The organism is Pseudomonas sp. MPB23 (genome assembly GCF_046605395.1).
Taxonomy (GTDB): domain Bacteria; phylum Pseudomonadota; class Gammaproteobacteria; order Pseudomonadales; family Pseudomonadaceae; genus Aquipseudomonas.
Genome location: NZ_CP176771.1, coordinates 5,337,501 through 5,393,007, shown reverse-complemented (window position 1 = coordinate 5,393,007; position 55,507 = coordinate 5,337,501). Strand labels below are relative to the sequence as shown.

At 61.2% G+C, this 55,507-nt stretch carries 56 protein-coding genes (1 of these 56 running past the window's edge); 27 read left to right on the top strand and 29 right to left on the bottom strand.

The window, feature by feature from the left end; genetic code table 11:
* Window positions 1-362: 362 nt before the first annotated feature.
* Both ACLH0J_RS24295 and ACLH0J_RS24290 read left to right on the top strand, forming a co-directional pair.
* Window positions 363-656 carry a hypothetical protein gene (locus ACLH0J_RS24295; protein WP_411389391.1) on the top strand — a complete coding sequence of 98 codons (294 nt, stop codon included), beginning with the start codon at window positions 363-365 and terminating at the stop codon, window positions 654-656.
* Window positions 653-1,150 (top strand): flavin reductase, encoded by a 498-nt coding sequence (locus ACLH0J_RS24290; RefSeq protein WP_411389390.1) that lies wholly within the window; start codon window positions 653-655, stop codon window positions 1,148-1,150. Before ACLH0J_RS24295 ends, ACLH0J_RS24290 begins: the two co-directional genes overlap by 4 nt.
* A 121-nt stretch (window positions 1,151-1,271) precedes the next feature.
* On the opposite strand, the gene ACLH0J_RS24285 is transcribed toward ACLH0J_RS24290, so the two are convergent.
* From ACLH0J_RS24285 to ACLH0J_RS24275, 3 genes are all read right to left on the bottom strand, one after another.
* The gene (locus tag ACLH0J_RS24285; protein ID WP_411389389.1) at window positions 1,272-1,802 is read right to left on the bottom strand and encodes a carboxymuconolactone decarboxylase family protein; all 531 of its coding nucleotides are present in this window, start codon (window positions 1,800-1,802) and stop codon (window positions 1,272-1,274) included.
* Window positions 1,803-1,881: 79 nt separating this feature from the next.
* The gene (locus ACLH0J_RS24280; protein ID WP_411389388.1) at window positions 1,882-2,661 is read right to left on the bottom strand and encodes an IclR family transcriptional regulator; all 780 of its coding nucleotides are present in this window, start codon (window positions 2,659-2,661) and stop codon (window positions 1,882-1,884) included.
* A gap of 124 nt (window positions 2,662-2,785) precedes the next feature.
* Window positions 2,786-3,718 (bottom strand): fumarylacetoacetate hydrolase family protein, encoded by a 933-nt coding sequence (locus ACLH0J_RS24275; RefSeq protein WP_411389387.1) that lies wholly within the window; start codon window positions 3,716-3,718, stop codon window positions 2,786-2,788.
* A 430-nt stretch (window positions 3,719-4,148) separates the two neighbouring features.
* Between ACLH0J_RS24275 and ACLH0J_RS24270 the strand changes: the two genes are divergently transcribed.
* From ACLH0J_RS24270 to ACLH0J_RS24260, 3 genes are read left to right on the top strand one after another with little or no spacing between them, the layout of a single operon-like run.
* The gene (locus ACLH0J_RS24270; RefSeq protein ID WP_411389386.1) at window positions 4,149-5,561 is read left to right on the top strand and encodes an MmgE/PrpD family protein; all 1,413 of its coding nucleotides are present in this window, start codon (window positions 4,149-4,151) and stop codon (window positions 5,559-5,561) included.
* Between the two features lie 48 nt (window positions 5,562-5,609).
* A complete protein-coding gene (locus ACLH0J_RS24265) occupies window positions 5,610-7,121 on the top strand; it encodes a bifunctional 3-(3-hydroxy-phenyl)propionate/3-hydroxycinnamic acid hydroxylase (protein ID WP_411389385.1) in 1,512 nt (503 codons plus the stop codon).
* Window positions 7,099-7,848, top strand: coding sequence for an arylmalonate decarboxylase (locus tag ACLH0J_RS24260; RefSeq protein ID WP_411389384.1), 750 nt, complete (start codon window positions 7,099-7,101; stop codon window positions 7,846-7,848). Before ACLH0J_RS24265 ends, ACLH0J_RS24260 begins: the two co-directional genes overlap by 23 nt.
* Before the next feature lie 130 nt (window positions 7,849-7,978).
* Here the strand turns inward: ACLH0J_RS24260 and ACLH0J_RS24255 are convergent, their stop codons facing one another.
* Entirely contained in the window at window positions 7,979-9,520 is a 1,542-nt protein-coding gene (locus ACLH0J_RS24255; RefSeq protein ID WP_411389383.1) for a carbohydrate porin, read from the bottom strand.
* Window positions 9,521-9,912: 392 nt separating this feature from the next.
* Between ACLH0J_RS24255 and ACLH0J_RS24250 the strand changes: the two genes are divergently transcribed.
* Window positions 9,913-10,344, top strand: coding sequence for an SRPBCC family protein (locus tag ACLH0J_RS24250; protein WP_411389382.1), 432 nt, complete (start codon window positions 9,913-9,915; stop codon window positions 10,342-10,344).
* A gap of 121 nt (window positions 10,345-10,465) precedes the next feature.
* On the opposite strand, the gene ACLH0J_RS24245 is transcribed toward ACLH0J_RS24250, so the two are convergent.
* A complete protein-coding gene (locus ACLH0J_RS24245; protein WP_411389381.1) occupies window positions 10,466-11,251 on the bottom strand; it encodes a helix-turn-helix domain-containing protein in 786 nt (261 codons plus the stop codon).
* Between the two features lie 385 nt (window positions 11,252-11,636).
* Between ACLH0J_RS24245 and ACLH0J_RS24240 the strand changes: the two genes are divergently transcribed.
* The 11 genes from ACLH0J_RS24240 (at window position 11,637) to mdtD (ending at window position 22,209) form a co-directional block, all read left to right on the top strand.
* Window positions 11,637-12,899 carry an acyl-CoA dehydrogenase family protein gene (locus ACLH0J_RS24240; protein WP_411389380.1) on the top strand — a complete coding sequence of 421 codons (1,263 nt, stop codon included), beginning with the start codon at window positions 11,637-11,639 and terminating at the stop codon, window positions 12,897-12,899.
* Window positions 12,896-14,149 (top strand): acyl-CoA dehydrogenase family protein, encoded by a 1,254-nt coding sequence (locus tag ACLH0J_RS24235; RefSeq protein WP_411389379.1) that lies wholly within the window; start codon window positions 12,896-12,898, stop codon window positions 14,147-14,149. Before ACLH0J_RS24240 ends, ACLH0J_RS24235 begins: the two co-directional genes overlap by 4 nt.
* An 11-nt stretch (window positions 14,150-14,160) precedes the next feature.
* Window positions 14,161-14,910 (top strand): carboxymuconolactone decarboxylase family protein, encoded by a 750-nt coding sequence (locus tag ACLH0J_RS24230; protein WP_411389378.1) that lies wholly within the window; start codon window positions 14,161-14,163, stop codon window positions 14,908-14,910.
* Window positions 14,907-15,635, top strand: coding sequence for a dienelactone hydrolase family protein (locus ACLH0J_RS24225; protein WP_411389377.1), 729 nt, complete (start codon window positions 14,907-14,909; stop codon window positions 15,633-15,635). Before ACLH0J_RS24230 ends, ACLH0J_RS24225 begins: the two co-directional genes overlap by 4 nt.
* Window positions 15,635-16,465: an SDR family NAD(P)-dependent oxidoreductase gene (locus ACLH0J_RS24220; protein ID WP_411389376.1), complete on the top strand. Its 831-nt coding sequence runs from the start codon at window positions 15,635-15,637 to the stop codon at window positions 16,463-16,465. Before ACLH0J_RS24225 ends, ACLH0J_RS24220 begins: the two co-directional genes overlap by 1 nt.
* Before the next feature lie 2 nt (window positions 16,466-16,467).
* Window positions 16,468-17,022 carry a carboxymuconolactone decarboxylase family protein gene (locus tag ACLH0J_RS24215; protein ID WP_411389375.1) on the top strand — a complete coding sequence of 185 codons (555 nt, stop codon included), beginning with the start codon at window positions 16,468-16,470 and terminating at the stop codon, window positions 17,020-17,022.
* 36 nt (window positions 17,023-17,058) lie between these two features.
* Window positions 17,059-17,607: a VOC family protein gene (locus tag ACLH0J_RS24210; RefSeq protein ID WP_321356265.1), complete on the top strand. Its 549-nt coding sequence runs from the start codon at window positions 17,059-17,061 to the stop codon at window positions 17,605-17,607.
* Between the two features lie 114 nt (window positions 17,608-17,721).
* A complete protein-coding gene (locus ACLH0J_RS24205; protein ID WP_411389374.1) occupies window positions 17,722-18,876 on the top strand; it encodes a thiolase domain-containing protein in 1,155 nt (384 codons plus the stop codon).
* The gene (locus tag ACLH0J_RS24200) at window positions 18,873-19,292 is read left to right on the top strand and encodes a Zn-ribbon domain-containing OB-fold protein (RefSeq protein ID WP_321356261.1); all 420 of its coding nucleotides are present in this window, start codon (window positions 18,873-18,875) and stop codon (window positions 19,290-19,292) included. Before ACLH0J_RS24205 ends, ACLH0J_RS24200 begins: the two co-directional genes overlap by 4 nt.
* 6 nt (window positions 19,293-19,298) lie before the next feature.
* On the top strand, window positions 19,299-20,702 hold the full coding sequence (locus ACLH0J_RS24195; RefSeq protein WP_411389373.1) for a 3-oxoacid CoA-transferase: 1,404 nt from the start codon (window positions 19,299-19,301) through the stop codon (window positions 20,700-20,702).
* Window positions 20,703-20,826: 124 nt separating this feature from the next.
* Window positions 20,827-22,209: a multidrug transporter subunit MdtD gene (gene mdtD / locus ACLH0J_RS24190; RefSeq protein ID WP_411389372.1), complete on the top strand. Its 1,383-nt coding sequence runs from the start codon at window positions 20,827-20,829 to the stop codon at window positions 22,207-22,209.
* Between the two features lie 188 nt (window positions 22,210-22,397).
* On the opposite strand, the gene ACLH0J_RS24185 is transcribed toward mdtD, so the two are convergent.
* Together ACLH0J_RS24185 and ACLH0J_RS24180 are read right to left on the bottom strand one after the other, a co-directional pair.
* Complete coding sequence (locus ACLH0J_RS24185; protein ID WP_411392885.1) at window positions 22,398-23,528, bottom strand: catalase family protein; 1,131 nt, start codon at window positions 23,526-23,528, stop codon at window positions 22,398-22,400.
* A gap of 29 nt (window positions 23,529-23,557) precedes the next feature.
* Window positions 23,558-25,366 carry a di-heme-cytochrome C peroxidase gene (locus ACLH0J_RS24180; protein WP_411389371.1) on the bottom strand — a complete coding sequence of 603 codons (1,809 nt, stop codon included), beginning with the start codon at window positions 25,364-25,366 and terminating at the stop codon, window positions 23,558-23,560.
* Between the two features lie 258 nt (window positions 25,367-25,624).
* On the opposite strand from ACLH0J_RS24180, the gene ACLH0J_RS24175 reads away from it, so the two are divergent.
* The 4 genes from ACLH0J_RS24175 (at window position 25,625) to ACLH0J_RS24160 (ending at window position 27,923) form a co-directional block, all read left to right on the top strand.
* A complete protein-coding gene (locus ACLH0J_RS24175) occupies window positions 25,625-26,356 on the top strand; it encodes an FKBP-type peptidyl-prolyl cis-trans isomerase (protein WP_411389370.1) in 732 nt (243 codons plus the stop codon).
* Between the two features lie 309 nt (window positions 26,357-26,665).
* The gene (locus tag ACLH0J_RS24170) at window positions 26,666-27,121 is read left to right on the top strand and encodes a YkvA family protein (protein ID WP_411389369.1); all 456 of its coding nucleotides are present in this window, start codon (window positions 26,666-26,668) and stop codon (window positions 27,119-27,121) included.
* A 95-nt stretch (window positions 27,122-27,216) separates the two neighbouring features.
* A complete protein-coding gene (locus tag ACLH0J_RS24165) occupies window positions 27,217-27,555 on the top strand; it encodes a helix-turn-helix domain-containing protein (RefSeq protein WP_411389368.1) in 339 nt (112 codons plus the stop codon).
* Complete coding sequence (locus ACLH0J_RS24160) at window positions 27,552-27,923, top strand: hypothetical protein (RefSeq protein ID WP_005786715.1); 372 nt, start codon at window positions 27,552-27,554, stop codon at window positions 27,921-27,923. The genes ACLH0J_RS24165 and ACLH0J_RS24160 overlap by 4 nt, the downstream gene beginning before the upstream one ends.
* Here the strand turns inward: ACLH0J_RS24160 and ACLH0J_RS24155 are convergent.
* Window positions 27,920-29,686: a bifunctional diguanylate cyclase/phosphodiesterase gene (locus tag ACLH0J_RS24155; protein WP_411389367.1), complete on the bottom strand. Its 1,767-nt coding sequence runs from the start codon at window positions 29,684-29,686 to the stop codon at window positions 27,920-27,922. The two genes, ACLH0J_RS24160 and ACLH0J_RS24155, sit on opposite strands and share 4 nt — an antisense overlap.
* A 118-nt stretch (window positions 29,687-29,804) precedes the next feature.
* Window positions 29,805-31,886 (bottom strand): carboxy terminal-processing peptidase, encoded by a 2,082-nt coding sequence (locus ACLH0J_RS24150; protein WP_411389366.1) that lies wholly within the window; start codon window positions 31,884-31,886, stop codon window positions 29,805-29,807.
* 139 nt (window positions 31,887-32,025) lie between these two features.
* Here ACLH0J_RS24150 and ACLH0J_RS24145 point away from each other — a divergent pair, with 139 nt between their 5' ends.
* Window positions 32,026-32,988 (top strand): zinc-binding dehydrogenase, encoded by a 963-nt coding sequence (locus tag ACLH0J_RS24145; RefSeq protein WP_411389365.1) that lies wholly within the window; start codon window positions 32,026-32,028, stop codon window positions 32,986-32,988.
* A 142-nt stretch (window positions 32,989-33,130) separates the two neighbouring features.
* Here the strand turns inward: ACLH0J_RS24145 and ACLH0J_RS24140 are convergent, their stop codons facing one another.
* From ACLH0J_RS24140 to ACLH0J_RS24115, 6 genes are all read right to left on the bottom strand, one after another.
* A complete protein-coding gene (locus tag ACLH0J_RS24140) occupies window positions 33,131-33,784 on the bottom strand; it encodes an HAD family hydrolase (RefSeq protein WP_411389364.1) in 654 nt (217 codons plus the stop codon).
* Between the two features lie 31 nt (window positions 33,785-33,815).
* Window positions 33,816-34,805, bottom strand: a complete 990-nt coding sequence (locus ACLH0J_RS24135; RefSeq protein WP_010565203.1) for an ABC transporter ATP-binding protein — start codon at window positions 34,803-34,805, stop codon at window positions 33,816-33,818.
* Entirely contained in the window at window positions 34,802-35,602 is an 801-nt protein-coding gene (locus tag ACLH0J_RS24130; protein WP_411389363.1) for an ABC transporter permease, read from the bottom strand. Before ACLH0J_RS24130 ends, ACLH0J_RS24135 begins: the two co-directional genes overlap by 4 nt.
* On the bottom strand, window positions 35,589-36,434 hold the full coding sequence (locus ACLH0J_RS24125; protein WP_411389362.1) for an ABC transporter permease: 846 nt from the start codon (window positions 36,432-36,434) through the stop codon (window positions 35,589-35,591). The genes ACLH0J_RS24130 and ACLH0J_RS24125 overlap by 14 nt, the downstream gene beginning before the upstream one ends.
* Window positions 36,431-37,237, bottom strand: coding sequence for an alkaline phosphatase family protein (locus tag ACLH0J_RS24120; RefSeq protein ID WP_411389361.1), 807 nt, complete (start codon window positions 37,235-37,237; stop codon window positions 36,431-36,433). Before ACLH0J_RS24120 ends, ACLH0J_RS24125 begins: the two co-directional genes overlap by 4 nt.
* Window positions 37,238-37,395: 158 nt before the next feature.
* Window positions 37,396-38,472, bottom strand: a complete 1,077-nt coding sequence (locus tag ACLH0J_RS24115; RefSeq protein ID WP_411389360.1) for an ABC transporter substrate-binding protein — start codon at window positions 38,470-38,472, stop codon at window positions 37,396-37,398.
* A gap of 348 nt (window positions 38,473-38,820) precedes the next feature.
* On the opposite strand from ACLH0J_RS24115, the gene ACLH0J_RS24110 reads away from it, so the two are divergent.
* Window positions 38,821-39,534 carry a UTRA domain-containing protein gene (locus ACLH0J_RS24110; protein WP_010565208.1) on the top strand — a complete coding sequence of 238 codons (714 nt, stop codon included), beginning with the start codon at window positions 38,821-38,823 and terminating at the stop codon, window positions 39,532-39,534.
* Between the two features lie 72 nt (window positions 39,535-39,606).
* On the opposite strand, the gene ACLH0J_RS24105 is transcribed toward ACLH0J_RS24110, so the two are convergent.
* The 10 genes from ACLH0J_RS24105 to soxR all read right to left on the bottom strand — a co-directional run bounded on the left by ACLH0J_RS24105 (window position 39,607) and on the right by soxR (window position 47,097).
* Entirely contained in the window at window positions 39,607-40,563 is a 957-nt protein-coding gene (locus tag ACLH0J_RS24105) for a metal ABC transporter substrate-binding protein (protein ID WP_411389359.1), read from the bottom strand.
* The gene (locus ACLH0J_RS24100) at window positions 40,563-41,462 is read right to left on the bottom strand and encodes a metal ABC transporter permease (protein WP_411389358.1); all 900 of its coding nucleotides are present in this window, start codon (window positions 41,460-41,462) and stop codon (window positions 40,563-40,565) included. The genes ACLH0J_RS24105 and ACLH0J_RS24100 overlap by 1 nt, the downstream gene beginning before the upstream one ends.
* Window positions 41,459-42,205 carry a metal ABC transporter ATP-binding protein gene (locus ACLH0J_RS24095; RefSeq protein ID WP_411389357.1) on the bottom strand — a complete coding sequence of 249 codons (747 nt, stop codon included), beginning with the start codon at window positions 42,203-42,205 and terminating at the stop codon, window positions 41,459-41,461. The genes ACLH0J_RS24100 and ACLH0J_RS24095 overlap by 4 nt, the downstream gene beginning before the upstream one ends.
* Entirely contained in the window at window positions 42,202-43,122 is a 921-nt protein-coding gene (locus ACLH0J_RS24090; protein WP_411389356.1) for a metal ABC transporter substrate-binding protein, read from the bottom strand. Before ACLH0J_RS24090 ends, ACLH0J_RS24095 begins: the two co-directional genes overlap by 4 nt.
* Window positions 43,123-43,141: 19 nt before the next feature.
* Window positions 43,142-43,702 (bottom strand): DUF6162 family protein, encoded by a 561-nt coding sequence (locus ACLH0J_RS24085; protein ID WP_411389355.1) that lies wholly within the window; start codon window positions 43,700-43,702, stop codon window positions 43,142-43,144.
* Entirely contained in the window at window positions 43,699-44,028 is a 330-nt protein-coding gene (locus tag ACLH0J_RS24080) for a hypothetical protein (RefSeq protein WP_411389354.1), read from the bottom strand. The genes ACLH0J_RS24085 and ACLH0J_RS24080 overlap by 4 nt, the downstream gene beginning before the upstream one ends.
* Entirely contained in the window at window positions 44,025-44,564 is a 540-nt protein-coding gene (locus ACLH0J_RS24075; protein WP_411389353.1) for a thiamine pyrophosphate-binding protein, read from the bottom strand. Before ACLH0J_RS24075 ends, ACLH0J_RS24080 begins: the two co-directional genes overlap by 4 nt.
* Entirely contained in the window at window positions 44,561-45,763 is a 1,203-nt protein-coding gene (locus ACLH0J_RS24070) for a PepSY-associated TM helix domain-containing protein (protein ID WP_411389352.1), read from the bottom strand. The genes ACLH0J_RS24075 and ACLH0J_RS24070 overlap by 4 nt, the downstream gene beginning before the upstream one ends.
* Before the next feature lie 317 nt (window positions 45,764-46,080).
* Window positions 46,081-46,539, bottom strand: a complete 459-nt coding sequence (locus tag ACLH0J_RS24065) for a VOC family protein (protein ID WP_411389351.1) — start codon at window positions 46,537-46,539, stop codon at window positions 46,081-46,083.
* A 114-nt stretch (window positions 46,540-46,653) separates the two neighbouring features.
* The gene (gene soxR, locus ACLH0J_RS24060; protein ID WP_010568004.1) at window positions 46,654-47,097 is read right to left on the bottom strand and encodes a redox-sensitive transcriptional activator SoxR; all 444 of its coding nucleotides are present in this window, start codon (window positions 47,095-47,097) and stop codon (window positions 46,654-46,656) included.
* A 100-nt stretch (window positions 47,098-47,197) separates the two neighbouring features.
* Here soxR and ACLH0J_RS24055 point away from each other — a divergent pair, with 100 nt between their 5' ends.
* Complete coding sequence (locus tag ACLH0J_RS24055) at window positions 47,198-47,563, top strand: antibiotic biosynthesis monooxygenase (protein WP_411389350.1); 366 nt, start codon at window positions 47,198-47,200, stop codon at window positions 47,561-47,563.
* On the opposite strand, the gene ACLH0J_RS24050 is transcribed toward ACLH0J_RS24055, so the two are convergent.
* Genes ACLH0J_RS24050 through msuE form a run of 4 tightly spaced genes read right to left on the bottom strand, consistent with a single transcriptional unit; the run spans window position 47,552 to window position 51,622 of the window.
* Window positions 47,552-48,655 carry a sigma-54 interaction domain-containing protein gene (locus ACLH0J_RS24050; protein WP_411389349.1) on the bottom strand — a complete coding sequence of 368 codons (1,104 nt, stop codon included), beginning with the start codon at window positions 48,653-48,655 and terminating at the stop codon, window positions 47,552-47,554. The two genes, ACLH0J_RS24055 and ACLH0J_RS24050, sit on opposite strands and share 12 nt — an antisense overlap.
* Window positions 48,656-48,666: 11 nt before the next feature.
* On the bottom strand, window positions 48,667-49,854 hold the full coding sequence (locus ACLH0J_RS24045) for an acyl-CoA dehydrogenase family protein (protein ID WP_411389348.1): 1,188 nt from the start codon (window positions 49,852-49,854) through the stop codon (window positions 48,667-48,669).
* A 55-nt stretch (window positions 49,855-49,909) separates the two neighbouring features.
* Window positions 49,910-51,049, bottom strand: coding sequence for an FMNH2-dependent alkanesulfonate monooxygenase (ssuD, locus tag ACLH0J_RS24040; RefSeq protein ID WP_411389347.1), 1,140 nt, complete (start codon window positions 51,047-51,049; stop codon window positions 49,910-49,912).
* A 9-nt stretch (window positions 51,050-51,058) separates the two neighbouring features.
* On the bottom strand, window positions 51,059-51,622 hold the full coding sequence (gene msuE, locus ACLH0J_RS24035; protein ID WP_411389346.1) for an FMN reductase: 564 nt from the start codon (window positions 51,620-51,622) through the stop codon (window positions 51,059-51,061).
* Window positions 51,623-52,021: 399 nt separating this feature from the next.
* Here msuE and ACLH0J_RS24030 point away from each other — a divergent pair, with 399 nt between their 5' ends.
* From ACLH0J_RS24030 to ACLH0J_RS24020, 3 genes are all read left to right on the top strand, one after another.
* Window positions 52,022-52,291 carry a hypothetical protein gene (locus ACLH0J_RS24030; RefSeq protein ID WP_411389345.1) on the top strand — a complete coding sequence of 90 codons (270 nt, stop codon included), beginning with the start codon at window positions 52,022-52,024 and terminating at the stop codon, window positions 52,289-52,291.
* Window positions 52,292-52,524: 233 nt separating this feature from the next.
* Window positions 52,525-53,685 carry a cysteine desulfurase family protein gene (locus tag ACLH0J_RS24025; protein WP_411389344.1) on the top strand — a complete coding sequence of 387 codons (1,161 nt, stop codon included), beginning with the start codon at window positions 52,525-52,527 and terminating at the stop codon, window positions 53,683-53,685.
* Window positions 53,686-53,722: 37 nt separating this feature from the next.
* On the top strand, window positions 53,723-55,507 hold the 5' portion of the coding sequence (locus ACLH0J_RS24020) for an aminopeptidase P family protein (RefSeq protein ID WP_411389343.1). The gene runs 24 nt beyond the window's last position; the window shows 1,785 of its 1,809 coding nt (coding positions 1-1,785); it begins with the start codon at window positions 53,723-53,725; the stop codon falls past the right edge of the window.

Here is a 55,507-nt window from a genome sequence, read left to right as displayed (position 1 = left end):
TCTATCAGGGTGTCGGCAATCGTCCCTTGGGCCAAAGGCACGTGATGCAGCGCATCAGGCAGGCCTCGCCCGGGTCGATGAAGACTAGTCCCGCGCTGAAGCGGCGAACAAGCACGCCACTGGTTCTGTCCGGTGTGTGTATCAGGGGGGCGCAAGATGCGATGGCGATTGATGCGAACGGTTGAAATCGACGGCTGCCGATCCGTGTGCCGGACGGCGGCTTGATACACAGAACGGACAGAACCAGTGGCGTGCTTGTTGGGTGGCCTGCGTGGGCACTAGTCTGATTTTGCCCGAGTGGGCCTGGCCGATGCGTTGCATCGCAGCCATTGCTGAAACCCTAATAAGAGAGAAACGAGACGATGAAGCTCCTGAGTTTTGACGTTGGAGGTCCGCAGCGATTCGGTGTCTGGATCGCGCGCGCAGTCGCCACACTGACATTGCGCCTGGGCGATAAAGCGCCACAGTCGCTGTTCAACGATGAGCCGCTGTCTTTTTTTGCCGCAGGCCTTTCGGTGGAGGATGACAGTGGGGTGATCTTCTTTTCGCGTGAGGCTGTTCCAGCCAGGGCGAAAACGCCGCTCGATATGGATCGTTGCGTTTTCAATAACGAACCTTTCCTGTGTTCCCATCCAGCATTGCGGGGCTCCAAATGATCGATCCACTCAGCTTTCGTGACGGCATGTCTCGCCTCATCGGCGCAGTCACCGTCATTACCACCGATGGTCCCGCCGGCCAGGGCGGTTTCACGGCGTCCGCCGTCTGCAGTGTGACGGACGACCCACCGATGCTGCTGGTGTGCATGAATCGCAACAGTCGCCAGCACAACGTTTTCAGCAGCAATGGCGTCTTGTGCGTCAATGTGCTCACTGCCGACCAGGAGACCATCTCCAGAACGTTTTCCGGCGCGGCGACGGTGCAGGAGCGCTTCCAGATCGATCGCTGGAGCGTGCTGGAAACGGGCGCACCCGCGCTGGAAAATGCGTTGGTCAACTTCGATGCGCGCATCGTGCAGACCATCGAGGCGGGCACTCACAGCATTTTCCTGTGTGGCATCGTGTCGGTGCGGGTAGAGCCGCAAGTCCACTCAGGCCTGGCTTATTACGCTCGCAAGTACCACCCGATCGCGGCACACCGGCGAGAGGAATGAGTGGGCCTGGGCGCCTCGCCCCCTGTGCGGGCGACCAGGTGTTTGGCTAAACACTGATCTGCCCAGGGCCCCCCCTTATCCAGAGTAAGTAAGCGGCGAAATGACATTCGCCGCAGGCGGGTCAGTGGGCAATCGCAAGTGCCACGAGGAATCGGGAGACCATGTTGTAGGCGGCAATCGTCGCGACCAACTCCACGACTTCCTGTGGGTTGAACCGCGCGTTCACACGCGCCATCAAGGCGTCCGGCACGGCCACTTCTTGCGTCATCTTGTCCGTGAGTTCGAGCACGAGGGCCTGATTCTCGTTGAACAGTGTGGCGTCGAACCCATCGGCGGTGCGCAGGCTTTCGATGGCGTGCTCACACACGCCAGCGCTGAGCGCGTGCGGCACGTGCGCCTCGAATTCATAGGTGGCTCGGTTGAGCACGGCGACTCTCAGAATCGCGAGCTCGCGCAAGTCGGCCGGGATCGAGCTGTGGTTGCGAACCGCCGACAGCATCTGTTCCCAGCCGCTGGCAATCGGGGCGCTATTGAGCAGTACCTGGTAGAGCAAGGAAACATGGCCACCACGTTGCTTTTTGATTCTGTCCTCAAGCTCGGCGAGCTCGGGTCTTGTACCTGGCGTGACAACGGGAACTCGAATCTGACTCATGAGAAACCTCTGTTGGGTCGGCGACGCGCCGAGCATCGGGGTGCAGTTGTCTGGAGTGTCGATATTCGTCAGCGCCGGTTCATGGCACGGGGTGATGTTGGCCCACGAGGCCCGGTGCGCTGTCGCGTGATGAGGCCAGTTCAATCTGTCGGGCGCTGTTCTTCATCAGCTCGATCAGTCTGGCTTGATCGGTGAGGGCGAAGCGCGAGCGGGTCGTCACCAGAATCAACGCAGCCGGTTCCAGTGATGTACCTGTGTACAGCGGAACGGCGGCGCCGGCGGCGTCGGGATCCAGTTCGCCCACCGAGATGACGTGTCCCTCATGCTGGATCTTGAGCATGTGGGCTCGGAACGCTTTCCATGTGTCGCCAAGGCCCGCCTCGGCGATTTGCGCCGCGTAGCTTTCATAGAGGCGCTTGTGCCTGGCTGGCGAGAGCGCCGCGAGGATGACTTTCGATCCGCCGCCGCGAAAGAGCGGCATGGGGCGGCCCCGCCCATATGCGACGGGGCACGCCAGTTCTCCCTGCTCCTGGTGAACGGCCAGGATGCGCACACCATAGATGCTGGCGAGCAAAATGTTGCAGCCGGTCTCCTGTGCCAATCGGCTCATCACCGGTTGGCAGGCGATCAAAAGCCTGTCGCTTTGACGGATGTAGTAGTCCATCTCGATGATTCGCGGCCCTAGCGAATAACCGCCCTCCGCGCGCCTGAGAAGGCCTGAGTCGCACAGTTCCTTGAGATAACGGTATCCCGTCGGCCGGGACAGGCCTGTTTCGGCGATCAAATCCTCGGGGGACCAGGTGGCCTTGTCGATCGAGAAAAAGTCGAGCATCGACAGCATCTTAGTTAGGCTGGACATTGGGCGCTTCAGAGGGAGGTTAGGACGCCAGCATGGTAGTCAGCGTAGGTTGAGCGTGCAAGCAAACGGCGCAGCGCCCGCAGGCTTCCACCTGGGCGCCTGCGGGCCTGCAACGGCACGCGTTCTATTGGCTGGCGGCATATTTGCCGGTCAGTTGCGCAGAGAGCGCGTTCAGTCCCCGGGTTTGCCTTTGCAGGCGCGTTTCGTTCGACCAGGTTCGACGCAGGTCGTCTTTGACGTTGACCGACAGCGTGCCGAGGCCTTCGACCGAGAGTTCGAGGACGTCGCCGTCCTGAATGGCGCCAAGGCCGCGATGGTTGGTACCCGTCGCGATGATGTCCCCGGGTTCGAGCGGGTGGATATGGCTTAGCCACTCAATGCTTTTTGCGATGCTGTGGGCCATGTCATTGGTGTTGAAACGTTGCCGGGGTTGGCCATTGAGGTTCATGGCGATGTCCAGGTTCTGCGGGTCGGCGATCTCGTCCTCGGTGACGATCCACGGGCCCATCGGGGCGAAGGTGTTCCTCGATTTTGCCTGGAAGAAACTGTTCTTTTCCGGCTTCATTCCCCGGGCCGAGCCGTCCATGAAATTGGTGTAGCCGAACACATAGTCGCGCCAGTCCGCCGCCGCGACCTTGTCGGCCCGGCGTCCGATAATGATCGCGAGTTCCGCTTCCGCTTCGAAGACGACCGCCGGGATATCGGGCAGTTCCAGGGTGTCTCCCGGCCCGATCACACAGGAGGATGCCTTGTGAAATGCATTGATCAGTGGCGGCTCCGCCAGGGTGCCGTCTTCCATGTAATTGACCGCCATGCAGACGATGTTGCCCGGCTTGGGCAGCGGTGCCCGCAGCCGAACGCCAGACAGGCTGATGCGTTGCCCCAGGCGTTGCGCCTTCTCCAGTGCGTCCTTGTATTCATCGAACCGCTCAATCAGATGAACCATTGCATCGTTGGGGTTGGCGTAGGGAAATCCACTGATCAATGACGAAATGTCCACGATCGAGTCGTCGACGATCAGGCCGAGTCTGTAGGAGTCGAAGAACGCAAGTTTCATTGGCGGTAGTCTCTGGTTGATGAGGCATTGGACGCGGGACCCGCAAAGGCTTGAGGTTTGGAGGCTGGCTGAGCGTCTGTGTGATCACGTGGACCTCGTTGGCCGCCAAACGGGCTGTTGCGGTTTTGTTTTGATTGAATCTATCACTGTGAGATTTGATCGTAAAACATAAATTCTGTTTTGAGTGCGATTTATTCGTATATATAAAGTTAAATTCATATTTATCAGGCTTTTATAGCGATTTTCATGATTTATTTTAAATTTAGCCAATTCTCATAATTCAAGATTTGATTGATGTTTTTATTTTGCATGTGCTACGTTTTGCTCCAGCGCGCCATGCGCACGTGCGGCGCCGCGACAGGCAGAAGAGGCCGCTGCGCCGCAGGCCCCAGTGACCGCAGGCGTCTACGCCGGCCCAGGAATGTTCTCGATGACCCTCATTGATACGCTTGCTCAACGGATCGCCGCAGGGCCTTGCAGCGACGCAATGGAATCTGCCGCGCAAACGCTCTCGGTGCATGTGCTCGATACCGTGGGTGCCTGGATTGCCGGGCGCGCAACCCGCGAGGGACGGCTCCTCAATGGGCTGCGAGGGGAGCATGCGCCGTTCAATTCGTCGACGCTCGATGCCGTAGGGCTGTTTACGGCCACGGCACGATTGACCGAGGTCGACGCTATCCACATGGCCTCGTGCACCACGCCGGGTGCGCTGGTGGTCATGACCGCGTTGACCCTGGCTGCGAACCTGCCGCGCGGTTTGCTTGGCGCGGCGCGTTTCGCCGAAGCGGTTCACGTGGGCTATGAAGTGATGACCGGACTGGGGGAGGCGGTGTCGGGCCCGAACATATTGCACCAGGGCGTTTGGCCGAGCCTGCTGCTCGCGCCGGTCACGGCGGCGGCCATCACGGCGAAGCTCTTCAACCTGGACGCGGAGCAGACGGCCCACGCGCTGGCGATTGCGCTGACCTCGTCCAACGGCCGACCGGGGGGCAATGCGAGTGCCGGGGTTACATCGGGGCGGGGAACTTCGGCCCGATGGCTGCTGTTCGGGATGGCGGCCCGAACCGGTTGCGCCGCGGCCATGAGTGCCGCCGCGGGCTTCACCGGCGACCGTGGCCTGCTTGAGAATGATCAGGCCTCGCCGATGCGCGGGCTCACCCTCTCCCACGAACGCATCGCGAGTATCTTGCAGGGCCGTCCCGCGATCCTGGAAACGAGCATCAAGCCTTACTGCGCGGCGAAGCACAACATCGCCGCAATGTTCGGGTTCCGGCAGTTGCTTGACCAAGGTATCGACCACGCGTCGCTGACGGCGGTGCGCGTTCGCTTGCCGCCTTCACACGCGAACATGGTGGCGCATTACGACGTGGAGATCGGCCGGCTGTCCCGTGTCACCAGTTGCGCCTACAACCTTGCGCTGGTGGGCGTGATGCCCGATGAGCTGCTGGAGGTCGAGCGTGCGAAGGCCCATCGCGGGGTTGAGATGACGCGGCTTGCCGACAAGGTTGAAGTGGTGGCCGACGAGCAACTGCAAGCGGCGACACCGCACGCTTATCCGGCGGTGGTGGAGCTGCTCATCGGCGAGCGGATCATCGCCAGCCAGACGATCATTCATGCCTGGGGCGATCCGCAACGGCCCTTTCACATCGACGAGGCGAGACAAAAGTTTCGCCGGCTGTCCAGGGACGTGCTCGAGCCGAGCACGGCCCTGGAGATCGAGAACCTCTGCCTGGCGGCTCCGGACTCGGCGCACGCTCGCGCCAGCGTGTGGAACCACCTCGTGGACATCGACCGACGCGAGTCGCAACGGGATTCGCTGCAATTGACTCACCCTCGCAACTAACGGGGCTCGCTTTACAGGAGCGCTAAGCCCTCTGGATCAACCCCCATCATGAGCATTGTCATGAGTAATTATTCAGACGTCATTATTGTTGGACTCGGGCCTACGGGAGCCACGCTCGCCAATCTGCTCGGGACCTTTGGGCTCTCGGTGACGGTGATCGAAGCCATCGACGAGACTTTTCCACTGCCGCGCGCGACGCATTTCGATGGTGAAATCATGCGCGTGTTGCAGTCGATCGGCCTGGCCGAAGAGGCGCTGCCGTTCACCCATGTGAACCCCGGCATGACCTTTGTGAACCTCAATCGCGAGGTGATTTTGAGTTGGCCCAGGCCGGACACCGTCGGCCCGCACAACTGGCACCCCAGCTATCGGTTTCACCAGCCCGCGCTGGAAGCCGTGTTGCGAAAAGGGCTCGATCGCTTTGCGCACGTGAACCTCAGGACCGGATGCGAACTGTTGTCCGTGGTGCAATCGGAAGACGGGGTGCAGGCGCAATTCATCGCGCGAGGCAAGACCACGCCAGAGGTCGTCAACGGCCAGTATTTGATTGGCTGCGATGGCGGCCGATCGCCGGTGCGCGGCCTCCTCGACGTGCCTCTGGAAGACTTGGGCAGCCACGAAAAATGGCTGGTGGTCGACCTGATCATGAATCGGGAAGTCGAGGGCCTCACCGACGGTACCGTTCAATTCTGCGATCCCCAGCGGCCCACGACCTACATGCGATGCGTTGGCCAGCGGCGCCGCTGGGAATTCATGGTCATGCCGGGCGATGACATCGAGGCCCTTACGTCGCCTGAAGGTGTCTGGGGGTTGTTGTCACCGTGGCTGGTTCCCGCTGACGCGCAAATCGAACGCGCCGTGACTTATATGTTCCATGGGGTGATTGCCCATCCGTGGCGGCGCTCGCGGGTAATGCTGGCTGGCGATGCCGCTCACCAGATGCCTCCGTTTCTTGGTCAAGGCTTGTGTGCCGGTCTGCGGGACGCCGCCAACCTGGCCTGGAAGCTGGACTGGGTGATCAAGGGGCGCGCATCGGCGGACCTGCTCGACACCTATGAACAGGAACGGTCCGCACACGTTCGCGCGACCATCGAACACGCGATCGAAGTCGGCGGGATCATCCAGACCATCGACCCCGAACAAGCCCGGGAAAGGGATGCCAAGCTCGGCCAGGGACCGCGAAAAATGAGCTCCCTCGTGCCTCGGCTCGGGGCGGGACTGCATCGCGCCGAAGACGTTTCTGCAGGCTTTATCTTCGCGCAGCCGATACTCGAATCCGGCGTGCCCCTCGATGAATTCGTGGGCTCGAACTTCGCGGTCATCGGTGATCGCCAGTTGCTGGATGCAGTGTCACCGGGCACCAGGATGCTGTGGGACATCAATGGCGTCGTACGCCTGCCGGACGAGGCGCAGCAATGCCTGGACGAACTGAATGCCGGGGCGGTCATCATTCGCCCTGATCGGTACATCCTGGCGGTTGCCAATAGTGTCGAGGCGTTGGAGCACGTATCAACCTATCTCCCCGGAGGAAACGAAAATGAGCACGCACGCCGTACCTGAAACATCACCGGTAGCCGCTCTGGCGGCGCCGCTGAAAATTGGCATGCTGTTGCCCTCGAGTAACGCCATGGCCGAACCCGAGATTCAACGAATGCTGCCACCGGGCGTTAACGTATTGACGACCCGCTTGAAACTGGCCGGCTCGTCAAAGGCCGCGCTGCTGGGGATGACCGACAAGATCGAAGAAGCCAGCAGCCTGCTGGCCGACGCGGCCGTGGACTTGATCGTGTTCAACTGCACGGCGGTCTCGACGTTTGATCCGCGCATGGGTGAACAGCTATCTGTGCGGATTACTGACGCCAGCGGTTGTCCGGCGACGGCGACCTCGGATGCGTTGCTGGCCGCCTTCAAGGTGCTGCGGGCCAAGCGCATTGTCCTGATCACGCCCTATATCGAGGAGGTGAATCTGCGTGAGGTCGAGTATCTCAAGCATTTTGGGTATGAGGTGCTGAGCCAGGTTGGATTGGGTCTGCTGGAAGGCACGAGCATGGCCGCGGTGCCGCCAGCCAAATGGCTTGAACTCGCGCGCAGCTATCGAGACGACTCCACCGATATTTACTTTCTCAGCTGCACGGCAATCAACGTGTCGTCGATCATCGACACATTGGAGACTGAGTTGGGGCGGCCGGTCGTGACGAGCAATCAAGCGATGTTGTGGCACTGCCTGCGCCTGCTGGGGCGGACTGAGCCTGTGCACGGGTTTGGCAAGTTATTCGAAATGGCCTGACGGTCTGAAGCGCGTCCGGGCCAATGAGGCCCGGCGCGACAATCAAGGGGTTGAACGGTTTATCTGCCGACGATCGATCGGCCCGAACTCCGGCGCACGCGAGTGCTGCCGGAGTAAGCGTCGAGGGTTTTTATCTGGACAGACCACTGATACGGCCAATGTCGATGACGAACGTCAGGGCGAACAACCAGCCGCTTTGAGTCGGTCCAACCAAGGCGTTTGGACCTTGTCTGTTCGGATTCAGAAAGTACTGGGCCGAGGCGTTGGCCAGCACGCCGGGGGCGACGCCGTACTGACCGTGCACGTCAAACGTGAACGTGTCTCGGTGAACCTTATCGTCGCCCCAGCCGCTTGCCGCGCTGGTCTGTTGCTCGTTTAAAGCGCGTCCCTTGCTCAGCTGTAGATAGCGCACAGTCGAGCCCACCAGTGCCGCCGGGTTACCTTTGATAAAGCCACCATATTCGGTACCGGCGTACAGCTCGAGGGGAAATGACTGACCGGAGCCTGGGGTGACAAATGCGCCCCCGTACACCGCAACGTTAGGTGGAACGATGCCGTCCGCGTCGGCTTTGGTCCAGAGCACCTTTCTGGCCTGGCCGTAAAAGCCCGAGGTGCCGCTGTCATGGGTCACTGCGGTGCCAAAGGGGTTCTGCGATTGCGTCGAGCCGTCCTTGTTGTACAGGTCATCCGTGTACGGACTGGTGTTGTGGTACACACCGACTTCAGCGTTCAGTGGATATCGGCTGTCGGAGAAGTCGCTGGTGTACGTCATATTCCCCAGCCATATCCAGCCTTTGCGGGTGTCAGAGATCCAATCCCATCCGGATGACTGGCTGAAAAGGCCGTAATTGTCCTCGGTCACGCCCAATCCCAGGCGAGTATGGGGCGATAGTTTGTAGGCGACTCGTGCCCCCCAAAGTGATTTATCGAAGGGCGGTACGCCCACCGTGATCAGCGGTGTCGATGTGATGCATCCGGCGCACATTGTCGCGACCATGAAATCATCGCCCAGGTTCATGCGGCCATATTCAAGGTGAAGCTGTTTATCAAAGAGGTCGTGGGACAGTGTCAGCTTGACCAGGTTTGAACTTGTGGTTGTCGCGGGAAAGGGCGCAAGGGAAGAGCCGACTTTATAGGAGTAATCGCCGTTGTTTTGAGACAGCGGTTCCCACGCCTCCGTGATGTGCAGTTGTGTATTGGGAACCCCTAGGAGCTTGGTCAGATCGGCGTTGGCCGACATGAACAATGCCGGGGAGTCCATGGAACTGCCCGGTTTGATACCCGCCGTAGGGTTGGTGAAATAGCCATTGGTAAAGAACAGACCGAACGTGAATCCCTGCTTTTCAAGTTCATCGCCTAACTCGCTGAGCGGCCCCTTGCGGGTGGGTGGGGGAATATCGGCCGGAGGTCGTACGCTGACGCTCGCGACACCTGGTGGGTTCTGCCCGGTTTCAGTCTGGGCTTGCAGGAAGACGCCTCTGATGAGTTTTTTGGTGGGGTCGATTGAGCTGTTGGCGGCGACTGAAGTGCTCGCATCCAGTGTGCTAGTTGTTGCATCGGTCGAAGCCATTGGCGTCTGCTGACCTGAGTCGGCAGCGGTCGCGGTAAGGGCTGAGAATCCCAGTGCGAAGACAATCGTTTTGGCACGCGTGACATTGATGACGCATTTCATGTGTTTCCTCCATTGTATTTATTGTTGAGTCAACGCGCCGAAGCATAACGAGCGACCCTATGGAGTTAACCCAACACCTGGTTGCTGTCCGCTGGGTGTACGGGCGCGGACCGGCAAGCGGCTGAAGACACAATGGGGGGCGGTTGCCAATAGAGGAGGGGGCGTGCGATGCGTTTGGAACCTGGCGCCGGATACGGCAATCGGGTGATCGGTACACCCAGCGGACACTCGCCAGAACATACGATCATGCGCGCGTGGCACACGATAGACTCCGAGACGTATTGCACGTTTAGAAGGTCTACGGCAGTTGCCTGAGCTCAACAACAATAGCGACTGCCAATTAGCGTATGCGGCTGCCTGCCGCAGTCTGTCCACCGAGAGAGGAAGTAGCGATGACGATTGTCACAGTGAGCAAAAGTGTCAAATTGAAAGCTGGCGCGTCGGATGTCTGGGAATTCGTTAAGGACTTTGCCGGCTTCGCCGCCTGGCAGCCCCATATCAATTCGGTGGAGATGCTGCCCAATGGCGATCGCAAGGTGTTATTCAAGCGTGGCAACACCATGCTCGATCGCATCAAGCATCTGAGCGATGAGTCGAAGACGTTGACCTACGAACTCGTTCCCGGCCAGGAAACCCCACCGGGTGCACCGCCGATCAAGAGCCTGGATGCAACCTTTGTCGTGGTCGCCGACGGCTCGGGCGCCGACGTCACCTATACCATTGAAGCGGATGTTCCTGCGCCCATGGTGGAGTTGGCCCCCAAAGGTATCGGCGCGGATATCGATGGCGCACTGGGAGGTCTGAAGACGCAGTTCGGTAGCTGAAAAAAACGCACGCACGGAGTGACGATCCGTCCCCGCGAACGTCCCTGTGTTCGCGGGTGGATCAAAGGTCATATCGGGTCGATGTGACGGTGCTTCCAGTGTGTTGCGGTGGAACTCGCGGTTAACCCCGCGAGCGCTCGAAACCCATCTTTATCAGGCCGGCTTCCATGTCGAGCTTGGTCTGCAAGAGGTCAGGCAGGTAACGGCTGACCACCTCATCGTAATCAATCGTCGCGGCCACCCACACAATGTTGATACAGGCGATCACGCTCTGTTTGTACAGGATGGGGACGGCGATGCTGGCGCACTTGGGATGCTCCAGGTCGCGGCAGTTGCTGTAGCCATTGGCATGCGAGCTGCTGATCATTTTTTGCAGGAACGCTTCGTCGCGGCTCAAGGCGTTATCCGGATCCTGCGAGCGGCGCAGTGAGGCAAGAATATCCTCACGCTCGTCCTCGGGACAAAACGCGAGGTATGCGCGCCCAAGCGGGCTTTTCAGCAGGTGGCGTTTGCGTCCGATCATCCCCACGTCGACTGAGAAGGGGCTGAAGCTATGGGTGCTTTCCCGAATGATCATCGCATCGCGTTCAAAGGTCGCCAGATCGGTGGGCCACAATACCTTCTCGCCCAGGCGCTGCAGCAGCGGCGCCCCGAGGGTGCGAATCCACTCTTCATCGGTAAACCCTGCGCTCAACTGGCGCACCGCGTCGGTCAGGCGAAATACGCTGTCGGACACACTGCGATAGAGCAGCCCGCGGTCTTCCAGGGTTTCGAGGATGCGGTACACGGTGGGGCGTGGAAGTTGGAGTTCGAGAGCGATCTCGTGCACGGTGGAGGCGCGAACCGTATTGAGGTACTCAAGCACTTTGAGCCCTCGGTCCAACGAACAAATCGTCTTATAAGTCATGAGCGTTTCCCGGCGTTCGTTATGGTCGATTTTTTGTGTGCGGGATGAAGTAGCCATTGAAGGGGGCGCGCGGCGTGCCGTGTTTCACCCTCCTCAACGATCAAGGTTATACACCAAACACGCCTGGGTAAATCGACGCGCCGCCCGGCGGCCAGGGTGATGTGAGTGTGCAAAAGGCCTCGCTGCAGAGTCGCAGGTTGGGGCTGTGCCGGCGCCACGCCGCCCGGCGTGCCTGCGCGCCTGTCGGCCGACATCGCGCCTGCCGGTTTGGGCCTCAGATACACAGGCCGGACAGCCATCAACCGCGTCTTGTTCCGCCTGATCCGGGAGGACTACTGTGGGTTCTCATAGTAGCTATCCATAGAAGATTGCTAAGGAGATACCGATGGTCAGTACGCTTAAGAAAAACATGGCCGGTAACATGGCGCCGCCTGAGCCCGGCTTGACTGCCGAAACATTGATCGCGCGGGCGGTGGCATTGCGCCCGGCGTTGCTGGAGGGGCAGGCCGCCGCGGAAGAGCGCGGAACCTATTCGCCGCAAATGCACAAAGCGTTTGAGGAGGCAGGCTTTTATCGGACCTTGCAGCCGCAACGTTATGGCGGATACGAATTCGACGTGCCGACGTTCGCGCGCATGGTCATGGAAGTTGCACGTGGCTGTCCGGGGAGTGCCTGGTGCCTGGCATTGTCGGCGGGGCATGCATTGAATGTGGCGCAACTGTTTGGCGAGCGTGCGCAGACCGAAGCGTTTGGCGTCGATGGGCACTTCGCTGCAGCGGCACGCGCCATTCCTTCGGGCACCGCCACTCGTGCCGATGGTGGCTGGCGCCTGGAAGGTACCTGGGATTATTGCTCCGGAGTCCCGTACTCAACCCACGTGATGGTCGGGGTCAGAGTCATTGAGGAAGGCGGCGCGCCGCAGGCAGCGGTGGCGTTGGTACCGCGTTCGGAATGGAAGATGCTCGACAACTGGGGCGACTTTATCGGCATGCGCGCCAGTGGTTCCAACAGCGTGGAGATGCACAGCGCCTGGATTCCGGAACACTTCCTGGTGCGCGAGGATTTCTTCGCGCCGAATATCTCCCAAGGTACCGAAGGGGCGCGGTTGCATGGCAACCCGATGTACGCCGGCGGCACGTTGGGTTTTTTCCAGACCGAGATCAGCTCGATCATGGTGGGCGTTGGCTTTGCCGCGCTGGATGAGTACGAGAACATCATTCGTGCCCGCAAGGCTTTTGGTCCTAACGCAGTGCTGCAATCGGAACACCCGGATTACCAGCGCCCTTATGGGATTGCCCTCGGCAAGCTTGAAGCGGCGCGTCACGCAGTGGTCGGTGCAGCACAGGAATATATGGACCTGGCCCGCCTGAGCATGGAAGGAAAACGCACCTACCTGCGCTCCGATGACCAACGTCTGCAAGCCGGGCTGCAGCATGCGGCGCAGTTGTCTTTCGAGGCCGTGGACATGCTCTACCGCGCCTCGGCGACCAGCGCCGCAGCGAAGAACGGCACCCGCATGCAGCGCTACTTCCGCGATATCTCCATGGCGCGCACCAACCCCGGTTTGCAGTTCGAGCTGAAGGCCGCGGATCTGGCTCGACAATTGTTCGCCGAACGCGACCAACGCCAAGGGAGCAAGCAGCCGTGATCGACGCTGAACAAGCTCGTGATCGGCAGAGATCACAACCGGCGTCGACGGCTGGCGGCGCCATCCCGGTTCCCGAGGTCAACTTGACGCCGCAGGAGATGATCCGCCGTGCCACCGCGATGCGCCACACCTTGCGCGATCGGCAGGCGGCGACCGAGGCCGAGGGTCGACTGCTGGCGCAAACCAACGAGGAGTTCATCAACGCAGGCTTTTACCGCGTGGTGCAACCACGCCGGTTCGGCGGCTACGAATTCGATCTGACCACCTATGTCCGGGTGATGAGCGAAGTCGCACGCGGCTGTCCTTCAAGCGGCTGGGTGCTGGCGTTGACCTCGGGCCACCCCATCATCCTGGCCGATCATTCCGAACAGGCTCAGATCGAAGCGTACGGCAACGATGGGGAATACCGTTGCCCGTCCCTGGGTTCGCCGATACCGGTGCAGCCTGTGCCGGGTGGGTACCGGGTTTCGGGTTTCTGGGATTTCGCCTCTGGCTGTGACATTGCAACCCACATCATGGCAAGCGGCTTGATCGCGCAGGAAGGCGCCGCGCCCAAGCCGGTGCTGATGCTGATTGATCGCCAGGATTATTCGATCACCGATAACTGGAACATGCTCGGCATGCAGGGCACCGGCTCGCGCCGAGTGGTGGTGGAAAACCTGTTTGTGCCCGAGCACCGCGTGGCACCGCTGGCCATGTGGGTGGGGGCCGCTGGCGACAAAGTGCATCCCAATCCGATGTACAACGGGCGCAAGGCCGGGTTCTTCATGATCGAGGGCGGGGCCGTGTTGATGGGCACCGCACGGGGCATGCTCGATCTCTACGACGAACTGCTGCGCAACAAACCCATGCGCTTCGCACCCAAGACCAAGCTCATGGAACACCATGAGTTTCAACACTACTTCGGTGTGGCGCAGGCGCTGATGGACAACGCCGACGCCGCGCTGCTCAAGGCGGCGCAGGACTACATGGATGCCTGCACGGCGCAGTCGGAGCAGGGGGTGGAGTTTTCCGAGGAGGAGGACCGGCGGATATTCCTGATGGTGCAGCAGGCGACACGCCTGGCATTCGAGGCCGCCGACCGGCTCTTCACCACGGCGGGCACCCAGACCGGCCAAAGCACGTCGATGTTTGGGCGCTACTACCGTGACCTGGCGATTCAACGCACGCACTTCACCCAGCAGATGGACCGAACCGCGGTGAACTTTGCGCGTATTCACTTCGGCTTCGCGCCCCTGTCACCGTTCTAAGGAAAGCGACCATGCCCTCTGAAGCGACGGCCTCCCGCATCCGGGAGAATTTCAAACAGCGACGCGGTTATTGGAACGATGAGTGGGAACGGCTGATGCACAGCAATCCGGCCTATGTGGCGGCGTATCTGGAGTTGTCCGCCTACACGTCGGAGCGCGGCAGTCTTTCGCCGAAACTGCGGGAGTTGATCTATGTGGCCACCAACTGTTCGCCCACGCACTTTTTCGAGCGCGGCGTGCGGCAGCATGCGCGTTTCGCCCGGCAATTGGGTGCCTCGCTCGAGGAACTGATCGCGGTGGCGATGATTGTCAGTACGGTCGGCATTCAGACCTATCTGCTGGGGGCGGCCGCGCTTGAGGAACTGGTGCCGGGCGCACTGACTTCAAGCGACCATCAGGCGCATGTCAAGGCAGTGCATAGCCGGCATCTCCAATTGCTGGGCGCAGCCCTGCCCGAGGTCGATGCTGCGATCCATGTCGATCCTGCGTTCTATGCGGTCTGGTTGGATTTTGCCGAGGCCGCGATAGGTACCAACGGGTTGCTCTCGGCCAAGGACAGTCATCTGATCGCCTTGGCCGCGTACGCCCAGTGCACGCAGCTATCGGGCCCCGGCGTGCGGCAACACATGCGGGCGGCACTGGCGAACGGCGCCACGCCGGACGAAATCATGGACGTGTGCAAGCTGATCACCAGCATGGGCGTGCATGCGGTGGTGCTACCGGTTCCGGTGTTGATCGACGAGTGGGAGAAACTGTCTTGAGTACGACAACGTCACTGCGTTATAGCGCCGATGGCCTCAGCTTCTGCGGCCAACTGGCGTGCCCGGATGTGCAAGGCAAGGTGCCCGGCATCCTGATCTTTCCAGAGGCGCCAGGCGTCGGGTCGCATGTGATCCGTCGCGCCGCTGCCCTTGCGCGGATGAACTACGTCGCCCTCGCCGCCGACGTCCACGGAGAGGGCGTGCTGTTCGACGATCCCACGACCATGCGCGCGCGTATCGATCAACTCAAAAGCCAGCCCGAACGACTGGTCCGGCGGCTGCAGGCAAGCCTTCAGGCGCTCGCACAGGTCCCACAGGTGGACCCGCAGCGCATGCTGGTGATCGGTTACTGCTTTGGCGGCTGGTGTGCGCTGGAGCTGGCGCGCACGGGGGCACTGCTCCTGGGGGTCGGGGTTTTCCATGGCGCCTTGATTCCGACGCAGGCCAATACCGCTAACCGGATCCAGGGCAAGGTACTGGTCTGCACGGGGGCATCCGACCCCTTGGTGCCTACGGAACAGATCACCGCGTTCACGCAGGAAATGGCGGCGGCGGGGGTTGATTGGCAAGTCCACCTGTATGGCGGCACCGGCCATGGGTTCACCAGCCCCGAGGCCGGTAGCAACCCGCGCCCCGGCTTCGGTTACTCGGCATCGTCCGATCATCGTGCCTGGGCGGCGCTGGGCGTATTTCTGAATGAGATCTTTGACATGGGAAAAGACTGATGGAATTTGCGAATAAGACCGTCCTGATTACCGGCGCGGCAACCGGTATTGGCCGCATGACCGCCAAGAAACTCGCCTTGCTGGGCAGTCGCGTCGTCATCGCCGATCTCAACGGCGAAAAAGCCGAGGAAGTCGCGAAGTCGATTCAACTCGAAGGGGGCGATGCGATAGGCGTGCGCTGCGACGTCACCCAGGATGCGGACATCGCGTCGTTGATCGCCACGGTCGTCGCCACCTACGGCCCGGTCGACGTGCTGATCAACAATGCGTCGATGCCGCCCATTGCAGGGCGTATCGAGGACATTCCTTTTGCTGCCTGGGAAACCGCGCTGCAAGTCAACGTGCTGGGCTACGTGCGCATGATCAGCGCCGTGTTGCCCGCCATGATGAAGCGCGGCAGCGGTTACCTGGTCAACACCGCGTCGTCGCTGGCCATCCTGCCCGATCCCCCCACGCGCTTTCAGATTCCCTACACCACCACCAAGGGTGCGCAACTGGCCATGAGTTACGGCCTGGCGCACGCGTTGAAACCCCATGGCGTGCGCGTGTCGGTTTTCTGCCCGGGCATCACGGCCACCTCGGATCGCCCTGGCGGCCAAAGCCTGACGACCTCGGGCACCGCGATCCCGAGCATGGCCGAGTTTCTTGACGGCGTTGACCCTCGGCGCGGCAAGCCTGCGACCGCGGAATTCGCGGCATCTACGTTGATCGAGGGGCTGCTGCAAGAGAAGTTCTTGATCAGTTCGCAAGTGGGTTACGAAGAGCAGATCGTGGAGTTTGCGCGGGCCGGCCTTGACCCTCTGGCGTTGATCGTCGGCGAGGGCGTCTGATCATGGCCCGCGTACGTTATCTCGACCGAGAAGACCTGGCCCCTGAATTCCAGGACATGCCGCGCATGAAATCCAATATCACCCGCGCGCTCGCCAACAGCCCGCGCGGCGCCCGGCATGTGGCTGGCACCGGCATGTACCTGCGGCACGAGAGCAGGCTCAATGCGCGTCTGCGCGAACTGGCCATTTTGCAGGTGGGCTACTCGACCGGCAGCGAATACGAGTATGCGCACCACGTCGATGTTGCGTTGTCGTTCGGTGTCAGTGAAGCAGACATCCTGGCCATCGCCGCCGACAGCGCCGGGCAGCCAAGCACACTCGAACCGCTGGCCCGTGCGGTGTTGCAGGCCGCGCGCGAGATGACCGAGCGGCTGAGCTTGAGTGATGCGACGTTCGCAATATTGAGTGAAGCACTGGACGCCGAATCGCTCATTGATCTGCTCATCGCCATCGGCGAATACAACGGCATGGTCCGCATCATGGCGGCGCTTCAGATCGACCTGGAACCGGAATTCGTGACCTACCTGGAGCGGTTTCCGCTGCCTGTGCGTCACTGACGAACCGCGTTACTCCAACTGAAAAGGTTAAAGACTATGGACTTGGGACATGTGGGAATTCATGTGCGCGATTTCGACGCCATGCTCGGTTTCTATCAGCGCGTATTTGGCTTCGTGATCAGTGATATCAAGCGCGGCCCGGAGCGGTCGATTGTTTTTCTGACCTCGGAGCCCGAGGTCCATCACCAGTTCGTCATCGCCAACGGCAGGGCGGCCGACGACCACTCGCGCGTCATCAATCAGATCTCGTTTCGCTTGTCGAGCCTGGCTGAATTGAAACGCATCGGCACCGCGCTCAAGGGCGAGCAGGTCGAAGACCTCGACATCATCACCCATGGCACGGCGTGGTCGATTTACTTCCGCGACCCCGAAGGCAATCGCGCCGAGGCGTTTGTCGATACGCCGTGGTATGTCGACCAGCCGTTTCGCGCACCGATCGATCTGGATCAACCCGAAGACGTATTGCGTCGCGAAACGCAAGCGTTGTGCCGCAGGCAGCCCGGGTTTCAGGACATCGAGCAGTGGCGGCTCAAGCTGGCTCAACGCTTTGAGGCGGCCAAGGCACAGCCCTCTGCGGCGGTGTGAATCGAAAGGGCGAACGCGTGCAGGTTCACACTGCGGACACTCGCGCGGTGTGCCTGGCCGCCCGGTACCGGGGCCATTAACGTGTAGTGATCGCAATGTGTCTTGGAGTACTACGTGAGCTTAAATGCAAAGGCGGTAATTGTAGGTGCTTATGAGCACCCGGGCCGAGACCTGCCGGATCGCTCGGCCCAGCAGATTCACGCGGAGGTGGCGTTTGGCGCGCTCGCCGACGCGGGGCTGGGACTGCAGGATATCGACGGTTTTTTCTGCACCGGCCAACTCGGCTTCGGCGCCATCTCGCTGGCGGAGTACATCGGTCTTAAACGCCTGCGTTACACCGACTCGACGTTTACCGGTGGCTCTTCCTATCTGTGTCATGTCGGCCACGCCGCGCTTGCCGTGGCGAGCGGCAAGTGCCGTATCGCCTTGGTGACACAAGGTGCAAGGGTTCGCGGCATCGTCCGCGGCGCAAAGCTGCCGCCGGACACCCCCGAGTACGCCTTCGAGGCGCCCTACGGCGAAACCAACCTGGGCATCTATGCACTGGCCGCACGGCGGCACATGCACGAATACGGAACGACCGCACGACAAATGGCGGAAGTGAAGGCGGCTGCGTCGTATCACGCACAGTTCAACCCCAACGCGATGCTGCGCAAACCCGTCACCCTTGACGAGGTACTCGCGTCGCCTTTCGTTGCCGACCCGCTGCGGCGCATGGATTGCTGCGTGGTCACCGATGGCGGCGGCGCCGTGATCGTCACGACGCCGGAAATCGCCGCCGGATTGAAGCGTCAATCGGTCGAAATCCTGGGGCATGGCGAAGCGATCAAACACACCATGGGTGGGCGTCTGGACATGACCTACACCGCCGCCGTGTGGTCGGGGCCCGCGGCGTTCGAGGAGGCTGCGGTGACACCGGCCGACATCGACTACGCCTCCATTTACGACTCCTTCACCATCACGGTGCTGATGACCCTGGAGGACCTGGGGTTTTGCCAGAAAGGGCAAGGGGGCGCGTTCGCGGCGGACGGCGCGTTGCGGGTGGGTGGACGCCTTCCGGTCAACACCGATGGCGGCGGCCTGTGCAACAACCATCCTGGCTATCAAGGCGGCATGGTCAAAATCATTGAGGCCGTTCGACAGCTTCGCGGCGAGGCCCATCCCCAAGTGCAGGTCGACAACTGCCGACTGGCCTTGGCCCATGGCACCGGCGGCGGGATCTCACGCCTGTGCAGCGCGACGTTAATTCTTGGTCGAGGTGATGCATGAGTGGTTCTGAACTCCCGGCGCCAGCCCCACTGGTTGTGCCGGAAACCAAACCTTTCTGGGATGGGACAAAGGCCGGTCGGCTGATGCTGCCGCGCTGCCTGGGGTGCAGCTTTGTGATTTGGTATCCGCGCCAGTTCTGCCCGGAATGCGGACACGATTGCGTCGAATGGTTTGAAGCGAGCGGACGCGGTTCGATCTACAGCTTCACCATCGTGCGCCGTGGCGAAGGCGCGTACCGCGAGACGCCCTCCTATGTACTGGCCTTCGTCGATCTTCACGAAGGCCCGCGCGTGATGACAAACATCATCGACTGCGACGCCACGCAACTTCAGATCGGGCAGCCCGTGAGCGCCGTGTTCTGCGATGCCGGCGATAGCGCTGCGTTGTTGCGATTCCGTCCACTCCTGACTGAGTAAGCCCCCATGACAAAAATATTTTCTTCTCCCGAGGCCGCTGTCGCCGATATTCCCGACGGCGCATCCGTCGCCATTGCCGGCTTCGGCGTGGGCCACAGCTATCCGAACAGCCTGGTGATCGCCCTCAAGGAGCAGGGCGCGCGCGACCTCTGCGTGGTGGCCAACTCCCTGGGGGCGGGTGAATACCGGCCGGAACTGCTGCTTGAAAATGGCCAGGTCAGCAAGGTGATTTTGTCCTTCTCCGCGCGGCCCGGCCTTGCGTCTCTGGTGGAGCAACGCGCCGCTGCCGGCGACGTGCAGTTGGAGATGGTGCCGCAAGGGATTCTGGTGGAGCGCTTGCGTGCAGCCGGCGCCGGCTTGCCAGCATTCTATAGCCCGGTGACCGTGGGCACGCGCCTGGCCGAGGGCAAGGAGTTGCGCGAGTTTGACGGCAAGGAGTATGTGCTCGAGCGGGCGCTGCCGGTCGACTATGCGCTGGTACGGGGATTCCGCGCGGATGCGAGTGGCAACGTCGAGTTTCGCGGCAGCAGCATGCATTTTCATCCGAGCTTCGCCAAGGGCGCACGCGTGGCCATTGTGGAGGTTGATGAGATTGTTGAGGTCGGCGCTATCCCGCCGGAAAGAGTCGGCTTGCCCGGCGTGTTTGTGGCGCGGGTGGTGCTTGCCACCAAGAAGGTCGCCGTCCCCAAAGGGGCGCTGGGGCGCCGCGCGCCAGACACTCGACGCGAGTACTTCGGCAAGCCGGCGCTCTCGCGGCTGGAGTTTGCGCAACGCGCCGCCGCGCTGTTGCCGGAGCACGGTTACGTCAACCTGGGGTCCGGCTTGCCCACGTTAGTCGCCTCCCATGTCAGTGGGCGCAGCATCACGCTGCATGCCGAGAACGGGGCGCTGGGCTATGAATTGCTTGACGACACCGGTGTCCCCGATCCTGACTTTTTCGATGCCGCCGGCGGCTTTATTGACATGCGCCCAGGCGGTGCGTTGTTCGACAGCGTGGTGTCGTTCGAAGTGGCCCGTTCGGGAAAACTGTCGGCCGTATTGCTGGGCGCCTACCAGGTGGCGCAGAACGGCGACCTCGCCAATTGGAGCGTTCCGGGTCAGGTCGGTGGTGGCATCGGTGGGGCCATGGACCTGATCGCCGGCGCCAGCAAGCTCATCATCGTGATGGAACACAGTGACAGCAAGGGCCGCTCCAAGCTCGTGCGTGAGTGCCTCTACCCGCTCACCGCTCCGCAGTGCGTCGATGTGATCGTGACGGACCTGGCCTTGCTGGTGCGTCGAGGAAACCGCTTTGTCCTTGAAGAAATCGCACCGGGCTTTTCCGTGGAAGAGATCCAGCAACTGACCGATATGGAACTGCTGATCGCCGATGACCTTCGCGTCATGCGGCCCGACGCCGAGCCGGTGTGAGCTAACCCCGCGCTTTGTCCGACGACGTCCATGTCGCCGGACGCTGCTCGCAGGCCACGTCATGCTGATGCTGCGTGGCCTGTTTCATTTTGACCTCTGGCAATCCTCCACGCGAAGGTGATGTGTGACTTCACAGGTTGTACTCGATCCGCGCACGGCACGCTTGCTGCCCTGGCTGGTGGCGGTAGCGTTTTTCATGCAAACGCTGGACGGCACTATTCTCAACACCGCATTGCCGATAATGGCCGTCGATCTGGGAGAAAGCCCGCTGCGCATGCATGGGGTGCTGATCGCCTATCTCATCACCGTGGCCATCGTGATCCCGGCCTCGGGCTGGCTGGCCGACCGCTTCGGTACCCGCAGGATTTTCTACGCCGCGATCATGTTGTTCTGCTTCGGCTCGTTGCTGTGTACCCAGGTCGAGACCCTGCAAGCGCTGATCAGCGCACGCGTCATCCAGGCCCTGGGCGGCGCGCTGATGATGCCCGTCGGACGTCTGGTGGTGTTGCGTGCCTACCCGCGCAGCGACCTGATACGGGTCATGAGTTTTGTCACCTTTCCCGGACTGATCGGCCAACTGACAGGGCCGACGCTTGGCGGTTGGCTGGTGGAATACGCCAGTTGGCGCTGGATCTTTGTCATTAACCTGCCCATCGGTCTGCTTGGGGCCTACGCGGCCCATCGATTGATGCCCAATCTTCGCCCGGTCCTGGCCACGCGCTTCGATGGGGTCGGCTTCATGCTGTTCGGCGCATTTACCCTGTCCATCATCCTGGGGATCGAAAGACTGTCCCATGATTCGCTGCAGGCTACAGGCGTGTTGCTCGCTTTGGCGGTGGGCGCGTTGCTGCTGTATGTGCTGCACGCCGCACACAGCCAGCATCCGTTGTTTGCGCTATCCCTGTTTCACGTGCGCAGTTTTTCGGTGGGGGTGAGCGGCAGTCTGATGTCCCGTTTGGGCAGTGGGGCGATGCCGTTCCTGACGCCATTGATGATGCAAGTGGGGCTTGGCCATTCACCTTCGGTCGCGGGGATGAGCATGATTCCTCTGACCTTGTCCGGGATGGCCACCAAACCGTTTATCAGCGGGGTGATCCGGCGTTTCGGTTTTCGGACGGTGCTCGGTTGCAATACGTTGGTTCAGGGCGGGCTGATTTGCAGCATGGCACTGGTCGGGTCGCAGACAGCGTTGTGGTTGATCATCGTTTTGCTGGCGATGATTGGTGTCGCCAACTACATCCAGTTCACGGCCATGGGCACCGTGACCCTGATCGAACTGAACGATCGCCAGGCCAGCGGCGGCACCAGCTTGATGTCGGTCGTCACCCAACTGTCGGCCGGCCTGGCCGTTTCGATGGCCGGTGCATTGTTGGTGGTATTCAATCCGGGTGATGGGGCGTTGGCACAACCGAGTGTCATGGGGGGCTTCTCGATGGCCTATCTCTGCCTTGGCACGCTGACCATCATCTCAACGCTGCTGTTCCTTCGGTTGCCGCGCAAGGTTTAGGGGTGTTTGGCAACGCGCGGGCTGCGGATCGGCGGCCTGCATGGCGTAGAAGAATTCGTCGCCGAACGCTTGCTCACACCCCGCCAACCGTTAGCCCTCCTGCAATTCGGTGGCGACGCACTGCGGCTGCACCGGGTTCACACTCCAGTGCTTGCCGCCTATACGCCATATGCACGGCTCCCTCTGCGTCACAAATTACGACTGTGCCGGTAATCGCTGACGGCTTCGTACACCGCTTTGCGCAACCGGTTGATCCCGCCGATGGGGCGATGCGCCTCCAGCCCGAACCATGGGTTGAATGACTGGTTATCGCACGCCAGGTTCAACGCCGGGGTGTCGAAATCCTGAGGGGGGATCTTCACCCTGGCCACGGTTTCATACGGCGCATCGCTTTCCTTCCATTCGATGCTGGTGTCTTCGATCGGCATGAACTTCTGCGGGTTTTGCCGTTGGATCTGCAGTGCGAAACACGCCGGCACGCGGTCGGTGGACAATTGCTGGTTGAGGGCGCTGCGCAGGAAGTTCGGCAGGTTCTGGTTCTGTGTGGGCAGTACGTATTCCGGGCAACTTTGCGGGTCGGGGGCGACGCGGAACTTGGCGTTGGCCGTGCCGAACTTGTAGGGCGATACCGAAAAGTAGGTGGTCTGGGTCGGGCTGGCTGGCGCGGGGGCCAGGGTCGCCAGGGCGATGAACAGGTGACGGACCTGCCAACTGCGCGGGTCGGCCTTGGGGAAGAACGCCAGGACTTTCTTGCCGTCGGCTTGAGCGCCGATGTTCTGTGCGTACTCCGCCACATCGCTGACAAAGAAGTTCGGGTGGCTGAACATCACGAAGTCCTGTTCCGTGCGCGATTGCTGGTCCGCCAGTAGCTGTTTGCCCGGTACGTCCAGCAGCTTGAGCGCCATGCCGCGGGCGTCGCGGATGCTGTCGAACTGCGGGTAGGCGTTGCCGTTGGACAGTCGCATCAGCGCCTGCCAGGTTTTGCCCGGCTCGGCGAACACACCCTGGCGCAACGCCGGGTCAAGGTCTGGCAACACACTGACTTCGGCCTTCACGCAACCATGGGCCTTGGCGTGGGCGTCACGCAGGTAGCGCGTGCCTTCGCGATGCTGGTCAACGATGCGCACGGCGGTCTGGATAATGCCTTGGGTCATCGCCGTTTCACCCGCCGGGATCTGCTCGTCCGGCGACACCGGGCCGCTGTGCTGCCAGGCATACCAGGCGGTGGCGGCCAGCCAGCCGAGTAGGCCAAGGCCGGCCACCCACAACAAGGTCTTGCCGAGAAACGCGCCGAGACGCAGCCAGAGTCGGGCGAGCAGGGAGCGTTCGTGGTGGTTCGATCGGAAAATCATGGCAATTGTTGCTCCAGGGGGCCGCCCAGCACTTTGAGGTATTCCAGCAGCGCCCAGCGTTCCTGCGGCAGCAAGCCGCGGCCGATGACGCCATTGCCACGCTGGCCGGCACGGAATTCGTGGCCGCTGTTGTGGTTGCCGGTGATTTTGGTGTCGAACAGGAAGGCATTCTTGAACGCTGCGGTCTCGAAGCCCAGGTGGCGCGGATCGTAGTCGAAGGTGCCTTTATAGAAGGTGGTGCTGCGTTCGTCCTGGGGCGAGAGCAACTGGTAGATCGTTGGCACCGAGCCGTTGTGCAGGAACGGCGGCGTGGCCCACACGCCGGCCAATGGACGGGCCTTGTAGGCACGCAGCTCGCGCACGCCGATGGGCAGGCCATAGCCATCCAGGCGCGGTCGTTCGGCCGGGGTGACACCGGCAGCGCGGTAGGCGTGGTCTTCGACGAAGGCGGTGACGTAGGCCAGGCCCTTGGCCACCGACATTTTTTTCAGGTCCAGGGGCTCGGTCGGCGTGGGGTGCAGTTCGACATTGAGTTTGGCCAGTTCCGCCGGGTCCCACTGCAGGGCGCTGAGGTCGTAGCGCTGGTCGGCAATGTTGCTGGCAGTGCCGGGGTCGGTGCCGATGTAGTCCACGGGCAGCATCTTCAGTTGTTGCACCGGTCGGCCGTTGTCCTGGGTGACGGTCGGCACGTGGCAGCCGGCGCAGTTTTCGGCAAACAGTGCGCGGCCCTGGGCGGCGAGGGGCTTGTCGATGGTGCCGAACAGCGCTTCGGGCCAGGCCGGCGGCTTGAGGCGTTGCAGGGTTTCTTCGATCAGATTGAGGTCGCGTACCCGCACGCTCGAGGGGTAGCGCGCGTCGCCCTGCAGCGGTTGGCCGGCGCTGTCGAAGAACGTCAACGTCGCGCCCACGCCCAGGGCTTCGCCGATATTGCGCGCCATGGGCTGCTGGGCCGAGCCGTTCCACTGCACCCAGTCGAAGGTCCAGATATCCCACAGCTGGGGGTAATCCACCGGCGCATTGGCGATGCGGTAGTTGTCCGGGGAAATGGCATCGCCAAAGCTGGCATTGGCAATCCGGCCAAACGCGTCGGTACGGCCCGGGCCTTCTTCGGTGGGGTAGAGGCCGCGGTGGGTGTCGTTCCAGGCGACTTTGATGAACCTGTTCAGCGATTGCTTGAAGTCCTGGCGCAGTTGGCCGTGCTCGGCCTCATAGCGGTCCCCCAGGACCTGGCGGGCAAACCGTTCGAATTTCCAGGGGTTGTAGTAGGTCGCGGCGAGGCTGGCGACCAGGGCCTGGCCGAAGCTGCCACCGCGCAGGGTCGGGACACTGGAAGGCAGCACGTGCTGGGCCGAGCCGCCGTCGATACGCAGGGCCTGGCCGTTGAAATGCAACTCGCCGGTATGGCAGGCGGCGCAGGTGATATCCAGGTATTCAACGTTGCTGCCGGCGTTTTTGTGGCGGGCGAAACCCACGGGCAGGTTGCCGGGATTTTGCGCGGTGGGCACTTGCCTGGGGTCGACCAGGAAGCCGAAGCGTGCCAGGTACTCGGGCGCGGCGAAGCGCTGATCGGAAAACGGCAGTTCAAGTGCAGTGAACCAGTCGTAATGCAGGCCCTTCACTTGGGTTCCCTGGGGGGTGAAGTAGTAGGTCTGGCGGTCGGCTGCACTCCATTGGTCCTGGTAGTGGACCTGCTGCACGGGAACGTAGTCCGGCAGCTTGGGGTTGACGATGTAATAGATCACCACGGCCAGCAATAGGGCCAAAAGGGCGAAGACCAGCAGTAAAACACGGGAAAAAATGCGCAAGATGGCTATCCTTGTCTCGGTCTTGTCGGATGATTGGATTGTTATGCCATCACGCCACGGGTGCGGCAAGTGGCCATGAGCCTGGTAGCAGGCAGTCCCACGATCCGTCGCGGGTCTGCATCATGAATGAAAATGCGTTTAAACACGTGAACTTATCCGAAGTTTCCTGCTCACATGCCGGTAGCCATTGGTCGTGGCCGCCTGATAAGCTCGCGACTTTATTCGAATGCCCTTTTGGCGCATGAACAAGGAAATAGCATGAAACAGCATCGGTTGGCGGCGGCGGTGGCCCTGGTTAGCCTGGTACTTGCGGGTTGTGATTCGCAGACCAGCGTAGAGCTGAAAACCCCGGCGCAGAAAGCTTCCTACGGTATCGGCCTGAACATGGGCAAAAGCCTTGCCCAGGAAGGCATGGATGACCTGGATTCCAAGGCAGTAGCCCAGGGCATCGAAGATGCCGTCGGCAAAAAAGAGCAGAAGCTCAAAGACGACGAACTGGTTGAAGCGTTTGCCGCACTGCAAAAGCGTGCTGAAGAACGCATGGCCAAGATGAGCGAAGAGTCGGCAGCCGCCGGCAAGAAATTCCTCGAAGACAATGCCAAGAAAGACGGCGTGGTCACTACCGCTTCCGGTCTGCAGTACAAGATCACCAAGAAAGCCGACGGCCCTCAGCCTAAGCCGACTGACGTGGTGACTGTCCACTACACCGGCAAGCTCACCAACGGCACCACCTTCGACAGCTCCGTGGATCGCGGTAGCCCGATTGACCTGCCGGTCAGCGGCGTGATTCCAGGCTGGGTCGAAGGCCTGCAACTGATGCACGTTGGCGAGAAGATCGAGTTGTACATCCCGTCCGATCTGGCCTACGGTGCCCAGAGCCCGAGCCCGGCGATTCCAGCCAACTCCGTGCTGGTATTCGACCTGGAACTGCTGGCCATCAAGGACCCAGCCAAGGCTGAAGCCCCTGACGCACCAGCCGCCAAGAAGTAATCGGCGCCTGAACACCCAACGCCCCGTCTCGACGGGGCGTTGTTGTTTCTGGGGCTGACGGTCCGTCCGGCGTACATCCAAGCGAACCCCTGGAACCTGAGGCAGTCAGATACAAGACTTGGCTGTGGGTATCCGCACATCAGGGCCAAGTCAATGAAATATTGGGTTTTTTTATGTGCGCAAAAAACGCCCGATCTGACTGGGCGCCTTGTAATCCGTGGCTTTCAGCCCTGAAAACGGGCTCTGTTCACAAGGTTATCCACAATTTGTGTGGATAACCTTTTATGTCGCCTGGAACTGGAGTGACGAATGAAACCACCCTTCAATTTCACCCGCTTTCTGCCCATGGCTGCCCGCTTGCTGGGCCGTGGGCGTCTGCCGACCTTGCTGTTCGCTGTTGCCGCCAAGGGCTCGAGCCAGGGCAATCGCCTGGGCGGGCTCAAGGATGATCTCAAGCTGCTCCAGGCCCTGTGTCTGGCCTATTGGCGGGGTGAATATCGAGCGATCAGCCCCAAGGCGCTGATCTCGGTGGTGGCGGGGCTGATGTACTTCCTGAGTCCGATCGATGCGATCCCGGACTTTATCCCTGTGTTCGGTATGCTCGACGACATCGCGGTACTGGCATGGGTCATGAAGAGCCTGAACGGCGAATTGAGCGCTTTTCGCGCCTGGCGCGAGGCGCAGCGCCCGGAAAAGCTTGCCGTGGTGGAGCGGCTGCCTGCGACCCCAGCCTTGCTGGCCAAGGAAAACCCGCAAAAAAACTGAAGACACGCCTATCCCCTGCGACCTTTGTGGCTGTTAGGATTACACTCCTAAGGAAAAGGATTACTTAGTAAGTGTTGTTATCCTACGGGGCAGTCATGGATATTCAGATAATTTCACGCAATGGCGAACCCGAATATGCGGTGTTGCCATGGGATCAGTACCAGGCGCTGCTAAAAGCTGCCGGTCAGCCACAACCGACTCCATCTTCTGTCACGACTGCCCAAGCCGCCCCCGATCAGGACCTGCGCCCGTTCGCAGACCTGCGCGGCTTGCGCGAAGCCAAGGGCCTGGCGATCGAGACCCTGGCCCGTACCGTGGGGATCAGCCCCTCGTATCTTGGATTGATCGAAAGTGGTGAGCGCCAGCCGGATGCCGCGATCCGCCGCAGCCTGGCCTGGGAATTGGGCGTTGCAGGTTGGAGGGATGAATCTTGAGCCTACGTATCAGCCGTCAACATTGGGATGGGTTACTTAACGAACTGGACCAGGCGCGCCGCCAGCGCCATCTGCTGACCTACCGTGCGCTGCTGGAACGCCTGCAATTTCCCACGCCGGCCATGCAAACCCTGGCTGCCGCACTGGAGCACTTGGCGGCGCTGGACGCCAAGGCCGAGCAGCCGTTGCGCAGCTCCCTGGTAATCAGCCAGGGGGCCAGCCGTCTGCCGCGTACCGGTTTCTTTGAGTGTGTGGAGCGTCTGGGGCGTTTCAGCGGGCCCTCCGATGGTGTGGCTGCCGCTTCCTGGCACGCCTCGGAAGTGGTGCGCGTATTCGAATATGAGTACCCGGAATCCGCCGAGGCCTAAAGCTGGGCCAGCGCGTCCATGCTGTCGATCACATGGATGCTGTAACCAGCCATATGCTTGGCGTGGTGCTTGGCCTGCGACGCCAGCTCCGCCAACTGGCTGGCATCAAGTTGTCCACAGGCCTGTGGATATAAGTGCACGACACCGATGGACAGTGACAGCAACGCAAACTCCTGGCGCACACCCTGGCGGTTCAACGCCACGAAGCAGCCTGCGTCGAGATGTTCGGCGCGGTAGAAGCGGCGGCACTGAGTGTGGAAATCATCCAGTAACTGGTTGAGCCGCTTGCGCCAGTCCAGTGGCCCCAACACCAGCAAAAAGTCATCGCCACCAATGTGCCCGACAAAGTCGCGGCTCGGGTCGACCCGGTCGTTCAGGCATTGGGCCAGGCACAGCAACACCTCATCCCCACGCCCATAGCCGTAGATATCGTTGAACGGCTTGAAGCTGTCGATATCCACGTAGCAAATCACCGATTCGCGTTGTTGCTGCAATAACCGCGTGAGGCATTGCTGGATCGGCACGTTGCCCGGCAGCAGGGTCAGCGGGTTGGCGTAGCGCGCCTGCTGGATTTTCAGCTCGGTGATCAGCTTGAGCACGTCGATCACGCGACCCAGGCCCAGGTAGTCGCCGTTGAGTGTGATGATGAAATCTTCTTCGATGCGCTGGCGGGCGCGACTGGTCAGCAGGCGGCTGACTTGCTGCAACGACTGGCTGAGCTCCACCGCGAGGAAATCCGTGCTCATCAGCCGGCTGATGGGCTTGCGCGCGAACAGGTCGGTGGCGAAGGGCTTGAGCAGGGCGTCGGACAACGAATGCCGATGCACGATGCCGACCGGGTGACCACGGCCATCCAGCACCGCCAGGGAATTGAGGTTGGCCTGGCGGCGGAAAGACTCCAGCACCTGGGCGGTGGCGGTGTCTTGATCCACGGCGGGGCGTTCGTTGAGCAGTGCGCTGAGGTCGCTGCCTTCCTCACTGAGGGCGATGTTGGCATTGTCCGGTTTAGGCAGCATCAGGCGTGCTTCCTGGGGCGGTTTTTCCTGTGGGCGGCAGAGCAGGTAGCCCTGGACCAGGTCGACGCCCATCTCCGTCAGCACCGCCAACTCTTCCGGCAGTTCGATGCCCTCGGCAATCACCTGGGCGCGGGAGGCCCTGGCGATCTGCAGGATCGAGCCGACGAACTCACGCTTGAGCGCGTCCTGATGAATACCGTCGATGAAGTGCCGGTCGATCTTCACGTAGTCCGGGCGCAGCTCTGACCACAGACGCAGGCTGGAATAGCCGGCCCCCAAATCATCGAGTGCAATGGCGAAGCCCATGTCGCGGTAATGATGCAGGGCGGTTTGCAGCAGATCGAAATCGTTGGTGGGCGTCTGCTCGGTGAGTTCGATCACCACCTGGCTGGGCGGAATGCCGAAGTCGCGCAGTAATTGCAGGGTGCGCCCCGGTTGGTGCGCGGTCTCCATCAGGGATTGCGGCGAGATATTGAGAAACAGCTTGCCCGGCAGCTTCTGGTCACTGAAACGTCGGCACGCGCTTTCGCGGCAGGCCATTTCCAGCTCGTTGAGGCGCCCGGCATGGCCGGCCACGGCGAACAGAGCGACGGGGGAGTGCAGCGGGCTGTTGGACGGACCGCGGCTGAGGGCTTCGTAGCCGAGGATGCGTCGTTCCGAGAGGCAGATGATCGGTTGGAACAGGCTGTGCAAATTGCCTTGAGCCAGGATAGAGCCCAATGCATTCAGCTGTTCGGTCATGGTCATGGTGATCTCGATCGAAAAAAAAGGACCGCTGGCGTTAAGCCTGCGGTCCTTCATTTCACGACAGAATGATGTCTATATGATGACACTCCAAGGAGCGATCACATTAAGTCGCCATCATTTACTGCTTGGCCACCTGTTTGGTGACTTTCAGGTAGTCCAGCAGAATCCGGCCCGTCTCGGCCAGGTAGGCGTCGTCCTCCGGCTTGGTTTTATCCGCCTCGGTTGGCAGCGCATCCTCATCCTCTTTCTTCAGCTCCTTGAGCGGATCTTCACCCTTGGCCTTGCGGCGGATGTTTTCCAGGGCAAGTTGCTTGTTTTCGATGTCTGTGTGTTGGGCGCGGCGGTCGACTTCATTGAGGCTGACGGTTTTTTCTTCCATCAGCTTCTTGGCCAGGGCCAGTTTGTCGCGGATGAATACGAACTCGGCATCCTTGGCGGAGCGGGTATCGTGGTCAGCCTTCAACTGCGTCAGGAATGGCTTGAACGGATCGGATGCAGGCTTGATCGCTGGACGGATGGTATCCCACGGCATGGCTTCCGGTAGGGCGCTTTCGCCGATTTCCTTGGTGTCGATGACCGACGGGAAATCGATATCCGGCAGCACGCCCTGGTGCTGGGTGCTCTGCCCGGAAACCCGGTAGAACTTGGCCAGGGTCAGTTTCAGTTCGCCATGGTTCAGCGGCTGAATGGTCTGCACGGTGCCTTTGCCGAAGGTCTGGCCGCCAATGATCAGTGCACGGTGATAGTCCTGCATGGCACCGGCGAAAATCTCCGAAGCCGAAGCCGACAGACGGTTGACCAGCAGCGCCATCGGCCCTTTGTAGAAAGCGCCCGGGTTCTCGTCTTCCAGCACGTCCACGCGGCCATCAGCGTTGCGTACCAGTACGGTCGGGCCCTTGTCGATAAACAGGCTGGTCAGCTCGGTGGCTTCCTGCAGGGAACCGCCGCCGTTGTTGCGCAGGTCAATGACCACGCCGTCGACTTTTTCCTTCTGCAGTTCTGTCAGGATCTTCTTGACGTCGCGGGTGGTGCTCTTGTAGTCCGGATCGCCCGCACGGAACGCCTTGAAGTCCAGGTAGAAGGCCGGAATTTCAATCACGCCCAGCTTGTAGTCCTTGCCATCCTGCTTGAGGTTGAGGACTTTCTTCTGTACGGCTTGGTCTTCGAGTTTCACCGCTTCACGGGTGATGGACACGATCTTGCTGGTCTGGTCGTTCGGCGCATTGGTGTGCGGAATCACTTCCAGGCGCACCACGCTGCCTTTCGGCCCACGGATCAGCTTGACCACTTCGTCCAGGCGCCAGCCGACCACGTCGACCATTTCTTTGTCGGCCTGGGCGACACCGATGATTTTGTCGGCCGGAGCGACCTGCTTGGTCTTGTCCGCCGGACCTGCTGGCACCAGGCGCACGATCTTGACCTGGTCATTGTCGCTTTGCAGGACGGCACCGATGCCTTCCAGCGACAGACTCATATTGATATCGAAATTTTCCGCGTTATCTGGCGACAGATAATTGGTGTGCGGGTCGTAGGACATCGCGAAGGTGTTGATGTAGGCCTGGAAGATATCTTCGGCACGGGTCTGATCCAGACGCGCCAACTGATTCTTGTAGCGCTTGGTCAACAGCTCCTGGATGGCCTTGGGGTCTTTGCCGGCGATCTTCAGGCGCAGCACTTCGTCCTTGACGCGTTTGCGCCACAGGTCGTCGAGGGCGGCGGTGCTGGTCAGCCAAGGGGCGTCCTTGCGGTCCACCAGAAGGGTTTCCTTCTGGGTGAAGTCGAGCTTGTCGACGCCTTTGTCCAGCTCGGCCAAGGCGAAGTCCAGACGCGCTTTGACGCGGTCCAGGTAACGCTTGTAGATGGTGAAGCCGGGTTGCAGGTCGCCGCTCTTGAGGAAGTCGTCGAACTGGGTCTTCCACTTGTCGAACTCAGCGATATCGCTGGCCAGGAAGTAGCTGCGCGACGGGTCCAGCAGCTTGAGGTAGCTGTCGTAGATGATCACCGAGCGTGCGTCGTCCAGCGGCGGCTTGCTGTAGTGATGGCGCTTGAGCAACTCCACGACGTTCAGGCTGGCAATCACCTCGTCGCGATCAGGCTGAAGGTTGTCCCAGCTATTGGCTGCGAACGTATTGGTCGACATCGACGCGAAGCCGAGACCAATGAAAAGAGCAAGGGCGGTGCTAGGGAACAAATGCTTCATGCTGATTCGACGCGGGGGCAATTGATAACGCATATTAGGCCGTCTTTGAAGTCGCCGGTTCCATTTGGGCCGGTCGCATAATGCAAAAAGCCCGGTAGCTGCTGCTACGGGCTCAGTCCAGACTCACTATGGAGGCACTGTGAAAGCATTGCAAGGCGTTGACGGTCATGTGGAGTGGGTTGAGGAGCCAAGTCCTACGTGTGATGTAGGTCAAGTTCGTATCCGCGTGGCGGCTGCGGGCCTCAATCGCGCCGATTTATTACAGCGTGCGGGGCTGTATCCACCGCCGGCAGGCGCCAGCCAAATCCTTGGCCTGGAGTGTTCCGGGGTGATCAGCGAGGTGGGCGCCGGCTCGTCCTGGCAGGTGGGAGATCGCGTCTGTGCGTTGCTGGCCGGCGGTGGCATGGCCGAAGAGGTGGTGGTGGACGCACGGCACGTGCTGCCGGTACCGGAAGGTATGTCACTGACTGAAGCGGCGGCGCTGCCTGAGGTCTACAGCACGGCGTGGCTCAATCTGTTCCAGTTGGCCGGCCTCAAGCCCGGTGAAAAAGTCCTGCTGCATGCCGGCGCCAGTGGCGTGGGCTCGGCGGCGATCCAGTTGTGCAAGGCGTTTGGCAGCCCGTGCTGGGTCAGTGTCGGCTCGGCCGAGCGCCTGGCGTATTGCGAGGCCTTGGGGGCCCAGGGCGGCGTGGTACGTACCGACGGTATCGACGGGCTACGGGATTTTGGGCCGTTCGACGTGATCCTCGATCCGGTCGGCGGCAGCTATGCGGCGCTGGACCTCAAGTTGCTGGCGCTGGACGGTCGTTGGGTATTGATCGGCCTGATGGGCGGTCGCGAGGCGCAGCTCGACCTGGCGCAGGTACTCGGCAAGCGTGTGCAACTGCTGGGCTCGACCCTGCGCAGCCGCGATGATCAGTTCAAGGCCGACCTGTTCAGTGACTTGGGCCTGCATGTGTGGCCACTGTTTGCCGAAGGGCGCTTGAGCCCGCAACTGGCCGAGACGTTTCCGATCAAGGATGCCGATGCGGCGTTTGAAGTATTGGCGAGCAACCAGATTTCCGGGAAGTTGGTGCTGGTGATCGACGAAACTCTGACCTGATCCCGGATTGGAATGCGGTCGATGTGGGGGCTTGCTCCCGATGGCGGTGGATCAGTGAAGAATATTTCATCTGAAACATCGCCATCGGGAGCAAGCCCCCCACACACACATTTGATTGGGTTTCAAGTCGAGAGGCGCGGTGTCAGCTCCAGTCGTGGATCGGCCAGCCGGCTTTTTCAGCGTGTTCGCGCAACACCGGATCGGGGTTCACCACCTGTGGGTAATCCACCTTCAGCAGCAACGGCAGGTCATTGCGCGAATCCGAATAGAAATACGCGCCGTCCAGCGATTCACCTTCACGCTCCAGCCACTCCAGCAGGCGTGTGATCTTGCCTTCGCGGTAGGTGAGAACACCGACGGTACGGCCGCTGTACACGCCATGGCCAACGTCCAGATCAATCCCAAGCACTTCGTCGATACCGATACGCGCCGCAATCGGCGTGACCAGGTGGGTACCCGAGGCGGAAATCACCAGGACCCGGTCACCATTGGCGCGGTGGCGGGCGATGGTCTTGGTGGCGTCGCTGTAGATCAGTGGTTCGATAAAATCCTCGACCCATGGCTCGACCAAGTGCTCGATTTCCTCCGGGGTGCGCCCGATCATGGGCTCCAGGCTGAAGTCCATGAACTCTTCCATGGCCAGCTTGCCCTGGCTGTAGGCGTCCATCAGTTCGTTGTTCCTGCGCATGAACGACTCCGGGTCGACCCAGCCCAGGCGGCCCATCTGCTCGCTCCACAGCGTGGCGCAGTCGCCGTGGATCAGGGTGTCGTCCAAATCAAAAATTACCAATGCCATCCGTTACGCTCTCTCAATGAATCACTGCCTGTCAGGCTACTTCACACAGCGCACTGGGGTCGATGGAAAGTGCCAGGCGCTGGCCGTCCGGGTGCAGATCGTCCGCCGAGCGGTTGAGCACATCCACCACCAATTCCACGCCGCGGGCTTCGATGCGGTAGCGAATCACGTTGCCCAGCAGGCTGTGGCTGCGCACCAGGGCGTCGAGTTCGCCACTGCGGCTCAGCTCGATAGCCTCCGGGCGAATCGCGATACGCCCGCTGATCGGCCGTTGCAACAGTTGGCTGGCCTTGTCGGCGTCCAGCAGGTTGTAGTTGCCGATGAAACCGGCCGCAAATACATCCACCGGCGCGGTGTAGAGGGTTTCGGCGTCGCCGCTCTGCACGATCTTGCCCTGGTTCATCAGGAAGATGCGATCGGACATGGTCAGGGCTTCTTCCTGGTCATGGGTCACGAAAATCGTGGTCAGCCCCAGTTCGCGCTGGATCTGGCGGATCTGTTCGCGCAGGTGCTTGCGAATCCGCGCATCCAGCGCCGACAACGGTTCATCCAGCAGCAACAGGCGTGGGCGGGTGACCAGGGAACGGGCCAGGGCGACGCGTTGGCACTGGCCGCCGGACATCTGGTGCGGGTAGCGGCCGGCGAGTTCCTTGAGTTCCACCAGTTGCAGCACCTCCTGCACGCGCTTGTGGCTGTCGTCGGCATTGACCTTTTGCATGCGCAGGCCGAACGCAACGTTCTGCTCCACGGTCATGTTGGGAAACAGCGCATAGCTCTGGAACACCATGCCGATATGGCGTTTCTGCGGGCTCAGGGGAACGATGTCCTGCCCATCGAGCAGGATTTTCCCACTGTCCACCGAGGTCAGGCCGGCGATGCAGCGCAGCAGGGTGGACTTGCCGCAACCCGACGGACCGAGCAGGGTGACGAACTCGCCCTTGGCGATTTCGCAGTTGATATCACTGAACACCGGCGTGCCGGCGTAGCCTTTTTGCAGGTGTTGGACGCTGACGAAGCTCATTGGCTTTTGTCCTTGTTCAAGATGTTGGCGGCCCAGGTCAGCACCAGCACAAAGAAGAAATAGGAAATGACCACGGCACTGGTGAAGTGGCCGCTGCTGTTGCGCATGTTGTTCAGGTACACCTGCAGGGTTTCGTAGCGGGTGCCCACCAGGATGTTGGCGAACACGAACTCGCCGAACAGGAACGAGAACGACAGCAGCAGTGCGACCATCAAGCCTTTGCGCAGGTTCGGCAGCACCACCAGGATCGCCGCCTGCCAGGTGCTGGCACCGAGCAGTTGCGAGGCATCCATCAGGTCACGCAGGTTGATGGCTTGCAGGTTGTTGGTGATCGCCCGGTACATGAACGGCAGCGCTACGGTGAAATAGCAGCCGATCAGAATCCACGGCGTGCCCACCATCGCAAAGGGCCCGGAACCATACAGTTGCAACAGGCCCACGGAGGACACGACCGGCGGCACCGCGAAGGGCAGCAGGATCAGGATGTTCATCAGGGCGTCAAGCTTGGGAAAGTGGTAATGCACCACGAACAGCAGCGGCAAAATCAACACCACCGACAGGATCAGCGCGCCCACGCACACCAGTAACGATTGCGCGAAGGCCATCAGGAAGCGCGGGTCGCTCCACAACTGCGCGTACCACTTGAACGTAAAACCGGCGGGCAGGATGGTCGCTGACCAACTGCTGGCGATGGAGTAGACAAAGGTACCGACCAGCGGCAGCACCAGGATCGCGAACAACAGGTACACCACGACCCGATGATAGAGGGAGGCCGGGCCGGCTTCAGCGCGAGACATGGTAGCTCCTCTTGAGCAGCAGTTGATGGACCACGGTGACCAGGGTCATCAGTGCCACCAGCACCACGGCCAGTGCGCTGGCCAGGTTCGGGTCGAGCGACACATCCCCCGACACCAGGCCGGCGATGCGGATCGGCAGCACGTTGAAGTTACCGGTGGTCAAGGCGTAGACCGTGGCGTAGGCCCCCAGGGCATTGGCCAACAGGATCACGAACGTACCCAGCAGCGCCGGTGTGAGTACCGGCAGGCCGATATGCCGCCAGAACTGCCAGCCATTAGCTCCCAGCAATGAAGCCGACTCGCGCCAGTCTTCGCGCAGGGCGTCGAAGGCCGGGTAGAGCAGCAGCACGCCGAGGGGAATCTGGAAGTAGGTATAGAGGATGATCAATCCGGTTTTGGAGTAGAGGTTGAAGTCCTCGATGATCCCCGCCTGCTTGAGCATGATGGTGATGCTGCCGTTGAACCCCAGCAGGATGATGAACGCGAACGCCAGGGGGACGCCGGCGAAGTTGCTGGTCATGTTGGCGAACGCGGTGACGAAATTGCGCAGCGGCGAATCCACCCGGCGCAGGGAGTAGCTGCCCAGGGTAGCGATGACGATGCCGAAAATGCTGGAGTAGAAGCTGATCTCCAGGCTGAGCTGGATGGCTTGCAGATAGAACTTCGAGCTGAAGATCCGCGTGAAGTTGTCCAGGCTCCAGCCGGCGTCTTCCGTTTGCACGCTGTTGATCAGGACCCATACCAACGGGGCGATCTCGAACACGATAAAGAACAATGCGAAAGGCACGAGGCAGAGCAGTGCCAGCCATTTGCTGCGGCTCAGGGTATTCACTTCAGCAGCTCCCGGCAGACAGGTTTGTCGTGGGGCACACCCAACAGTTCGCAAACGGTGCCGCAGAGGTCGGTCTGTTTCGGCGCGGCGTCGGCATTCAGGCTGAAGGCGTCGCCCAGTACGAACAGCGGTACTTCTCGCTCTTGGGGCAACAGGCCGTTGTGGGAGCGATCGTTGTTCATGCCATGGTCGGCAGTCACCAGCACCTGGTAGCCGGCATCGAGCCAGCCTTGCAGATAGTCGGCGAGGATGATGTCGGCCGAGCGTGCGCTGTTGCGGTATTGCGGGGTGTCGAGGCCGTGCTTGTGGCCGGCGTCGTCGATATTCATCGGGTGCACCACCAGAAAGTTCGGCGTGTGCTTGAGCCGCAGGCTCTCGGCGTCGGCGAACAGGTGGGAGTCCGGGTAGTGGTCATTCCAATAGAAATGCCCGTGCTGGATCGCCAGCGCCTTGTCGTCGGTGTGACGATCACGGGCGGCGAGAAAGGGCGTGCGGTTATACAACTCGCTGACCCAGTGGTAAGCCGCCGCTGCAGTGGTAAGCCCTGCGTCAGTGGCGTAATGGAAAATGCTGCGCTGGTTGGACAGGCGCGAGACGTTGTTGTGCACGATGCCGCTCTGGATCGGTGGCACGCCGGTGAGGATGCACTCATACAGCGGACGGGACAGGCTGGGCAGTTCACATTCCAGTTTGTAGAGGGCTGCGCGTCCTGCGCCTATATAGGCCTGCAAGTGCCCCATGGCGTGCTGGGCAACCTCGAAGTTCAGGCCGTCGAGCACGACAAGGATGACATTGTGCTTCATGGGGGCTGGAGCTCCGCAACAGATGGGCTTGGAACCTGATCTGTAGGCGCGGGCTTGTCTGCGATGGCGATGTATCAGCCAACATTAGATGTTGAATGTTCGAGCGCTATCGCCGGCAAGCCGGCTCCTACAATGACCGTGTCAGGCTTTGAGCCCGATTACTTCATTTCTACGATGACTTGCTCGTTCCACAGTTGTGGCAACTTCTTGGAGGTTTTTTCCCAGGCATCGGCGTCCTTGATCGGTTGCGGGTTGGCCTTGGTGTACTGCTCGCCCGGGATCAGGTTCTTGGCGATATCGGCCGGCAGTTTCAGGTCGGTTTCAGCACGGATCGGACGCGCATTGCCACGCGCCAGGTTGAGTTGGCCGGCATCGCTGAAGATATACTCACGAGTCAGCTTGGCGGCGTTCGGGTGCTTGGCGTATTTGTTGATGATGGTGGTGTAGCCGGATTTCACCGAGCCATCCGACGGGATCAGCACCACGTAGTCATCCGGGTTGGCCATCTTGGCTTTGTAGCTCAGGCCGTTGAAGTCCCAGACGATACCCACTTCGATTTCGCCTTTTTCCATGGTGGCGATGGTCGGGTTGGACAGGCCGAGTCGACCTTGCTGGGCGATCTTGGTGAAGAACTGCAGGCCGGGGGCGATGTTCTTCTCATTGCCTTTGTTGGCGATGGCTGCGGCAAGTACGGCGTTGGATGCCTGGGCCGCGGTGCTCACGTCACCCACGGAGACTTTGTATTTGCCGGTTAGCAAGTCAGCCCAACGGGTAGGGACTTCGGAGCCGTGCAGCAGTTTCTTGTTGACGATGAACGCGATGGTGCCGGTGTAGGCCAATGCCCAGTGACCGTCTTTGTCTTTCGCCCAATCCGGCACCTGGGCCCAGGTGGACGGTTTGTATGGCTGGGTGACTTTTTCCTTCACCGCGATCGGGCCGAAGGCTGCGCCCACGTCGCCGATATCGGCGCTGGCGTTGTCTTTCTCGGCTTTGAACTTGGCGATTTCCTGGGCCGAGCTCATGTCGGTGTCGATGTGCTTGAGGCCGTAGGTCTTGGCCAGGTCTTCCCAGGTGCCTTTCCAGTTGGCCCAGTCATCGGGCATGCCGACGCTGTTGACGGCGCCTTCCGCTTTCGCGGCGGCTTCAAGGGTTTTCAAATCGGTATCAGCGGCCATGGCGGCGCCGCACATGGCAATGGTCGAGCCTAACAGTGATGCCAGGAAAAGCTGTTTCATCCGAAGCTCCTATGGGCGTATTCAACGCGGCGTTTTTTTTCGACGGTGTTGTTGGTCTAGGTCAGAGCAATACCTGAGCCAATCTAGACGCGATGGATGACAGTTTCGTGTCGATGTCGTTTTTAAAGCATGAATGTCGCTTAGCGCAGGCTTAGCGTAGACCATGCTCAAGTGCCCGTAGAGTCTGGACTTGGCCGATGTATTGCAGGGTGTACTCAGGGGGCTCGACATGAGTTGTCATCTGTCGGTCATCTGTAATGCCTAGGCTGGCAGGCAACAGCAAAAGCCCAAATAGAGCGCGGTTTGTGCACCTGAACGGTGCTGGTCTAGTCCAGATAGGTAACGTTGATGCGTGATGAGGCAATCAAGGCGGTGACATCCATCGGCCTGGCACTGCAAGAGCAGATCGACCACGGCTTGTTGCCGCCTGCAAGCAAACTGCCCGCCGAGCGCAAGCTCAGCGAGTTGTTTGGTACCACTCGAATTACCGTGCGGGAAGCCTTGTTACAACTGGAAGCTCAAGGCCAGATTTATCGTGAGGAACGCCGTGGCTGGTTTGTCTCGCCGCCACGGCTGGCCTACAACCTGATGCAGCGCAGCCACTTTCACGCCATGGTCAGCGACCAGGGACGCGTGGCATCGACCGAAGTGATCTCTGCGCGGCTGCAACCGGCGTCGGCGGCGGTGTGTGCGTGGTTGCAGTTGCCGGCGTTGTCCAGTGTGATCCAGATCTGCCGGAGGCGGCGGATCGACGGGCGGCTGGTGTTGTATGTGGAGCACTACCTGAACCCGCAGTATTTCCCTGGAATATTGGCGTGCGATTTGAATCAGTCGATGACTGAGCTGTACGCCCGCAAGTACGACTTGCACTACGGGCGGGTGCGTTTCGAAATCGTGCCAACCTCACTGCCGGTGGAGGCCGCCGCTGCATTACGGGTGTCGGTGGGCAGCCCCGGCTTGCGTATTGCCAGGGTCAATTACGACCAGCACCAGCGCTTGATCGACTGCGACCTGGAGTTCTGGCGGCATGATGCGATTCATGTGGGCGTGGATGTGGTGTGAAGGTGCACGTCGGACAAGCTTCATGTGGCAAACCGTCCGCTGTGGCGAGCCCGCCCTTCATCGGAGGTGCTTTCAGTTTGGTGTGAGCGCTTTGATCACCTGATCCACATTGGTTTGCAGCTCTGTCACCGGTTCTGCGCCATCGACGTTCAGCACTAACAGTTGCGCACCGCCCGCCGCCACAGCGGTTTTCACCGCTTCACTCGGCTGGCGATGGTGCAGCACCACGGCCACCTGGTTGTCCTTCAGGTCGGCGCTGAGTTTCTGCAACGCTTCGGGCGTCCAGTCGGCGTCGGGCCGTGCGTCGGTGTTCAGCACTTCCAGGTTCAGGCTACTGATCAGATAGGCGAAGTGATCGCTCAAGCTGACTACGCTGAGGTTGTCCGCCTCGGCCAATCGCGCTTCGCTGTCCGCGGTGAGCTTGAGCAGGCGCTGTTTGAGGGCGGCGAGGTTGGCGTCGATCTTCGGCTTGGCGTTGGGCGCCAGGCGGCTCAGATCGGCGGCCATTACATCGGCCATGCGTCCCATATTGTTGCTCGATTGCCACGGCTGGCTGTTCAGGCCATCGGTCACGCCCGGTTGCACGGCGATCCCCGGCAAACCACCGTCCACCGGGCGGGCGGCGTCGACTTCGACGATGCGGATATTGCTGCGGCGTGCCACGGGGTAGAGCGGGTCATCGGCCCATAGCGAGCGCAGGCCGATGGCGGCGTCGGCATCCACTGCCAACTTGCTCAGGGCCGGTGCGCCACGTCCGGTGAAGTACGACACCTGTCGCGAACCGGGCAGGTTCGCCGGCGCGGCGCGTTGCAATTGCACATCGGTGCCCTTGAGCAGCACGTCGGCCAGCCCATAAGTGATGGGCAGAGAGGCCAGGACCGTGAGCGGCTTTTTCGTCTGGGTCAGGGCGGCATGGCCGAGACCATGGTTGGCCTTGAAGTCCGTGGTGTCGAACCCGTCGACGGCCAGCGCCGAAGCACTGATCAAGCAGGCGATGGTCAAGGCCAGCGGGCGAAGTAGAGGGCGCATTATCCAAGATTCCCTTTGAGGCTGGGTACAGTGCCGCGCGCGATGGCAGCAAGGGCGAAGGCGATACCGGCCACCAGGATGATCGCGGCGCCGGACGGAATAGGCAGGTCGAAGATGATCGGCAGCAGGATGCCGCACAGGGTGCTGAGGGTGGCGATCAGCACCGAGATCCAGAAGAAACCCTTGAGCGACTGGCTCAACAGGCGTGCCGCCGCAGCCGGGATCACCAGCAGCGCGCCCACCAGGATCGCGCCGATCACCTTGACCGCGGCCACGGTGATCAACGTCACCAGGATCACGAACAGATAATCCAGGGTCTTTACCGCCACGCCGCGCACCGCCGCCAGTTGCGGGTTGAAGCTGGCGAGCATGATGCGGTTGTACAACGGCAGCGCCAGGGCCATCACCAGCGAACCGACAATCGCCAGCACCAGCAGGTCGTTGCCGTTGACCGTCAACACCGAGCCGAACAGCACGTTCTCCAGGATATGCACGTTGATCTTGCCCGCCAGGATCAACAGCAGGCTTGCACCCAACGCCAGTGACACCGACAGGAACACGCCGATCAAGGTGTCCGGCGCGAGCCCCGTGCGGTTTCGCAGGTAGTTGAGCAGAATGCCGAACAACAGGCAGTAGCCGAACAAACTGCCATAGGGCCCGGTGTACGGTTCACCGAGCAGAATGCCCACGGCCACGCCGGTCAGTGCCGCATGGCCAACCGCTTCGGAGAAAAACGCAAAGCGCTTGACCACCACCAGCGTGCCCAGGCCGCCTAGTACCGGCCCGATCAGCAGGCCGGCGAGCAGGGCGTTGACCACAAAACCATAGGCCAGCGCCTCCGGCAGATAGCCGGAAGAGGCCCAGCCCTGGACCATCAGGCGAAACGCTTCATAACTCATTGCACCGGGCTCCGAGGGTGGGTGGAGAACAGGGTCAGCAGGCGGTCCGGGGTCAGTGCCTCTTTGGGCGTGGCGTCGAACAGCACGCGGCGGTTCAGCCCGGTGACGCGGTCGGCCAGGCGACCCACGGCTTCCAGGTCATGTTCGATCCACAGCACGGTGATCCCGGCCAGGCGCCAGTCGTTGAGCAAGCGTTCGAACACCTGGATGCCGGCTTCATCGAGGGCCGACATCGGTTCATCCAGCACCAGCAGTTGCGGCGCCGGGATCAGGCCCTGGGCCAGCAGCACACGCTGACGCTCACCACCGGACAGCGCGCCCATGCGCCGCTTGCGTTTGTCCTGCATGCCGACGCGTTCCAGGGCCTCGCCAATCGCGGCGGCGTAATGCCTGGACACACCGAGAAATGCCGGGCGCCGCTGGCACATGGCAGCCATGAAATCATCGACGGTCATCGGCAGGCCCCGGTCGAACTCCAGCGCCTGGGGCACATAACCGATAGTGCCGGGCGTGGCCGGCCACTGCAGGCTCAATCGACCCTGGTGCGGCGTTTGCCCCAGCAGCGTCTTGATCAGCGAGCTTTTGCCGCCGCCGTTCGGGCCGACCAGCGCATGGATGCTGCCCGGCTGGACCTGGAAGCTCACGCCATCGAGGATCATGGTGCGACCGAGGATCAGTGACACCTTGTCGAAGTCGAGCGTCGGGCCAACGCTGGCAACTCTCAATTGTTGCGCGGCCGTCATGTCCCCGACTCCTGAATCGCCCGCACCACGGTGTTGAGGTTGCCGGTCATTTCGACTTCGTACTTTTGCGCGCTGTATTCACCGTAGGAAATATGTGACAGCGGGTACAGCTTGACCCCGGATTCACGCTGGATGGTCTCGACGTAGGTGGACGGGAAATCCATCTCCGAGAAGATCACCTTCACGTCCAGCGCGCGCAGTTCATCGATGGTTTTTTTCAACTGGCTGGGGCTGGGCTCGATACCGTGGGCGGGCTCGACCACCGCCGTGACTTCCAGGCCGAATTCGCGCAGCAGGTAGTCGTAGGCCGCGTGCACGGTGGCGACGCGCAGGTCCGGGTTGGGGGCGCTGGTGAGCTTGGCCAGGGCGTCGGCGCGCATCTGGCGCAGGCGCTTGCCATAGACGCGGGCGTTCTGGGTGTAGGTCTTGGCGTTGTCCGGGTCGAGCTTGCCCAGTTCGCGGGCAATGTTGTTGACCTGGGCGATGGACGCGCTGATCGACAGGAACGTGTGCGGGTTCACCACCTTGCCCGCACCGCGCGCAGCATTACCGGTGGCGGCCAGCAACGGCACGTTGGCGTTGGCTTCGATCACCGGGATGTCCGGGCGCTCGCTGGTGGCGATCATGCGGTCGGCGAAATCGTCATGGCCGACGCCGTTGAGCACGATCACATCGAGGGTGCCGATGCGCTTGATGTCGTCGGCGCGTGGCTCGTAGGCATGGGGGTTGAAGCCGGCCGGAATCAGCGGCACCACCTCGGCCTTGTCGCCGACGATATTGGCCACGTAGCTGTAATAAGGGTGCAGGGTGATGCCGATGCGCAGGCGCTTGGTCGCGTCGGCGTGGGCAAGGGGGGCGAGCATCAGGCTGAACAGGCCAACCAGCAACAGGCGCAACAGGGGAGATGAAATAGACATGGGCAATCGGTCTTCTCGTTCAGTGACGGTGCTGGCGGGTGACGCCGGCATCGAATTGCGCGACCACCTGCTGCCAGCCGGCTGCGATCAGCGTCTGGTCAGTGAGGTCGGAGGGGGCGGCCAGGTCATTGCCGCGGTTGAGCCAGATATCCGGCTCTTCGCCCTGCACGCGCATCAGCAGCGAGCCGCTGGTGGCGGGCGTCTGGCTCAGGCCCAGGTACGCCGAAGGCGCGAGCAACTGCCAGCGATGGGCGCCACGGCTGACCGAGCTGGCGTCCTGGGCAAAGGGCGCAAAGCCTTCTTCGGCCAGTTGCTCAGGCGTCGGCAGGGCGTTTTGCTCCTGCTGCAGCACGTGGATTTCATCCAGGGTCACGCGCAGATCGGCATAGATGCCTTGTTCGGCGGCGCTGAGGTCGCGGCGGGCGTCCAATTGGTGGCTGGGCACGGCGGCAACGGTCTGCGACTCGCCGCGCAGCGTCACGACTGTGCCGGCCACTGCGAGGATGATCAGGCACAGAAGCAGGACGTAGAGGGTTTCGTGCCCGGCACCGGCGGGGCGTACAACCTGTGTCGTGGTCATTGAGGCTGGATATCCGCTTGGTCGATTTCCACCACGTGACCGGGGCCCGCATCGAACAGTACATAGAACTCGGCCGAGGGCTTCTTGAAGGTCACGGTCGAATCCTGGCCGAGCTTGCCGGGCACCAGGATGGTTTCGTCGTAGCCGATCACATCCAGGGTCACGCCGGGCGCACCGCTGCCGTCGGAGAAGCCGCCTTTGCACTGGATCTGGTCGCCGGGGATTTCCTGGCACTCGCACATCGGGTTGTGGGCCAGGGCAACGCTACTGAAACCGGCGCTCAGCAACAGTGCGACACAGGTTCGGGACAGGCGCATCAACGTCATGGTTTAACTCCTTGCTTGTTCAGCCAGGCAATGGTGGCAGGCGAAGCCTGACTCAGCGGGATGGAGCCCTGGTGCATCGTGCCGTCCCAGCCTTCCATGGTGATCCACAGTTCGGCGTCGACAGGTGTGCGTTCCGGCACGGGCAGGGTGGCGCCCATGCGGTAGGGCGTGCCAAAGAAGATCACCCCGGCGGCGCGCAGGCTGCGTGGTTTGCCGATACGCAGGTAGGTGGCCTTGACCTGGTCGGCGCAGGTGTCGCACAGGGCGGCGTTGAAGAACTTCATCGGGCCGGCCGCGTCCGGGCGCGGGCCTTCGTTGCGGAACTCGGCAAGCTTCAGGCGCCAGGGCCCGACCTGCACATCGCCCACCACCCGCTCGCCGATGCCGGTGTCTCCGCGAAACAGCGCGGCGTCGGCGAAGTATTTGGGCATGAACCCCAGTGGGATCAGCAACAGCAGCACATTGATATGGAATCGCCATTTCAGCCACAAGGTCCGCAGGGGCGAAGGCGGTGTTGCGCTAGCGACCTTGCTCATCGATTGGCCTCCGAGGTTTCAGCCTGCATGGCCGGGATGGACACGGGCTGCCGTTGCGTCTTGGCTTCGCGCTTGAGGGCGTTGAGGGTGGCCAGGGCCGTGCGTTTGGTCCAGATCAGCAGGCCGCTCAACACCATCATGCTCAGCACCAGGCCGAAGAACGCCCAGATCAGCTTGATCCAGATGCCGCCGAAGTCGCCGGTGTGCAGCGGGCGCATGGATTCGGTGACGAACTCCAGGGCGGTACGATCGGACAGTTGGTGCGAGACGGCGATTTCACCGTCATAGGGGTTCAGTTGCGCAGTCTGGAACATCAATGGGTACCAGCCCCGGCCGCCGATCTGCAGGTGGCTGTAGGCGTTGAGCGGCAGGAATACGAACGTGGCTTCCAACCCCGGTATGCGCTCGCCGGCAATCCTGATCGCCTCGTCGAGAGGGATCGTGGGGGCCGGCACGCCGGGCGCGGACATGGGTACCTTCTCGCGGGCGATGACCGGGACGATCGGCTCGCTGGAGATCGAAATCTGGTTATCGCCGAGGATCGCCTGGATCAGGAACCAGGTCCCGGTGATGGAGATCACCGCGATGAACCAGATCGACCAGATCCCGCTCAGGCGGTGGAAGTCACCCCAAAAGATCCGTGCCCCGTGGCGAATACGCAGGGTCGGCCGCAGGAAACCTTTCCAGAAGCGCTTGTAGACCACCAGCCCGGTGATCAAGGAGGCCAGTAGCGGCAAGCCGAGTGCCGATACCAGGTACCAGCCCCAACTGAAGCCGTTGGTGAATGGCACCAGCCACCAGCCGTGCAGGGCGCGGGTAAATTGCTTGAAGTCGAACGAGGGGCTGATGCCCTGGATCGCTCCGGTGTAAGGGTTCACGTAGACCTCCACCGAGCGGCCGTCGGGGTAGCTCAGGCCGACACTCAGCGCGAAGTGCGATTCGTCCGGACGAATGATGGACTTCACGATTACCTGCGGTTCTGCGCGCTTGATGGCGCTGATGACCTGATCGAAGCTCAGCGGTTGGGCATCGTCCGACGGCTTGCTCGCGCGGATATCCGGGTTGGCCAGCCATACGATTTCCTGGCTGACCACCGCCAGGGTGCCGGTGACGCAGACGATCAGTACAAAGAACCAAATGGGCAGCGCCAGCCAGCTATGGACGAGAAACCAGAGTTTGGAGCGTGACTTCTTCGACATGTGAATGAGGGGTCTTGATCGGAGAGGGGCAATGGGATGCCCGGAAAAGGCCGGTCGTAGCTTCTGCTGACGCGACAGGCTGTATCTAAGTTAAGACGGATGAGAATGAGAAATCCCTAAGCCGCAAATGAAAGAAAATGTTTCAGGTTCGCATTCGTGGTGCTTTCAGAGGCTCTGATACAACGTCGTTCAAATGGTGGGAGGGGGCTTGCTCCCGATTGCAGTGTGACAGTCGCCTTAGCGTTGACTGATCCACCGCCATCAGGAGCAAGCCCCCTCCCACACATTTCCCGTCTCGAGCAGGGGGGTATGTCCGCTTAGCCTTGCTTGAACATCGCCATGGCGCGTTGACGGATCTGTTCTTCGGTCAGGTCTTCCATGCGCGTGGCGAGGTACCAGAGGTGACCGAATGGATCCTTCACGCTTCCCGAACGGTCGCCATAGAAGCGGTCCTCCGGTTCGGACACCACGCTGGCGCCCGCGGCAACCGCTTGTTTGAACTGCGCGTCAACGTCGCTCACATACAGTTGCAAAGCGACGCTGGTGCGTTCAGCCGGACTACTCAGGGACATTTCATCGCAAGGCGTGCCCAGCATGATCATTGAGTCACCAATGCGCAGCTCGGCATGACCGACCCTGCCATCGGGCATGTCCAGGCGCATGGCTTGGGTAGCGCCAAAGGCTTTCTTGTAGAAATCGATGGCTTCAGCCGCTTCGTTGATCCCCAGATAAGGCGTGACGCTGTGATAACCCTCGGGAATAGGTTTAACGCTCATATCGTTCTCCTTGGTTGTGGTTATGGAGGGACGGCGTTTTCACTATAGGTCACGTCCGCAGAGGCTTGCGACCAGTCGACGAGGTATTTGCCTGGCGACGGTGTGCGGTAAAAATCAGGGGGTGGGCTCCAGCAACTGCGCCCCCGGCCCTTGCTCACCGAGCTGATCATCCTGATTACGCAGCGGGCAGGCGTCCAGCGACAAACACCCGCAGCCAATACAGCCATTGAGCTTGTCGCGCAGCATGATCAGCTTGTTGATGCGCTCATCCAGGTCTTCCCGCCACAGCGCCGACAAACGCTCCCAATCCTGAGCGTTGGGCGTGCGCCCCTCCGGCAACGTCTGCAACGCCTCGCCAATTGTCGCCAGCGCAATCCCCAGGCGCTGGGCGATCTTGATCACCACCACGCGCCGCAACACGTCCCGCGGATAACGTCGCTGGTTTCCGGCATTGCGATTGCTTTTGATCAGCCCCTTGGACTCGTAGAAGTGCAGGGCCGTAACCGCCACACCGCTGCGGGCAGCGAGTTGGCCGACGGTGAGTTCCTTGGTCACCATGAAAAACTCCAGTGAGGTGCTTGACCTTGACTTAACTAGAGGTTTTACCCTGCGTGGTATCGAATCGCAAGATTCTGCCTACATAGAAAGGGGAGTATTCATGCAGGTATCAGAGAAGAATCGCAGCTTCACTCAATTGATCGAATTTCAGATCGAGCCGCAGCAGCAAGTTGCTCTGGTGGCGGCCCTGTCCACCCAAAGCGAACGCCTGGCCCAACGCCACGCAGGCTTTATCAATGCGAGTGTGCAGGTCAGCGAAGATGGGCGGCGGGTGCTCAATTACCTGCAATGGCACTCCCGCGAGGACGGTGAGGCGGCGTTCAAATGCTTTGAGCACGGCGAGGAGGATTTCTGGACGCTGATCCGCGCCCATCAGGCCACGGCGGTGACCTTTGGTTCGTTCCAGGTGCTGCGCAGCTTCGAGCGCAGCCATGACAACGCGTTGCATTGCCGCCTAAATGGATAAGTGCAGCATGCGCTCGCCCTGCAGGTTCTCTCCGGGGCGGCGCTTGTTCACCGCCAGTTCGCCGATCTTGATCAGGCGCGTACGCGTGACGTTGCGGCTCAGGCCCAGCAGGTTGGCGGTGTGCACCTGGTTGTAATGACTGAAGCGGTAAGCGGCGCGTAATAACGCATCTTCGACTTTTTCATGCAGTGCGCCGGCCTGTTCTTCGAACAGTTTCTGAAAGGCCCGCTCCAGCAGGGCTTCGGCGCTGTTGTCGGTGCCGTGCGGGCTGTCGTCCTGACGCTCGATGCGCATGTTCGACAGGCGCAGGTCGTCGCGCTCGATCACGCCGTGACGGCAGATCAGCAGGGTGTGGTGAATCACGTTTTCCAGTTCGCGGATATTGCCCGGCCAACTGTAGCTCTTGAGCTTGTGTTCGGCTTCGCGGCTGATGGTGATCTGGCCGTAGCCCAGGCGCTGGCTGTAGGCTTCGATAAAGTGCCGGGTCAGCGGCAGGATATCGCCGGGACGCTCGCGCAGTGGGCTGAGCTCCAGGCTCACCACGTCGAGACGGTAGTAGAGGTCTTCGCGAAAATGCCCGGCGTTGATGGCTTTTTCCAGTTGCACGTTGGTCGCGGCCAGTACGCGCACATCAATTGGAATGCTCTTGCGCGAACCCAGGCGCACCACTTCGCGCTCCTGCAATACCCGCAGCAACTTGACCTGGATCGCCATCGGTAAATCACCGATTTCATCCAGGAACAGCGTGCCGCCGTCAGCCTCCTCGAACCAGCCGGCCTTGGCGCTGAGGGCGCCGGTGAACGCGCCTTTTTCGTGACCGAACAGCTCGGCTTCCACCAGGGATTCGGAGAACGCCCCGCAGTTCACCGCCACGAAGGGCCGGTTGCGCCGCGCGCTGAGGTTGTGGATATGCCGCGCCACCAGCTCTTTACCGGTACCGGTCTCGCCGATGATCAGCACGCTGGCTTCGCTGGGCGCCACTTGCTGGATGTGGTCGAGCAGCGCCTGGGATTTCGGGTCTTCGAAGACCTGGGCCGTGGCGCGGATCGAGGTCGCGAGGGCGGGCGAGGGCGGTAAGGTTAAAAGCTGCATAGGCACCTCTCTTAGGAATAGAACGTGGGAATCGGCAGGGATTGGTTCAACGCCCAATCCCCCAGTTCGTGGAGTTTGTAGTCCACCGGGTCGTGCAGGCTTTGTGTGCGCAGGTTGCGCCAATGGCGGTCCAGGCGCAGCGACGCGTGGGTGGAGCGCGCACCGGTGACTTCAAACAAGCGGCTGCACAGTTCCAGGCCCTGGCGGGTGGAGGCGACTTTGGCGGTGGCGATCGCGATAGCCAATTGGCCGCGTTCGTTCTCGCTGAGGCTGGGGCCTTTGGCCCACGCCTGGTCGAGCAACTCTGAGGCACGTTCCACCAGCAGGCGTACGCCTTCCAGGGCCACCCAGAACTCGCCGTAGTGATGCAGCACGTAAGGGTCCTGGCGCACGTCTTCAGCCGAGGATTTGTGCCATGAACGGGTCTCGGTCAGGGTGTAGTTGCGCGCTTCGTCGAAGGCGCCTTCGGCAATGCCGAGGAACATATGGGTGAACGTCAACTGGGCGATCAACGGGCGCAGGCAGGCGAAAGGCGTGCTCAGCGGGCCCGGGTCGAGTAGCAATTCCGATTCCTCGACGCGCACCCGCTCGAAGCTCGCGCTGCCGCTGTCGGTCTGGCGTTGGCCGATGTTGTTCCAGTCGTTGTGCAAGGTGATGCCGCTGCGGCCGCTGGGAATCGCCGCGATCAGCAGCTTGCCGCCGGCGCTTTCATCCACGGCCGATGCGATCAGCATTTCCGAGTCGCTGGCGCCGGAGCAGAAGCTCTTCTTGCCGGAGAATTCGCGCCAGCCGCTGAAGTCCTTGACCACGGTGCGTGTGTCCAGCGGGTTGAGGGCGTTGCCCCAGAACCAGTTTTTGCGCGCGGTCTGCTCGAACCAGGGTTGCCATTGGTCCGGCCGCGAAAACAGCCGCACCGTGGCGAGCATCAGGTGGTGGAAGCCGAAGACGTGGGCGATGGAACTGTCGACCTTGGCGAATTCGCGCACGATACCCAGGGTCTCGCTCCAGCGCGCGCCGAGGCCGCCGTACTGGGTGGGAATGCTCAGGGCCAGCAGGCCGCTCTGGCGCAGGGCGTCACGTTCGGTCTTGGGGGTACCGCCGCGCTCGTCACGTTCGACGGCGGTGAGGGCAAATTCGGCGGCCAGCAGTCTGGCGGTCTGCAAAGGCGACGGTAGGACACTGTGGGGTTTGGCTGTCACGGGGTTTCCTCTTTATAGGCAGGAACGGCCAGGGCCATTCCCGCCGCTGCGCCGATCAGGACTTGGCGGGCAGTACATCGTTGGCAATCATTTCGCCGAACGGGCCGGTGAGGTTGGTGACGCCGCGTCCGGCCAGGCTGGCGTAGGGTTCCGGCAGCAGTGGGAACACCAGTTCGGCAAAGCGATACGCTTCTTCCAGGTGCGGGTAGCCGGAGAAGATGAAGCTCTCGATGCCCAGGTCCGCATATTCCTTGATGCGCTCGGCGACTTGCTGCGGGTTGCCCACCAGCGCCGTGCCGGCACCGCCGCGCACCAGGCCGACGCCGGCCCACAGGTTGGGGGCGATTTCCAGGTTGTCACGGCGCCCGTCGTGCAGGGCGGCCATGCGGCGCTGGCCTTCGGAGTCAAAGCGCGAGAAGGATTTTTGCGCGGCTGCGATGGTTTCGTCGCTGATGTGCTCGATCAGTTTGTCGGCGGCTTTCCAGGCGTCTTCTTCGGTTTCGCGCACGATCACATGCAGGCGAATACCGAACTTCACGGTGCGCCCGTGACGCGCTGCGCGTTCGCGGACATCCGCGAGTTTTTCCGCGACGGCGGCGGGCGGCTCGCCCCAGGTCAGGTACACGTCCACCTGTTCGGCGGCAAGGTCGTGGGCGGCGTTGGAGGAACCACCGAAGTACAGCGGCGGGTAAGGTTTTTGCACCGGTGGGTACAGCGCCTTGGCGTTCTGTACGCGCAGGTGTTTGCCTTCAAAGTCCACCGATTCACCCTGCAACACGCGGCGCCAGATGCGCAGGAACTCGTCGGAGACTTCGTAGCGTTCGCTGTGGTCGAGGAAGCTGCCGTCGCCACGGTTTTCGTCGGGGTCGCCGCCGGTGACCACGTTGATCAGCAAGCGGCCGTTGGACAGGCGGTCCAGGGTGGCAGCCATGCGTGCGGACACGGTGGGCGAAATGATGCCTGGGCGAATTGCCACCAGATAGCGCAGGCGCTCGGTCAGTGGTACCAGTGCCGAGGCGATGACCCAGGAGTCTTCGCACGAGCGTCCGGTTGGAATCAGCACGCCGTAGTAACCCAGGCTGTCAGCCGCTTGGGCGACTTGCTTCAGGTAATTGAGGGTGACCGGCCGAGCACCTTGAGTGGTGCCCAGATAATGACCGTCGCCGTGAGTCGGCAGAAACCAGAAAACATCCATGACAAATCCTTAAGCGATTTTCAGCAGAGAAGGGGAGTGCGCCGCGAACAACGGCGCGGCGCGTTCTGCCGCCAGTTGAATACGGGCTTTTAGCAATTCACTGGTGATTTGATAGTCGGTGAAGTCGGCCTCGGTGGCGTACACACCGATTGGTAGCGTCAGGGCCTGGAAGAAACTGAACAGAGGGCGTAATTGATGATCCAGGACGAGCGCGTGGCGTTCGCTGCCGCCAGTGGCCGCGAGCAAGACCGGGGTGTTGATCAAGGCGTTGAGGTCGACCAGGTCGAACAGGTGCTTGAGCAGACCCGGATAGGAACCTCGATAGACCGGCGCGGCGACGATCAGCAGGTCGGCCTGTTCGATGGCCAACAGTTGGTTTTCGACTTCGGCCGGCAGTTCATCGCGGGACAACGCACCGCCCAAAGGCCGGGCAATGTCGCCCAGTTCGATCAGGGTGGCCTGGATCGGCAGCAAAGTGGCCAGCTCAGCCAGCACGGCCTGTGTGAGCACGAGGGTGCGGGACGGGCGCCAGGTACCGCCGGAGAGGGCTACGACATTCAGGGGACGGGTCATGAACAGTTCCTTTTTCAACAGTGGTTCATAGCAGGTGTGGTGCAGCGGGTTGAGCAAGAGCTGTACCAACGGCTGCAGGCCTTGAACGGCGTGGTCTGCGGGTTCTCTGCTGAAGAATGCTGCTGTTGTCTGACTGGTGATTTGTTGAATGGCTGTTGCCAGGACAACAGTTGCGTGGCGAACAGTACCGGTCAGATGAGGAGTCATTTATAGAGGGTTACATTTATTCCGTAAATGAACGTATTTCCATATTTATAGATCTTAAAAGAATATGAAGGATCGCCATCGCACGTGCTGCGTCAGGTGATAGCAACTATCACGGACGATGATTTTTAACTGCGTTAGGGCGGGAGTAGCCTGTGTCCATTGATTTGAAACCTACTTTCCAGAGCCTGCGCCATGAACCGATTTCTCGCTGTGTCCCTTCTGTTTGTCACCGCAGTCCTTGCTGGTTGTGCGACCAGTCCTTCGCCCGAATTGCGCCCGTACACAGCGGAAGAAACCAAAGAGTTGGCCTTGGAGGCGCTGAGCCGTCGCGGACTGTCGTTTGATGAATATCAACAGCAACGTGCGGCACTGACCGGCCAGCCACAGAAACAGTTTGGTTTTGATCACCAGGGTGAAATGAATGCCGAGCACAGCGTGGCACTGAAAGATCGTCCCAGTTGAATCCGCTTCCCGCAGCCAAACGCCCGAGGATTCCCCCAAGGAACCTCGGGCTTTTTGTTTTCCATGGTGCGACTTCAGCCTGTTAAGCTGAATTTCAGGAGCGTTCCTACGCACATTTGCATAAAGTGGTCCTTCTTTAATGGCACTCGATCCGGTAAACCTGACGACCTCTGTTCCGGTTGATGCCCCTGAGACGCTGCTCTCGGGAACCTGCTCTGCGAGTCTTAATTGTCATGAATAAACGTCCGCTGTATTTCGACTACGCCGCCACCACCCCGGTGGATGAGCGAGTCATTCAGGTAATGGTCGAGTGCCTGGGCTTCAATGCCAATTTCGGTAACCCCGCATCCAGCTCCCACGCATTCGGCCAAGCGGCCCGGCAAACGGTCGAACAGGCGCGTCGGCAGGTGGCCGAACTGGTCGGTGCCCAGCCTGAGCAGATCGTCTGGACCTCCGGCGCCACCGAGTCCAACAACCTCGCCATCAAGGGCGTGACCCAGGCGCGGGGCGTGGCGGGTGGGCACATCATTACCAGCCAGATCGAACACAAGGCCACGCTGGACACCGCACGGCAGTTGCAGGAAGCCGGCATAGCGGTGACCTTCCTGGTGCCGGACGCAGACGGCTTGATCACTGCCGACGCCGTAAGTGAAGCATTGCGTGAGGACACGTTCCTGATTTCGCTGATGCTGGTGAATAACGAGTTGGGCACGCTGAACGACATCCCGGCCATCGGCGCACGCGTACGTGAACACGGTGCCTTATTGCATGTGGACGCGGCGCAAGGGGCGGGCAAGGTGGCAATCGACCTGGCGCAATGGCCGGTGGATTTGATGTCGTTTTCCGCCCATAAGCTGTACGGACCCAAAGGCATCGGCGCGTTATATGTGGGGCCTCGGGCGCAGCAGAAGGTGCTGGCGCAGATTCACGGCGGCGGCCACGAAGGTGGCTTGCGCTCCGGCACCCTGGCCACCCACCAGATCGCTGGCATGGGCGCGGCGTTTGCCCTGGCCGGCGAGTCCTTCGCCGAAGAGACGGCCACGATCGTGGCCTTGCGTCAGCGCTTGCTCGATCAATTGGAAGCAGTTGCTGGCGTGCGCCTCAATGGCAGCCCGACCCAACGTATTCCCCATACCCTCAGCCTTACGTTTGGCGAGGGCGAATTCAATTCCGCCGCCCTGAGTGCGGGCATCGCGTTTTCCGCGACATCGGCGTGCAACTCGGCCAGTAATGCGCCGTCCCATGTGCTTCTGGCGCTGGGGCATGACGCACACAGCGCCAGCCGAACCATTCGCTTGAGCCTGGGCCGTTTTACCTCCGAGCAGGATATCGATCAGGCGGTGCAACTGATCAAAGCCATGCTCGCCAGTGCGCCGGCGTTTTGGGCCGTCTGATTTACATAACAATTATTCGTGGTTAGCAGGAGACACAATGAGTACGCAGCCTTTGACCCATGGAACGGTACCCCAGCGCTTGGCGCATACCCGTGAATTGATGAGCCGCGAGGGTATCCATGCTCTGTTGGTGCCTTCGGCCGACCCGCATTTGTCCGAGTACTTGCCAGGTTACTGGCAGGGCCGCCAATGGCTGTCGGGGTTTCATGGTTCGGTGGGGACGCTGATTGTCACTGGCGATTTCGCCGGTGTGTGGGCGGATAGTCGTTACTGGGAACAGGCGACCAAGGAACTCAAAGGCAGCGGCATCGAGCTGGTGAAACTGCAGCCAGGCCAACCAGGCCCCCTGGAGTGGCTGGCCGAGCAAACACCCGAAGGCGCTGTGGTGGCGGTGGACGGCGCGGTCATGGCGGTCGCCTCGGCGCGGACCTTGGGCGGCAAACTGGCCGAGCGCGGTGCGCGGCTGCGCACCGATATCGACTTGCTGAGCGAAGTCTGGCAAGACCGCCCTGCATTGCCGAACCAGCCTATCTATCAACACCTTCCGCCGCAGGCCACGGTCAGCCGTGGCGAGAAACTTGCGGCCCTGCGTGCCAGTTTGAAAGAGAAGGGCGCCGATTGGCACTTCATCGCCACCCTGGATGACATCGCCTGGCTGTTCAACCTGCGCGGCGGTGACGTTTCGTTCAACCCGGTGTTTGTGTCTTTTACATTGATCAATCAACAACAGGCCACCTTGTTTGTGGCTCTGAGTAAGGTCGATGCCGAGCTGCGGGCTGTGCTGGAGCAGGATGGCGTGACACTGCGCGATTACCGTGAAGTGGCGGACGCGCTACGTGCCGTGCCGGCAGGCGCCAGCTTGCAGGTCGACCCGGCGCGCGTGACTGCGGGGTTGCTGGAAAACCTCGATGCCGGCGTCAAGCTGATCGAAGGGTTGAACCCGACCACGCTGGCCAAGTCCCGCAAGAGCCTGGCCGACGCGGAACACATCCGCCAAGCCATGGAACAGGACGGCGCGGCGTTGTGCGAATTCTTCGCCTGGCTTGACCGCGCGCTGGGGCGCGAACGTATCACCGAACTGACCATCGACGAACACCTGACTGCTGCGCGTACCCGGCGCCCGGGGTATGTGTCGCTGAGTTTCAACACCATCGCCGCGTTTAACGCCAATGGTGCGATGCCGCATTACCATGCGACCGAAGAAGAGCACGCCTTGATCGAAGGTGATGGCTTGCTGTTGATCGATTCGGGAGGCCAGTATCTGGGCGGCACCACGGATATCACGCGCATGGTGCCTATCGGTACGCCAAGCGAAGAACAGAAACGTGATTGCACCCGGGTGCTGAAGGGCGTGATTGCCTTGTCCCGTGCACAGTTCCCCAAGGGCATTCTGTCGCCACTGCTGGATTCGATTGCGCGCGCGCCGATCTGGGCTGCGGGTGTGGACTACGGCCACGGTACCGGGCACGGCGTAGGGTATTTCCTCAATGTGCACGAAGGTCCGCAAGTCATCGCCTACCAGGCTGCTGCGGCACCGCAAACGGCGATGCAGCCGGGCATGATCACGTCCATTGAGCCGGGCACTTACCGTCCGGGGCGTTGGGGGGTGCGAATCGAGAACCTGGTATTGAACCGTGAAGCGGGCAAGACCGAGTTTGGTGAGTTCCTCAAGTTTGAAACCCTGACCTTGTGCCCGATTGACACCCGTTGCCTGGAGCCGTCCCTGCTGACGGCAGATGAGCGCGAGTGGTTCAACGACTACCACGCCGAGGTGCGTGAGCGTTTGAGCCCTTTGCTCAATGGCGCGGGGCTTGAGTGGTTG

Bases quoted from the DNA above. Each gene is read 5' to 3' on its own strand.
- ACLH0J_RS24295 (WP_411389391.1), top strand. From the start codon at position 363: ATGAAGCTCCTGAGTTTTGACGTTGGAGGTCCGCAGCGATTCGGTGTC.
- ACLH0J_RS24290 (WP_411389390.1), top strand. From the start codon at position 653: ATGATCGATCCACTCAGCTTTCGTGACGGCATGTCTCGCCTCATCGGC.
- ACLH0J_RS24285 (WP_411389389.1), bottom strand. From the start codon at position 1,802: ATGAGTCAGATTCGAGTTCCCGTTGTCACGCCAGGTACAAGACCCGAG.
- ACLH0J_RS24280 (WP_411389388.1), bottom strand. From the start codon at position 2,661: ATGTCCAGCCTAACTAAGATGCTGTCGATGCTCGACTTTTTCTCGATC.
- ACLH0J_RS24275 (WP_411389387.1), bottom strand. From the start codon at position 3,718: ATGAAACTTGCGTTCTTCGACTCCTACAGACTCGGCCTGATCGTCGAC.
- ACLH0J_RS24270 (WP_411389386.1), top strand. From the start codon at position 4,149: ATGACCCTCATTGATACGCTTGCTCAACGGATCGCCGCAGGGCCTTGC.
- ACLH0J_RS24265 (WP_411389385.1), top strand. From the start codon at position 5,610: ATGAGCATTGTCATGAGTAATTATTCAGACGTCATTATTGTTGGACTC.
- ACLH0J_RS24260 (WP_411389384.1), top strand. From the start codon at position 7,099: ATGAGCACGCACGCCGTACCTGAAACATCACCGGTAGCCGCTCTGGCG.
- ACLH0J_RS24255 (WP_411389383.1), bottom strand. From the start codon at position 9,520: ATGAAATGCGTCATCAATGTCACGCGTGCCAAAACGATTGTCTTCGCA.
- ACLH0J_RS24250 (WP_411389382.1), top strand. From the start codon at position 9,913: ATGACGATTGTCACAGTGAGCAAAAGTGTCAAATTGAAAGCTGGCGCG.
- ACLH0J_RS24245 (WP_411389381.1), bottom strand. From the start codon at position 11,251: ATGACTTATAAGACGATTTGTTCGTTGGACCGAGGGCTCAAAGTGCTT.
- ACLH0J_RS24240 (WP_411389380.1), top strand. From the start codon at position 11,637: ATGGTCAGTACGCTTAAGAAAAACATGGCCGGTAACATGGCGCCGCCT.
- ACLH0J_RS24230 (WP_411389378.1), top strand. From the start codon at position 14,161: ATGCCCTCTGAAGCGACGGCCTCCCGCATCCGGGAGAATTTCAAACAG.
- ACLH0J_RS24220 (WP_411389376.1), top strand. From the start codon at position 15,635: ATGGAATTTGCGAATAAGACCGTCCTGATTACCGGCGCGGCAACCGGT.
- ACLH0J_RS24215 (WP_411389375.1), top strand. From the start codon at position 16,468: ATGGCCCGCGTACGTTATCTCGACCGAGAAGACCTGGCCCCTGAATTC.
- ACLH0J_RS24210 (WP_321356265.1), top strand. From the start codon at position 17,059: ATGGACTTGGGACATGTGGGAATTCATGTGCGCGATTTCGACGCCATG.
- ACLH0J_RS24200 (WP_321356261.1), top strand. From the start codon at position 18,873: ATGAGTGGTTCTGAACTCCCGGCGCCAGCCCCACTGGTTGTGCCGGAA.
- ACLH0J_RS24195 (WP_411389373.1), top strand. From the start codon at position 19,299: ATGACAAAAATATTTTCTTCTCCCGAGGCCGCTGTCGCCGATATTCCC.
- ACLH0J_RS24175 (WP_411389370.1), top strand. From the start codon at position 25,625: ATGAAACAGCATCGGTTGGCGGCGGCGGTGGCCCTGGTTAGCCTGGTA.
- ACLH0J_RS24170 (WP_411389369.1), top strand. From the start codon at position 26,666: ATGAAACCACCCTTCAATTTCACCCGCTTTCTGCCCATGGCTGCCCGC.
- ACLH0J_RS24165 (WP_411389368.1), top strand. From the start codon at position 27,217: ATGGATATTCAGATAATTTCACGCAATGGCGAACCCGAATATGCGGTG.
- ACLH0J_RS24155 (WP_411389367.1), bottom strand. From the start codon at position 29,686: ATGACCATGACCGAACAGCTGAATGCATTGGGCTCTATCCTGGCTCAA.
- ACLH0J_RS24150 (WP_411389366.1), bottom strand. From the start codon at position 31,886: ATGAAGCATTTGTTCCCTAGCACCGCCCTTGCTCTTTTCATTGGTCTC.
- ACLH0J_RS24140 (WP_411389364.1), bottom strand. From the start codon at position 33,784: ATGGCATTGGTAATTTTTGATTTGGACGACACCCTGATCCACGGCGAC.
- ACLH0J_RS24135 (WP_010565203.1), bottom strand. From the start codon at position 34,805: ATGAGCTTCGTCAGCGTCCAACACCTGCAAAAAGGCTACGCCGGCACG.
- ACLH0J_RS24130 (WP_411389363.1), bottom strand. From the start codon at position 35,602: ATGTCTCGCGCTGAAGCCGGCCCGGCCTCCCTCTATCATCGGGTCGTG.
- ACLH0J_RS24120 (WP_411389361.1), bottom strand. From the start codon at position 37,237: ATGAAGCACAATGTCATCCTTGTCGTGCTCGACGGCCTGAACTTCGAG.
- ACLH0J_RS24115 (WP_411389360.1), bottom strand. From the start codon at position 38,472: ATGAAACAGCTTTTCCTGGCATCACTGTTAGGCTCGACCATTGCCATG.
- ACLH0J_RS24110 (WP_010565208.1), top strand. From the start codon at position 38,821: ATGCGTGATGAGGCAATCAAGGCGGTGACATCCATCGGCCTGGCACTG.
- ACLH0J_RS24105 (WP_411389359.1), bottom strand. From the start codon at position 40,563: ATGCGCCCTCTACTTCGCCCGCTGGCCTTGACCATCGCCTGCTTGATC.
- ACLH0J_RS24100 (WP_411389358.1), bottom strand. From the start codon at position 41,462: ATGAGTTATGAAGCGTTTCGCCTGATGGTCCAGGGCTGGGCCTCTTCC.
- ACLH0J_RS24095 (WP_411389357.1), bottom strand. From the start codon at position 42,205: ATGACGGCCGCGCAACAATTGAGAGTTGCCAGCGTTGGCCCGACGCTC.
- ACLH0J_RS24090 (WP_411389356.1), bottom strand. From the start codon at position 43,122: ATGTCTATTTCATCTCCCCTGTTGCGCCTGTTGCTGGTTGGCCTGTTC.
- ACLH0J_RS24085 (WP_411389355.1), bottom strand. From the start codon at position 43,702: ATGACCACGACACAGGTTGTACGCCCCGCCGGTGCCGGGCACGAAACC.
- ACLH0J_RS24080 (WP_411389354.1), bottom strand. From the start codon at position 44,028: ATGACGTTGATGCGCCTGTCCCGAACCTGTGTCGCACTGTTGCTGAGC.
- ACLH0J_RS24075 (WP_411389353.1), bottom strand. From the start codon at position 44,564: ATGAGCAAGGTCGCTAGCGCAACACCGCCTTCGCCCCTGCGGACCTTG.
- ACLH0J_RS24070 (WP_411389352.1), bottom strand. From the start codon at position 45,763: ATGTCGAAGAAGTCACGCTCCAAACTCTGGTTTCTCGTCCATAGCTGG.
- ACLH0J_RS24065 (WP_411389351.1), bottom strand. From the start codon at position 46,539: ATGAGCGTTAAACCTATTCCCGAGGGTTATCACAGCGTCACGCCTTAT.
- soxR (WP_010568004.1), bottom strand. From the start codon at position 47,097: ATGGTGACCAAGGAACTCACCGTCGGCCAACTCGCTGCCCGCAGCGGT.
- ACLH0J_RS24055 (WP_411389350.1), top strand. From the start codon at position 47,198: ATGCAGGTATCAGAGAAGAATCGCAGCTTCACTCAATTGATCGAATTT.
- ACLH0J_RS24050 (WP_411389349.1), bottom strand. From the start codon at position 48,655: ATGCAGCTTTTAACCTTACCGCCCTCGCCCGCCCTCGCGACCTCGATC.
- ssuD (WP_411389347.1), bottom strand. From the start codon at position 51,049: ATGGATGTTTTCTGGTTTCTGCCGACTCACGGCGACGGTCATTATCTG.
- msuE (WP_411389346.1), bottom strand. From the start codon at position 51,622: ATGACCCGTCCCCTGAATGTCGTAGCCCTCTCCGGCGGTACCTGGCGC.
- ACLH0J_RS24030 (WP_411389345.1), top strand. From the start codon at position 52,022: ATGAACCGATTTCTCGCTGTGTCCCTTCTGTTTGTCACCGCAGTCCTT.
- ACLH0J_RS24025 (WP_411389344.1), top strand. From the start codon at position 52,525: ATGAATAAACGTCCGCTGTATTTCGACTACGCCGCCACCACCCCGGTG.